Below are 55,344 nucleotides of genomic sequence, written 5' to 3'. Positions count from 1 at the left end.
GGTCGCGCAGGTTGGCGCCCACCAGGGTGTTATGCACGAGCACCAGCGCTTCCTGCAGGGGCGTACCCACATGGTCGGTAAATTCCAGGGGCGCCGCGCCCGTGCCGCCTTCGCTGCCATCGACGACGATGAAGTCGGGCGTGATGCCGGTGGCCAGCATGGCCTTGACGATGGCGAAAAACTCCCACGGATGGCCGATGGCCAGCTTGAAGCCCGTCGGCTTGCCACCCGAGAGATTGCGCAGGCGGTCGATAAAGTGCAGCATTTCCAGCGGCGTGGAAAAGGCGCTGTGCGCGGCCGGCGAGACGCAATCTTCGCCCACCATCACGCCGCGCGTGGTGGCGATTTCGATCGTCACTTTCGGGCCGGGCAGCACGCCGCCGTGGCCCGGCTTGGCGCCCTGCGACATTTTCAGTTCGATCATTTTCACCTGCTCGGAGCTGGCGTTGGCGATGAAGCGTTCTTCGGAAAACGTGCCGTCCTGGTTGCGGCAGCCGAAATAGCCTGAGCCGATTTCCCATACCAGGTCGCCGCCGTTTTCGCGGTGGTAGGGGCTGATGCTGCCTTCGCCCGTGTCGTGCATGAAGCCGCCGCTGCGCGCGCCGCCGTTCAGGGCCAGGATGGCGTTGGCCGACAGGGCGCCAAAGCTCATCGCCGAGATATTGAAGACGCTGGCCGAATACGGTTTGGTGCGCGGGCAGTCCGGGTGGTTGCCGATCTCGATGCGGAAATCGTGGCCCGTGACCTTGGCGGGGGCGATGGAATGGTTGATCCATTCATAGCCCGCTGCATACACGTCGATCTGGGTGCCAAACGGGCGCTTGTCCGTCTGCTCCTTGGCGCGCTGGTAGACGATGCTGCGCTGGCTGCGCGAAAACGGCGTCGCCTCGCTGTCGCTTTCCAGGAAATACTGGCGGATTTCCGGGCGGATGCTCTCGAAGAAAAAGCGGAAATGCGCGAGGATGGGGTAGTTGCGGCGCAGCGCGCGCTTGGTTTGCAGCAGGTCGCTGATGCCGACCAGGGTCAGCGCACCGGCCAGCAGGGGCAGCCAGTAATGGTCATAGTAAAACAGGGACAGGACAAAGATGGCGGCCGTCGCAATGAAGGTCAGGTAGCGAAATGGTACTAGGTGCATGGGCACTCCGGTGAAGTCAGACTGATACTGCCGAGTCTACCTTCGATTCACGGAACGTGCTGGTGGGAAAGAACGCGGCGCCCAGAGGCGCCGCGTGAGGTGCTTAGCGCTGTGCTGCTCTAATGCGTGCGATGCGTTCAGTGCTGGCCGGATGGCTCGACAAATACGGCGTGCCCTGGTCCAGCTTGCCCAGGGCGACAAACACTTGCGCCAGGTGTTCCAGCGCAATGCCGTTCTGGCGCAGCATGGCGATCGCGTAGTCGTCCGCGTCGCGTTCGACATCGCGCGAATACTTCAAGTCCAGCAGCAGCGGCGGCACGGTTGCCACCACCGTCGACACGTCGCCGAACAGCAGTGCCGCGCCGGCGCCCACGGCCGAGGTCTGGATGATGCGCCGCGTCAGGTGGCGCTGCTGTAAATGGCCCAGCTCATGCGCCAGCACACCCATGATGGCCTGGTCGTCCGGCAGCAGTTCCACCATTTCATCGGTCAGCACAATGTCGCCCGACGGCAGGGCAAACGCGTTGGGACCGATCTTGCTCTTGCGGAAAACGATGCGGTGCGCGGGCGTGCTGTCGCCGGGCGTGGACAGGCGCGCGAACTGGCTGCGCAAGGCTTGCTGGCGCGCCGCATCGAGTTGACTTGGCGCAAACACGTGGCCGTCGAGGAAATCGAGCACGCCCTGGCCCAACTGGCGCTCGACGGACTGAGGAATCGCATAGGCGATGCCTCTCGCCACGACCGGCAGCAGGTACTGATAGCTGAGCCACAGGGCCAGCACGGTGGCCACCGTGGCCAGCAGGGCACCGCGCCAGCTTTGCTGCAGCCGCACCACCCAGCCGTCGCGGTGGCCCGTGTCATGCAGCAATGTGTTGAAGGCCGCCTGGTCGGCGATCTCCAGGTAGGCGCCGTCGGGAAAGCTGACCTTGCGCACGGCGTGGCTGCTGCGTTCTGACACGTGCAGCTCGCCCAGCGGACAGCTGCGCTCGATGTCGCCCGCCAGCATGGCCACGCCATCGCGCACGGACAGTGTCACGTGGTACAGGCGCGAACTCTGGCCGTCGAAATAGCGGGCGGCCAGAGCGGCGTGGTCTTCTTGCGTGTTGGCGTTCATTGCTTACATCGACAGGTCGAAGTCCAGCAGGTCGGCCATGCCTTCGCCCGTGGCTGACACTTGCTGGCCCGTGGCGGCGACAAACTCGTCCAGGCTGCCGTGCACCAGCATCGACGTCGATTCCAGGCGGTACTTCAGCCAGCGCACGTGGGCGAATGGCGCGAACAGGCCCAGCGTGACGACCACGCCCAGCAGGTTGGTCAGCATGATGAAGGTGGTGCGGCCCCAGGTCAGTTGCGACTGGAACTGGTGCTGCTGCAAGCGCGTGTGGTTCCAGATCAGATTCTGGATCATGGTCAGGAACAGGGGCAGCACGGTAAACGCCCACAGATACAGGGCGCCGATGGCAAACATCAGGCTGCCGACCTTGGTGGCGTCGTTGGCATGGGCCGCAAACGAGGCAAACACGCTGCCGAAGACGACGAAAATGAGCACCAGCAGGCCGCCCAGCAGCAGCGCGAAGAACAGCAGGTAGGTCTTGTAAAAGCTGCCGACCGTGGCGTCAAAGCTGAACTGGCTGGTGCCGAAGCGGCTTTGCGTGTGCTGGAAGCGCTTCAGGCGCTGGTGCAGGAACGGCGTCATCAAGCCTGCCGTGAAGGTATTCAGGATGGGCAGCCACAGGAAGTATTTGTAGGCTTCCTTGGCGCTGCCGCCGAAACCGAAGCGTATGCCCCGGTAGCTGGTGTTGTACAGCTTGAACTGCAGGCTTTTCCATACCAGCCAGGGCAGGATGGCGGCCAGCAGCACGAACATCAGCAGGCCCACGATGGGCGAGACACGCAGGGCGATGTTGTAGCCGCCGATCAGCACCACCGCCGCGATGCGGCCTTTCAGGATGGCGACCGCATTGCCGTGATATTCGAAGCTGCTGCCGGCCAGGTGGGTGCTGGAATAGAAATAGCGGTTGCGGCGCACCTTGGCCCAGGCCGAGTAAATGCCCAGGGTGACGATGCTCAGCAACAGGTTGACGATCCAGATACGGAAGTATTCGCTGCCGGTGGCGCTGAAGGTAATGGCTTCGCGCTGGGGCGTGGTGTTGTTTGTGTCGAAATCCACAGAGGGTTTCCTTACTTATTGGAAACAAAACAAGATAAGGGAAGATTGAAAAGTTATCAATTGAAAATACTGTTTTTCGCAATTTCTTTTTGCATATCTTCATGCGCTGCCCGATCCGGCTGTCCCGGCTATACTGGAACTCAACCATCGCCTAACGGGAAACACCATGATCGTCGTCCACCATCTGAACAATTCGCGCTCGCAGCGCGTGCTTTGGCTGCTCGAGGAACTGGGCCTCGACTACGAGGTCAAGCGCTACCAGCGCGACCCGAAAACCATGCTGGCGCCCGCTTCCTTGAAAGCCGTCCATCCTCTGGGCAAGTCGCCCGTGATCACGGATGGCGCCCACACCATCGCGGAATCGGGCGCCATCATCGATTACCTGGTCGAGCGCTATGGCAATGGCCGATTGATCCCGGCGGCGGGCACGCCGGAGAAGCTGCGCTGGACTTACTGGCTGCATTTCGCGGAAGGCTCGGCCATGCCGCCGCTGCTGATGAAGCTGGTTTTCGACAAGGTCGAATCGTCGCCCATGCCGTTTTTCGTCAAGCCGATCGCGCGCGGCATCGCCAGCAAGGTCAAGAGCAGCTTCATCCTGCCCAATATCAACAGCCAACTGGCCTACATGGAAGCGGAGCTGGAGAATGCCAAATGGTTTGCCGGCAATGAATTCACGGCAGCCGACATCCAGATGAGCTTTCCGCTGGAGGCGGCCGCCATGCGCGGCGGACTCGACGAGCGCCTGCCGAAGCTGACGGCGTTCCTGCAGCGCATCCACGCGCGGCCCGCCTACCGGCGGGCGCTCGAACGTGGCGGGCCCTACGATTTCGCCAAATAAGGGGCATTCAAGGCCGATGTGCGGGGAACCATACGGTAAAATGCCCGATTCAACCAGTATCTACTTACCGCATGGCCAGACTCCTCGCTATCGACGGCTTGAATATCGTACGCCGCGTCTACGAAGCCAGTCCTGAACCCGATTCCGACCTGAAGGCGGAGATCGCGCTGCGCCACGCGCTGTCGTCGTTCCGCACGCTCATCAACGACCACGAGCCGACGCACATCCTGCCGGCCTTCGACTTTGGTGGCCCGACCTGGCGCCACGCCCTGTATGCCGGTTACCGCGAAGGGCGCCAACCCATGCCCCAAGTGCTGCGCGACGCCTTGCCCGGCTTTTACGCCACCCTGGCCAGCTTCGGCATGCATGTGGTCAGCATTCCCGAGGTCGAGGCCGACGACGTGATCGGCACGGCCGTCATGCGCTGGCTGCACGAGGGGCGCGGCGCCGCCGTCATCGCTACCACCGACAAGGATCTGCATGGCTTGATCGCCCACGGCGCGCTGGTGTGGGACCATTTCAAGGGTATCTGGCACGACCGCGCCTGGGTCGAGAAAAAGTTCGGCGTGCCGCCGGAACTGTTGCCCGACTTGCTGGCGCTGATGGGCGACGTCACCGACAGCATCCCCGGCGTGTCGAAGATCGGCTTGAAAACGGGCGCGAAACTGTTGCGCGGCTACGGCAATATCGACGCCGTGATGGCCGGCGCAGGGATTTTGCCCGGTGCGCTGGGCGAAAGCCTGCGAAAAGAGCGGGAAATACTGTATCTTTCAAGAAAGTTAGTCGCGCTCAAGACGGACGTGACTTTAGGCGTGACCTGGAACAAGCTCGTGTGGGAAAAGTAAGGCGCAGCGCAAGACAAGAACAATCAAGCAAGGGAAGTAATCATGATGTTAAAGACAGTCCTGATCGATAGCAGCGCCGTGGCGCGCGGCCTGCTGAACACGGTCCTGACCGATGGCGGCTACGATGTCTGCGGGCAGACGCATACCAGCGCGCTGGGACTGGCGCTGCTGGTCAAGCACCACCCGCATTTCGTGTGTATCGCGCGCGAGCAGGTGGAAGACGGGACCAATGTGGTGCAAGCCATCCGCGCCCAGTATCCGAAGACGCTCATTTTCATGGTCTCTGGCGGCATCGACGCCGCCTCGCTGCAAGCGGCCCATGCGATGGGCGTGTCGGGCTTCATCGTCAAGCCCTTCATGGCCGACACGGTGCTGAAAACCGTGCGCAACACGGTGATTGCCATGGTGCGCAAGCAGCAACAGGCGCTTGCCGCCGCTGCGCAGGGCAATACCTAGGGAATCAGGCCAGGCCGGTTGAGCTGGCGATGATGCCGCCACCGAGGCAGACATCGCCGTCATACAGCACGGCCGACTGGCCCGGCGTGACGGCCCATTGCGCTTGATCAAACGCCAGGCTGAAGTGTTCATTTCCATCCGGCAGCAGTTGGCAAGCCACGTCGGCCTGGCGGTAGCGCGTCTTGGCAGACAGTGCGCCCGCTTGTGGCGCAGTGCCGGCGACCCAGCTGGCCTGGTCGGCCGTCAAGGCGGGCGACAGCAGCCACGGGTGGTCATGGCCCTGCACCACCCACAGGGTATTGTTGGCGATATCCTTGCGCGCCACATACCAGGCGTCGCTGCTGCCATCGGCGTTCTGGTACGACTTCACGCCGCCGATGCCGATGCCCTTGCGCTGGCCCAGCGTATAAAAACTCAGTCCCACGTGTTCGCCCACCGTCTTGCCGTCGGCCGTTTTCATCGGGCCCGGCTTGTAGGACAGGTAGCGGTTCAAAAATTCGCGGAACGGGCGCTCGCCGATAAAACAGATGCCCGTCGAATCCTTCTTTTGCGCATTCGGCAGGGCCAGCTGCTCGGCGATCTTGCGCACTTGCGTCTTCGGGATTTCGCCGAGCGGAAACAGGGTTTTCGACAACTGCGCCTGGTTCAGCCGGTGCAGGAAGTAGCTTTGGTCCTTGCTGGCGTCGACGGCTTTCAGCAGCTCGTAGCGGCCAAGGTCGGTGGGCGCCTGGCGCACGCGCGCGTAATGGCCAGTGGCGATCAGGTCGGCGCCCAGGGTCATGGCGTGGTCAAGAAACGCCTTGAACTTGATTTCGGCGTTGCACAGCACGTCCGGGTTCGGCGTGCGGCCGGCCTGGTATTCGCGCAAAAAATCGGCGAACACGCGGTCCTTGTATTCGGCGGCAAAATTGACGGCTTCGATATCGACGCCGATGACGTCGGCCACGCTGGCCGCGTCGATCCAGTCCTGGCGCGTGGAGCAGTATTCCGAATCGTCGTCATCTTCCCAGTTTTTCATGAACAGGCCGATGACTTCATAGCCTTGTTCCTTCAGCATCCATGCCGCGACCGAGGAATCGACCCCGCCGGACATGCCGATAACGACTTTCTTCTTGCTCATCTTGCTTTCCAGTTACTTTTAGATAATGTTGCTATGCGCTATTAAAAACGGATGCATGTGTGTGCAGCAGGGCCAGCGGCGCGCGCCGGCCAGCCAGGTATTCGTCCACGCACTGCAGCACCAGGGGGCTGCGGTGGCGTTCCTGGCATGCCGCCAGCTCGTCGCGCGTCATCCACAGGGTGCGGATGATGCCTTCGTCCAGCGGGCGGTCATGCTCGGCGCCGGCCGTGCCGCAAAAGGTGAAGCGCAAATAGGTCACGTCCTCGCCCGTGCGCAGTGACTGATAGCGCGACATGTACATGCCGACCAGTGCGGTGGGGACGAAATCGTAGGCCGCTTCTTCCAGGGTTTCGCGGATCACCGCCTGTTCCAGCGACTCGAACGGGTCGAGATGACCGGCCGGCTGATTGAGTTTGATGCCTTCGCTGGTCTCTTCTTCAATCAGTAAAAACAGGCCGTCTCGCTCGACGATGGCGGCAACGGTGACAGAGGGTTTCCAGATTCTCGGCATGATTCCATCCTTGAAAGAGCCGACATTTTATCTTGTTCTGCGCGCGCGGTTTGAACCCGGCCTTCTGTTGCGCGGACATATTGATAAATGACAACGTTTTAGCAAATAGCGGTGGGAGGTACTTACGTCTTTCCCGGGGCGCGCACTAGCATGGGGGCTTAGTCGGCAAGATGGCAGGAAACGCCCGCTAATATAGGCTTTCCCTGTGCTCAAAACAAGCGCGCACGCAGACTCGACTGTGGTGAGATTGACACACCTTTCCACAATATGGTCGCCGCGCCGCATGGTGAAACGAAACGGGGGATGCGGGTGAAATTAGTGTCGTACAACTAAAAGTTGCTGGTTCACAAACGTTTAACGCGCTGCTTTCCGTGTTAGATTCTAGTCAGTTTATCAATTAGCGGAGGCATCATGAGGATAGGCATACCGGCCGAAACACGGCCTGGTGAAACGCGGGTGGCAGCCACGCCCGAGACAGTCAAGAAGCTGGCAGCCAAGCATCAGATCGTCGTGCAGGCGGGAGCGGGCTTGCAAGCGTCGATTCCCGACGAGGCGTATGCCGCCGCCGGCGCGCAGATCGGCACCGCCCAGGAAGCCTATGGCTGCGCCATCGTGCTCAAGGTGCGCGCCCCCGATGCCGGTGAACGGGCCTTGATGGCCAGCGGCACGGTGCTGATCGGCATGCTCAACCCGTTTGACGCGGACAATATCGCTGCCATGGCCACGGCCGGCCTGTCTGCCTTTGCGCTCGAAGCCGTGCCGCGTATCACGCGCGCGCAGTCGATGGACGTGCTGTCCTCGCAGGCGAATATCGCCGGCTACAAGGCCGTGCTGGTAGCGGCCAATACGTATCAGCGCTTCATGCCCATGCTGATGACGGCGGCCGGCACCGTGAAGGCAGCCCGCGTGCTGATCATGGGCGTGGGCGTGGCCGGCCTGCAGGCGATCGCCACGGCCAAGCGCCTGGGCGCCGTCATCGAAGCGTCCGACGTACGTCCGCCCGTCAAGGAGCAGGTGGAATCCTTGGGCGCCAAGTTCCTCGACGTGCCTTTCCTGACCGATGAAGAAAAGGAAATCGCCAAGGGTTCCGGCGGCTATGCGCGCGCCATGCCGGCCGACTGGATGCGCCGCCAGGCCGAACTGGTGCATGAACGGGCGAAACTGGCCGATATCATCATCACCACGGCACTGATTCCCGGCCGCGCCGCGCCCGTGCTGATCTCCGAAGAAACGGTGAAAGCCATGAAACCGGGCTCCGTCATCGTCGACCTGGCCGTCGAGCAGGGCGGCAACTGCCCCCTGTCCGAGCTGGGCAAGACGGTCATCAAGCACGGCGTCTACATCGTGGGCGAGCCGAACCTGGCGACCCTGGTGGCGGCCGATGCCTCGGCCCTGTATGCACGCAACGTGCTGGACTTTTTAAAGCTTATCATCGACAAGGACGACCAGTTGCTGATCGACCGCGAGGATGAAATCATCAAGGCCAGCCTGGTGTGTGCAGGCAGTGAAATCTTACGTAAATAATGCGGTGCCGGAGAGAACAACATCATGGAAATAAGTCACACCATCATTAACCTGATCATCTTCGTGCTGGCCATTTATGTCGGCTACCACGTCGTCTGGACCGTCACGCCGGCGCTGCACACGCCGCTGATGGCTGTTACCAATGCCATTTCCGCCATCATCATCGTCGGCGCCATGCTGGCGGCCGGCCTGACGCAAGGCCCGCTGGCGCAGGCGGCAGGCACCCTGGCCGTGGCGCTGGCCGCCGTCAACGTGTTTGGCGGCTTCCTCGTCACGCAGCGCATGCTCGAGATGTTCCGCAAAAAAGAACCGAAGGCCAAGCAAGGAGCAAAAGAATGAGTCACGCCATGAGCTTCGTCACCATGAACCTGGTGACGATGATGTACCTGATCGCCTCGGTGTGCTTCATCCAGGCCTTGAAAGGGCTGTCGTCGCCCTCGACGGCGCGCCGCGGCAATGCCTTCGGCATGAGTGGCATGGCGATTGCCGCCGTCACCACCGTGGCGCTGATCCTGAAACTGAAGGAGCAGCAAACGGGCGGCATGGGCCTGACCCTGGTCATCATCGGCATCGTCACGGGCGGCGCCATCGGCGCCTACCTGGCAAAAACCGTGGAAATGACGAAGATGCCGGAACTGGTGGCTGCCATGCACTCGCTGATCGGCCTGGCAGCCGTCTGCATCGCCGTGGCGGCCGTGTCGGAACCGTGGGCCTTCAATATCGCCCAGCACGGGCAGGCGCTGCCCATCGGCAACCGCTTCGAGCTGTTCATCGGCACTTTTGTGGGCGCCATCACGTTCTCCGGTTCGGTGATCGCCTTCGGCAAGCTGTCGGGCAAATACAAGTTCCGCCTGTTCCAGGGCGCGCCCGTCAGCTTCAAGGGCCAGCACATGCTCAACCTGGTGCTGGCGCTGGTGATGGTCGCGCTGGGCCTGGTGTTCTGCTTCGCCGATGGGGTGGAGCCGGCCTGGACGCCGTTCATCGTCATGGCCGTCATCGCCTTTGCGCTGGGCGTGCTGATCATCATTCCCATCGGCGGCGCCGATATGCCGGTGGTGGTGTCGATGCTCAACAGTTACTCCGGATGGGCCGCGGCCGGCATCGGGTTTTCGCTGAATAACTCGATGCTGATCATCGCGGGGTCATTGGTCGGTTCTTCCGGCGCGATCCTGTCGTACATCATGTGCAAGGCCATGAACCGTTCGTTCTTCAACGTCATCCTCGGCGGTTTCGGCGGCGCTGCGCCGGCGGCAGGCGTGGCTGGCGCGCAGGAACAGCGCCCCGTGAAATCGGGTTCGGCCGATGATGCCGCCTTCATCATGGGCAATGCGGAAACCGTCATCATCGTGCCCGGCTACGGCCTGGCGGTGGCGCGCGCGCAGCACTCGCTGAAAGAACTGGTGGAAAAGCTCACGCACAAGGGCGTCACCGTCAAGTATGCGATCCACCCCGTGGCGGGGCGCATGCCGGGCCACATGAACGTGCTGCTGGCCGAGGCGGAAGTGCCGTACGACCAGGTCTTCGAGATGGAAGACATCAACGGCGAATTCGGCCAGACGGACGTGGTGCTGGTGCTGGGCGCGAACGACGTGGTCAACCCGGCGGCAAAAGACCCGACATCGCCGATCGCCGGCATGCCGATTCTGGAAGCCTACAAGGCCAAGAGCATCATCGTCAACAAGCGTTCGATGGCTTCCGGCTATGCGGGCCTGGACAATGAACTGTTCTACCAGCCGAACACGATGATGGTGTTTGGTGACGCCAAGAAGGTGATCGAGGATATGCTCAAGGCAGTTGAGTAAGGCAATGCCTTAGGCAATTGAAGATGGCCCGTCTTGCGCGGGCCGTTTTTATTGGTCGGCCGTTGCCGCCACGACCTGGTTGCGCCCCTGATGCTTGGCGACATACAGGGCCTTGTCGGCATCCGACATGGCCGCGTCCAGGCTGGCGCCGGCCATCAAGGAGGCCACGCCGATGCTGATGGTCACCTGCAACTGGCGGCCATCGGGCAAGGGGGTGATGGCAGCGGCCACCGCCGCGCGGATGCGCTCGGCCACCTGGTGTGCCTGCTGCAGGCTGGCGTCGGGGAACAGCAGGCCGAACTCTTCGCCACCGAGACGCGCTGCCACGTCGGTGATGCGTCCCGTGTCGCGCAGCGCCTGCGCCACCGTGCGCAGCACGGCATCGCCCACCGCATGGCCATAGCGGTCGTTGACCTTCTTGAAGTGGTCGAGGTCGGCCACGCCCACGGTCAGAGCGGCGCCGCTGCGCGCCGCGCGCGCCATCGCCTGCTCGGCCTGGGCTTCATAGGCGCGCCGGTTGGGCAGCGACGTCAGCGCATCGTGCAACGCCTGCTGTTCCAGCTGCGCCAGCAGGCTGGCGTTTTTTGCCGCCAGTTCGCGCCGTTCGCGCACGTCGAGCAAGAAGGCGCCGAAATAGCGCATGCCGTCGACCACGCCCAGGTCCAGCGCCTTCATTTCGATGGGAATCATCTGCGCGTCGCGGTGGCGGATGGCGAATTCGCGTATCTTGCCCAGCACGCTGGAAGTGCGCGAGCTGCGGATGTAGTTGATCACGTGGTTGTCGTGCTGCGCGCCGACGGCGTCGGGCAACAGGCCGTTCAGGGTCTGGCCCAGCAATTCCCCGCTGGCATAGCCCGACAGCGCCTGCATGGCGCTATTGATATAGCGGATGCGACACTGCTCGTCGATGATGATGACGGCGTCGAGGGCATCTTCCAGCAGGCGGGAAAAAAGTACTTCGGGAAGAGCGGCAGGCGGTGCTGCGGGCAATGCATCTGTCATGGAACGGTCGCCGAAAGCCAGGTGACAGCCATTGTCGCATCCGCGGGCCGTTTACTCCATGCCGTATCGCCCGCCTGTTTCTTTTTCGCCCGTGCCAGGATGGCAGAGACTCAGCGGCGGCCGTACATCATCAGTTCCGCCAGTCCCTTGCGCGCGGGCGGGAAGGCATCCAACAAGCCCAGCGACAGGCCCAGCAAGCCTTGCGTGGAAGCGCTGCCCGTGAAAATACGCGCCATGGTGTCGGTGACGCGCACGGTCAGCCCCCGGTCTGCCTGGCGCAGGCTGGCGTAGCGTTCCAGCGCTGCGGGGTTGCTGTCTTGCGCCAGCACGCGGGCCAGAACGGCGGCGTCGCGCAAGCCCAGGTTCAGGCCTTGCCCTGCCACCGGGTGCAGGGTTTGCGCCGCATTGCCGATGGCGACCGTGCGCGCCGTGCCGCCCGCCTGCGCGTTCAGGCCCAGCGGATAGGCCAGGCGCGCCGTCGTGTGGGTAAAACGTCCCAGGCGGCTGCCGAAAGCGGCGCCCAGGCGCGCCAGGAAGGCTGCGTCGTCCAGGGCCAGCAACTGTTCGGCGCGCGTCGGCGGCACGCACCACACCAGCGCGTAGCCGTCGTCCTGCGGCAGCAGGGCCAGCGGGCCTTCGTCGGTGAAGCGCTCGTAGGCGCGATGGGTGATGGGGATGCTTGCGCGCACATGGGCAATGATGGCGCTTTGGCCATAATCGCGGCTGACGGCGCGCTCCGGCTGCTGGCCGAACAGGCCGCCCTCGGCCTGCACCAGCAGGCTGGCGCGCAAGCTTGACGCAGTGCCCGCCTGTTCGATCTGCACGCTAACGCCGTCGGCATCTTCCGCGCTGCCCGTCACCAGCGCCGGGCGCAAGCTGGTCACGCCCAGGCGCTCGCACACATCGGCCAGCGCGCTGACGACGTCGCCGTAACGGGCCACATAGCCGAGCGCCTCGACGCCATGCTCGCTGCGGTCCATCAGGCTGCGCCCGAAGTGGCCGCGGCGCGAGACGTGAATCTGATGAATCGGGGTTGCTGCCACGGGCCAGGCGCCCGCTTCCTCGAGAATCTGGCGGCTGCCGTGCGACAGGGCGATGGTGCGCGGGTCGCGCCTGGCTTGTTCGATGGATTTGGCGTCGAGCAGGGCGATGCCGGCGGCGCGTGTGCCCCGCTGCACCAGCAGGGCGGCCAGCGCCATGCCGACGGGGCCGGCGCCACAGATGGCGAGATCGAAAGTGGACGGTGTATGCATGCGGCGGCGTTAATCCTGTGACATCAGTTGTTCGATTTCAGCGACGCTCTTGGGCGCCGTGCTGAAGACTTCATGGCCTTGCGGCGTGACCAGCACATCGTCTTCGATGCGGATGCCGGTATGCCAGAACTGCTCCGGCACGCCCGCGCCGGGGCGCACATAGATGCCCGGTTCCACCGTCAGCACCATGCCCGGTGCCAAAGCGCGCCACGGCTTGCCGGGCGCGCCCGTGTCGCGGTAGGCGCCCACATCGTGCACGTCCATGCCCAGCCAGTGGCTGGTGCCGTGCATGTAGAAGGGCATATACGCCTTGTCGGCGATGACGTCTTGCACGCTGCCGCTTTTTTGCCGGTCCAGCAAGTTCAAATCCAGCATGCCCTGTGCCAGCACCTGCACGGCCGCCTCGTGGATGGCGCTGTGCGGCAAGCCGGGGCGCACCATGTCCAGCGCCGCCTGCTGCGCCGCCAGCACCAGTTCATACAGCGCCCGCTGCGGGCCGCTGAAGCGGCCGTTGACGGGCCAGGTGCGCGTGATGTCGGAGGCGTAGCCATCGAGTTCGCAGCCGGCATCGATCAGTACCAGTTCGCCATCGCGCAAGGGCGCGTTGTTGGCGCTGTAATGCAGGATGCAGGCGTTGTCGCCGCCGGCCACGATGGACGAGTAGGCGGGGAATTGCGCACCGCTGCGCCGGAATTCATACAGCAGTTCCGCTTCCAGCGCGTATTCGTGCATGCCGGGCCGCGTGGCGCGCATGGCGCGCACGTGGGCCGCGCTGGAAATGGCGGCTGCGCGGCGCATCAGGTCTTGTTCTTGCGGGTCTTTCAGCAGGCGCATGGCGTCGAGCATGCCGTTGATGTCGTGCGCGCTGGCGGGTGCCGTGACGCCGCTGCGGGCCTTTTGCCGCACATTGTGCAGCCAGAGCTTCACTTGCGCATCGAGGCTGCCGCCCAGCGCATAGTAAATGGCGGGAACATCGGCCAGCAGGCGCGTCATTTCCACGTCAAGTTCCTCGATGGGGAAGGCGCTGTCAAAACCGAACGTGGCGCGCGCCGCCTCGGGGCCATGGCGGAAACCGTCCCAGATTTCGCGCTCCGTGTTCTTGGCGCGGCAAAACAGGATGGCGCGCGCGGGCGCCGTGGCGCTGGCGGCCACCAGGGCCACGGCGCTGTCGGGTTCCGTGAAACCGCTGAGGTAGTAAAAATAGCTGTCGTGGCGATACGGATAATCGCAATCGCTGTTGCGCGGCACTTCGGGCGCCGTGGCGAGGATGGCCACGCTGCCCGGCAGCATCTGCGCCAGCAGCGCCGCGCGCCGTGCCGCGTAATTGGCCATCATGTTGTGCTGGCCTTGGCTGTCACGCCATTGAGCGCGTCGAGCTGCTTTGGGGTCCCCACATTGGTCCACTCGCCCGGATAGACTTCGCCGCCCACGCGGCCCTGATCTGCATACTGGCGCAGCAAATCGCCCAGTCTGGCGTGGCTGCCCGGCGCGATGCCGTCAAACATCTCGGGACGGTACACGCCGATATTGGCGAAGGTCCACTTGGTTTCGTCCGTATTGTTGATTGCGAACAAGGTCAGGCCGAAGTCGCCTTGCGGGTGGAAGTCGGGATTGGGCACCAGATAGGTCCAGGCGATGTCGCGCTGGTCGGCCGGATACGGCGTGCCCAGCACATCCTTGTCGGCCAGCACGTCGAGTACTTGCTTGAAATCAAAGTAGGGGCAATAGATGTCGCCGGAAATGGCCAGGAACGGTTCCTCGCCCAGCAAGTGGCGTGCCTGGGCGATGCCGCCCGCCGTTTCCAGCGGCGTGCTTTCTGGCGAATACGCGATGCGCGCGCCATACGCGCTGCCATCGCCCAGGGTTTCCTCGATCAGATGGCCTAGGTGGGAATGGTTGATGACGATGTCCGTGATGCCTGCGCGCACCAGGTTCAGCACATGCCAGACGATCAGCGGACGGCCGCGCACTTTCAGCAGCGGTTTGGGACAGGTGTCGGTAAGCGGACGCATCCGTTCACCGCGGCCTGCGGCAAAGATCATGGCTTTCATGGGTAGTCGTTTTCAGTATAGGTAAGTCGGCTGCGCGGGCAGACCGCGCAGCGGGAAAGTGCCTAGAAGGTATAACCGACCTGGGGCGTTTTATTTTCCAGTGCATCGAGCAAACGCACCAGCGGCTTGAGTTCCGTATAGCGGTTGGCCGTCTTGCGCACGTAGTCGAGCACGTTTGGCAGGTCGCCCATGTAGAGATCCTTGCCATCGCGGTAATTCAGGCGCGCGAACAGGCCGAGGATTTTCAGGTGGCGCTGCAGGGCCGTGAATTCGAAATCGCGGTAGAAGGCGTCGATGTCGGGATTCACTGGCAAGCCCAGCTGCTTGGCGCGTTGCCAGTAGCGGATCACCCAGTCGAGCACCAGTTCTTCATCCCACTGGATGTAGGCGTCGCGCAGCAGCGAGGCGATGTCATAGGTGACGGGACCGAAGACGGCATCCTGGAAGTCGAGGATGCCGGGATTCGGAATCGAACCATCGTTGATGTGCATCAAATTGCGCGAATGGTAGTCGCGGTGCATGAATACTTGTTGTTGAGATAAGATATTTGCCGTGATGGCTTCGAAGACCTTGTCCAGCTGGGTTTGTTGCACATCCGTCAAGGTAGCGCCCAGGTGCTTGCCAATAAACCATTCCGGGAACAGATTCATTTCGCGCAGGATGAAGGCGCGGTCGAACTCGGGCAAGACGTCCGCTTGACTGGCCAGCTGAATTTTCATCAGCGACTCGAGCGCTTCGGCGTACAGCACGCTGGCGTTGTCGTGGTTCAGTGCATCGAGATAGGTGGTCGTGCCCAGGTCGGAGAGCAGCAGGAAGCCGTTGTCGAGGTCTTGCGCGATGATCTCGGGCACAGACACGCCGGCGCCTTTCAGCAAGCCGGCCACCTTGACAAAGGCGGGCACGTTTTCGCGCTCGGGCGGCGCATCCATGGCAATCAGTGTACTTCCTGGCAATGTTGTATTGCCTGGCAGCATATCGAGACGGTAGTAGCGGCGGAAGCTGGCATCGCTGGAAGCGGGGCGGGCGGAATCGGGCACGACGAGGTTAAGCGAGGTCAACCAGGCTTTCAACAGGGTCAGGCGAGCGTCGGCCTGGGCCGGCGCGGTGGAGGAATTGGAAGAGAATGACATTAAGCGGCCTGTGGAATCGGGTTGATGATGCAGATTCCCATATAATAAGGGATTCAAATTAAAAAATCGCCTCTCAATGGTGCTTGCCCCTTCCAATTCATGAGCTGGTTTTCGGCCTCCCCCCCTTCGCAGCGCTGGGCTTTCGCCATCAGCGCGCTCGTCGCCGCCACGACGGTGCCTGTCCACGCCCAGAAAGCACCGCGTCCGGTTCATGTGGAAGATCCCGACGCGCCCACCGTCATGACGGCAAACAGCATGAACGGACGGCCGGAAAGGGAGATCAATCTCGATCAGAATGTCGTGATTGAGCGCGGAAAAACCACAAAAATGACGGCCGATACAGCTTGTTACAAACAAGTTGAAGATGAGTTCGACGCCGAGGGCCATATCAAGATGTGGCGTTTCGGCGATTACTACACAGGTGACGTCTTGAAGCTGAACATGGAAACCGGCAAGGGTTTCCTGCTCAACCCGACGTATCGCTTCGAAGTGGGCGGCGGCCGGGGCAAGGCCGAGCGCGTCGACTTCATCAACCCCGACGAAGCCAATGTCATCGACGGCACGTACAGTACCTGCGAAGGGCCGAATCCGGACTGGTACCTGAAATCGAGTACCTTGAACCTCGATACGGGCCGCGATGTGGGCACGGGCAGCAAGACCATCATCTATTTCAAGGATGTGCCGATCCTGGGTGCGCCGGGCATCTCGTTTTCGCTGTCGGGTGCGCGCCGTTCGGGCTGGCTGGCGCCCACGCCGGGCTTTGCCTCGAAGAACGGTTTCGAGCTGCTGATGCCGTATTACGTGAACATCGCGCCGAACCGCGACCTGACGCTGTTCCCGCGCTACATACAGCGGCGCGGCATCCAGCTCGGTGCGACGGGCCGCTACATGGGCGAGACGGATGCCGGCCTGTACCAGGGCGAAACGTCGTTTGAGTTCTTGCCTAACGACAAGCAAACCAAGACCAACCGCTACATGATCAAGTCCAAGCACGAGCAGGCGCTGGCCAAGGGCTGGACTTACAGCTGGGATCTGCGCGATGCATCGGACAATAATTATCCGAACGATTTTTCGAAAACCGTCGCCACCGCCACCGAGCGTCAGTTGCTGCGCGAATTGCGCACCGATTACCGCACCGAGGACTGGAGCCTGACGGCGCGCGTGCAGAATTACCAGGTGCTGCAAGACCCCGATGCCGTCAATAACACCAGTCTGACCGTGCCGCGCCCGTATGACCGCTTGCCGGCGGTGAATTTCCATGCTGGCAAATACGACGTCTGGGGCGGCTTCGACTGGACTTTCGACGCGGAAGCGACGCGCTTTGCGCACCCGACGCTGGTACAGGGCTCGCGCCTCGTGGCCGTGCCACAGGTGAGTTTCCCCATCATGCGTCCTGGTTACTTCATCACGCCCAAGCTGATGCTCAATGCCAGCGCGTATCAGCTTGATAATGACGCCAGGACCAAGGCGCTGCTGTTCAACACGACCTCGTTTACGCGCGCCGTGCCCACTTTTTCGGTCGACAGCGGCCTGGTGTTTGAGCGCGACACGAATTTGTTTGGCGCCAAGGGCGGCACGCAAACCCTGGAACCGCGCCTGTTCTACGTCTACACGCCGTACCGCGACCAGTCGCAGTTCCCGAAATTCGATACGGCCGCCGGCACCTTCAACCTGACGCAGATCTTCACGGAAAACCGTTTTGTTGGCAGCGACCGCATCGGCGATGCCAACCAAGTCACGGCCGCCTTGGTATCGCGCTTCCTGCAGGCGGACGGGACGGAGCGCATGCGCCTGACCTTCGGCCAGCGTTTCTATTTTGCCGACCAGCGCGTGCAGCTCGATTCGAGCACGCCGGTCAACCAGTCGCGTTCGGATATCCTGCTGGCAGCAACGGGCCGCGTGTCCGAGACTTGGACCGTCGATAGCCTGGTGCAGTACAATCCCAGCGATCGCCAGTTGATGAACTACAACTACACCTTGCAATATCAGCCTGGTGCCAAGAAAGTATTGAATTTCAGCAACCGTTTCCAGCGTGGAGATGCTGGTTGGCGCAATGCGGAAGTATCGACCCAATGGCCGTTGACGGACCGCCTGTATGGCGTGGGCCGCATCAGTTACTCCTTGAAGAATCGCAGCATGCTGGAAAGCCTGGTCGGCCTGGAATACAAGGGCGACTGCTGGGTCTTCCGCATGGGAGCACAGCGTTTCGTGACGACGAACAAGACTGTCTCGACGCCGATCTTCTTCCAGCTGGAATTGACAGGCTTGTCGAATGGTCTGGGCCTGGGCACGAATGGGCTGGAAACTTTTACCAAAACCATCCCTGGTTATCAGGCACTGAGCCAGCCACTCCGTTAAGATAGGCACCGTTGCCGCCGCCGGTGTTCCCGGCGCTGGCACAAACCGGTTTTTTTATTCACCTGAACTCATGAGCGCTCTACACATTATGCGTAATGCCAGTATGCACCAACTCAAAATTGCAACGGTTTTGTTGTGCGCCATTTCCGGCGCCACGACCAGTAGTGTCTGGGCGCAACAGGCCGCGCCAGCGCCTGCGGCCAAGCCCGCTGCCGCTGTCGCAGCGCCTGCCAAGGGCTTCACGCCGCCGGCATCGAGCAGTGGCCAGACCATCGACTCCATCGCCGTCGTCGTCAATGACGATGTGATTACGCGCAATGAAGTGGCGGCCCGTATCAAGAGCGTGGAGCAGCGCATGAAGGCGCAGAACGTGCCTTTGCCCGATCCCGCCGACCTGCGTCGTCAATTGCTGGAGCGCATGATTGTTGAACGCGCGCAGATGCAACTGGCCAAGGAAATGGGCGTGCGGGTGGATGACCTGACCCTCGACCGCGCGATTGGCCGTATTGCTGAACAGCAAAAGATGACGGTGCAAGAGCTGCGCAACCAGATGGAAAAAGAAGGCACGCCGTTTGCAACCTTCCGCGAAGAAATCCGCGATGAAATCATCATGCAGCGCTTGCGCGAGCATGAAGTCGACGCCAAGATCCAGATTTCCGATTCCGAAGTGGATAACTTCCTGGAAGCGGAAAAAGCGGCGGCCAGCGAACAGGTCGAGCTGAACCTGGCGCAGATTCTCGTGCGCATTCCGGAAAACTCCAGCCCTGAACAGATCGCTGCACGCCGCGCGCGCGCCGAAGAAGTTAGCCGCCAGTTGCGCACGGGGGCCGATTTTGCCAAGATGGCCGCCACCTATTCCGACGCCAGCGATGCACTGAGCGGCGGCGATATCGGCTGGCGCCATAGCGACCGTTTGCCGCCCCTGTTCACGGAACAGTTGCTCAAGTTGAAGCCAGGCCAGATCACGCCCATCATCAAGAGCAACACCGGTTTCCACATCCTGAAGCTGGTGGACCGCCGCAGTGCGGCCGAGGCGCAAGCCGTCGCTGCCGTGCAGCAAACGCATGCCCGCCATATCTTGCTGAAAATTACGCCGACCTTGTCGGCGGCCGAAGCCAAGCGCAAATTGTCGGAATTGAAAGAGCGTCTCGATAACAAGGCCGCCAAGTTCGAAGACCTGGCCCGTTTGTTCTCGAACGACGGTTCGGCGGCCAAGGGCGGCGACCTGGGCTGGCTGTATCCGGGCGACACCGTACCGGAATTTGAAACGGCGATGAATGCACTGAAACCGGGTGAAGTGAGCGAGCCGATCGAATCGAGCTTTGGCTTCCACCTGATCGAAGTGCTGGAACGTAAGAGCGACGACGTCTCGAAAGAGAAGCAGCGCAGCGCCGCGCGCAACGCCTTGCGCGAACGCAAGCTGGAAGAAGCGACGGAAAACTGGGCGCGCGAAGTACGCGACCGTGCCTACGTCGAATTCCGCGCGGACGACCAGTAATGCTGCCGACTATTTGTGCATGAGTAACTTGCCTGTTTCACGCCGCCCGGCCATCGCCATTACCTGTGGCGAACCGGCCGGCGTCGGCCCGGAAATTTCGATCCGCGCCGCCTGGGCCATGCGGCATGAAGTCAACTGCATCCTGCTGGGCGACGCCGCCTTCCTGGCGTTGACGGCCAGCCTGATCGACCCGGAAATTCGCCTGGCGGCGCTGTCGCTGCAAGCCGTGCGCAACAACGGCCTGCCCCAGTTCGGCCCCGGCCGCCTGGCCGTGATCGATATTCCGACTGTCAATAATGTCATTCCAGGCGTACTCGACAAGGAAAACGGGCGCTCCGTGCTCGCTACCCTGGACGCGGCCGTGGAAGGTGTCGCTGCCGGCTGGTTTGGCGCCATGGTCACGGCGCCCTTGCAAAAGAGCACGATCAACGACGCCGGCGTGGCCTTTTCCGGCCATACGGAATACCTGGCAGAAAAAACCGGCACGCCGCAGGTGGTGATGATGCTGGCCGGCGAACCCGGCCATGGCGAACCGACCCTGCGCGTGGCGCTGGCCACCACGCACCTGCCCTTGAAGGACGTGTCCGCTGCCATCACCATGGACAGCCTGGCCGTCACCCTGGATATTCTCCAGCTTGATTTGCAACAGAAATTTGGCATCGCCGCACCGCGCATCCTGGTGACCGGCCTGAACCCGCACGCGGGCGAGGGCGGCTACCTGGGGCGCGAGGAGATCGATGTCATCACCCCGGCGATCGCCGCGGCGCAAGCGCGCGGCATCGATGCGCGCGGGCCGTACCCGGCCGATACCTTGTTCCAGCACAAGTATCTGGCCGACGCCGATTGCGTGCTGGCCATGTACCATGACCAGGGCTTGCCCGTGCTGAAGTATGCCACCTTCGGGCGCGGCATCAATATCACGCTGGGCTTGCCGCTGATCCGCACTTCGGTCGACCACGGCACGGCGCTGGACCTGGCCGCGCAAGGGCTGGGACTGGCCGATTGCCACAGCATGGGGCAGGCGCTGCAAACGGCGCTCGACATGCTGCGCGCCAGCAGCCGCGCCTGATACCCACCGGTTTTACCCCGCTACACCGCCTCTAGAATAGAAAAACAGAATATGAAACACGTTGCCCGCAAACGCTTTGGCCAGAACTTCCTGCATGACCGCTTCGTCCTCAACGACATCACGGCCGCCATCGCGCCGCAAGCGGACGATGCCATGGTCGAGATCGGCCCCGGCCTGGGCGCCATGACGGAGCAATTGCTGCGCCACCTGAAGCAGATGCATGTGGTTGAACTGGACCGCGACCTGATCGTGCGCCTGGAAAAGACCTTCAATCCGGCCAAGCTGACTATCCACTCGGGCGACGCGCTGAAATTCGATTTTGCGCAAATTCCCGTGCCGGCCGGCCAGAAGTTGCGCATCGTGGGCAACTTGCCATACAACATTTCCAGTCCCCTGCTGTTCCACCTGGCGGATTTCGCGCCGCTGGTAAAAGACCAGCATTTCATGCTGCAAAAGGAAGTCGTCGAGCGCATGGTGGCCGAACCGGGCAGCAAGGCGTATGGCCGCCTGTCCGTGATGCTGCAATGGCGCTATGACATGTCCTTGCTGTTCATCGTGCCGCCGACGGCGTTTGATCCGCCGCCGAAAGTGGAATCGGCCATCGTGCGCATGATCCCCGTGGCCGAGCGCCTGGCCTGCGACCAGGCGACGCTGGAAGCGGTGGTCATGAAGGCCTTCTCGCAGCGCCGCAAGGTGATCCGCAACTGCCTGGCCGGCATGTTTACGGAAGAACAGATCAAGGCGGCAGGCATCGACCCGACCAAGCGGCCGGAAACCGTAGGTCTGGAGCAGTATGTTGCTTTGGCGAATTTGCTGAAGGCGCCTGCTTAAGTTTTAACTTAAAACCACTGGTCGACCTGCTGCAGGTCCTTGCGTAACGCGAGGAAGCAGTCGTCTACATGGTGGTTGCGGCTGATTTCATTGCGCCGCATCAAGGCGATCTTGCGCTTGCACGTGGGTTGACGCAGCGGCGCCACGTGCAGTTCCTCGTCATTGAGGAAAGTCGTGTACAGGCTGGGCATGATGCCCACGGCGATGCCGGCGCGCACCACGCCATACAGTGACTCGCTGTGTATCATCTGGTACAGGCTCGACGGGCTCAAACCGTGCTGGCGCAGCGCGCTCGAGGCGAACTCCCAGATGCTGCCTTTCGTAAACACGACGATTTCCTGCCCCGCCAGCTGCTCCCAGCGCACTTCCTTCAGCGGCGCCAGGGCATGGCGTCCCGCCGTCACCAGCACCAGCTCGTCTTCGAACAGGCCCACGCTTTCCAGCGAGACGGAACCGGGCACCTCGATGCCCACGCAAAAGTCCAGCTGGCCCGAATGCAGCGCGTGCAGCAAGCCGTCATTGGGCATGTCGGACAGGACGATTTCCACTTCATCGCCATGCTGCTCGCTGTAGCGCGCCACCACCACGGCCGTCATCGCCATGGCGGACGGGATCGCGCCGATGCGGATGCGGTGCCGGCCGCTGCCGATGGCGCGCTGGATATCGGCAAAGGTGTTGCTCGCCGTATTCAATAAATGCGTGGCGTAATCGAGCGCCAGCTTGCCTTCGCGCGTCAATTCCAGCTGGTGGGTTGTGCGGTTAAACAACTTCTTTCCCAGCTGATTTTCCAGCAGCTTGATCGACGCACTGAGCGCCGGCTGGGTCACGCACAATTCCTGTGCGGCCTTGCTGAAGCTGTTTACCCGGGCTAAGGTGGAAAACGCTTGTAAATGTCGTAAGGAAATCTTCTTGCTCAGTTCATGCATGGGCGTTGCTTATTAGAAAAAGTAATGGATTTATAAAAATAAACAAATTTTCTTATCCCGCAATTTACCATATTCTGGACTGGTCTTAACTTGCCTTGAAAGCAACAATCTTCAGGAGAAGAGCCTGGAATGCGGCGCCGCCAGTCGCGGCGGCGCGCCGGGCAAGGGACGCATCAATAAAATAATTCCAAAAAACTCAGGGTTTACTCTTTTTAGGGCGGCGGCGATGAACAAATGGATGACGGGAACGATGGTGGTGGGTGGCTTGCTGGCGGCGCAGGGCGCGGCGCAGGCGCAAAGCAGCGTGCAAGTGTATGGCTTGCTGTCGGCCGGTATCGGCTATGTGTCGGATGAAGGCAACGGCAGCCGCACGCATGCGCTGAGCGGCACGAATCAGAATCCCCGCATCGGTTTCCGTGGACAGGAAGACCTGGGCGACGGCACCAAGGCCGTCTTCGTGCTGGAAAACGGTTTTAACGTCATGACGGGTACGGCTGCGCAAAGCGGCCGTTTGTTCGGCCGCCAGTCGTATGTGGGCCTGTCGAGCAATGACAAGGGCACCCTGACCCTGGGCCGCCAGTACGAAGCCGTCAAGGACCTGCTGGGCCCGGTGGTCATCGCCAGTAACGGCGTGCACATCGGCGACAACGACAATGGCTACAACAACTTGCGCGTGCAAAATGCCGTCAAGTATGTCAGCCCGAACATCAGCAAGCTGTCGTTCACGGGCTTGTACGGTTTCAGCGAGAACCCGGAAGATTCCAACCGCAACCGCGTCTACAGCATGGGCGCCGGCTACAAAGTCGATGCCTTCAGCTGGGCCGTCGCCTACACCAAGATGGACCACCCGAACAGCCCGGATGCGCCGAATGGCGCCATCGGCAACGACTACGGCAGTTCCCTGTTGATCTTCAACAAAAGCGCTGTCAAGGGCGCCGGCGTGGACAGCCAGGCCATCGCCGGTACGGGAGGCTTTTATAATGTGGGCAGGACCAAGTTTGGCGCGCTGTACACCAACGTGCGCTACCACTACCTGGATCAAAGCAATCTGACCCTGCAAAACGTGGATCTGAACGTGAACCACAAGCTGACGGAAGCGCTGAACCTGGGCGCGTCGTATTTCTATACCACCGGAAAATATGACGTAATCAACAAGACGCCGAAATGGCATCAGGTCAACTTCCAGGCCGATTACTTCCTGTCCAAGCGCACCGACGTCGCCGTCACCTGGAGCTACCAGAAAGCGGCCGGCGATGCGACGTTCGCCCGCGTGTTCGGTTTCGGTGCCTCTGGCGGCAAGACGCAAAGTGTCCTGATCGTCGGCATGCGACATTATTTCTGAGTCTGATTCATCTTTACAGGCGCTGTCCCGCAGCGCCGCCCCCTGAAAGGAAGCATCTTGAAAAAGCACCTCATGTTGGCGTTGAGCCTAGGCTTGCTGGCTAACGCCGCCCACGCGGAAAAACGCGAGCTGGTCATTTCGGCCTATCCGATTGCCCAGCCCTTGTTCATGAAGTATGTGTACGAGCCGTTCAAGGCCAAATGCGCTTGCGATATCAAGGTGGAAACGGGGAATAACGCGGACCGCATCGCCAAGCTGGTGGTGCACAGCAAGAACCCGGTGATCGACCTGGTGCTGCTGTCCGATTCCGGCATGCTGGAAGCGGCGCAAAAGGGCGTGATCCAGCCCATGGATTACTCCAAGCTGAGCAATTACAAAGCCTTGTACGACGTGGCGAAAAACCCCATCGGCGGCAACTATGCCGTCGGCTACACCCTGTATTCGGTCGGCCTGGTGTACCGCAGCGACAAGATTGCCCCGCTGACGTCCTGGAAGGACCTGTGGCGCCCTGAACTGAAGGGCCGTGTGGCCTTCCCCGACGTGAGCACCACGCAGGGCCCGTTGATGCTGCGCATGGCCGATGCGGCCTGGGGCGGCAAGACGGACGACTACGCCACCGGCTTTGCCAAGATCGTCGGCATGAAGGGCAACGTCGTCACGTTCTCTAAAAACAGCGCGCAGCTCGCTGCCCTGTTCGCCCAGGATGAAATCTGGGCCGCGCCCGTGGCGCGCTTTACCTGGTCGCAAATGCTCAAGACGGGCCTGCCCCTGAAGTGGAGCATCCCGGCCGAAGGCCAGGCGGCCGGCATGAACGTGATGGGCATCGTCGCCGGCTCGAAGAATGCGGACCTGGCGTACCAGCTGATGGATTTCTGGCTGTCCAAGGAAGTGCAGACGCAGCTGGCGACCAACCTGGTCGACTCGCCCGTCAACAAGGACGTGCGCCTGTCGGTGGCCGCCGCGCAATTCAATACTTATGGCGCCGATCAAATCAGCTCGCTGAAGTTCGTCAAGCCGGAAACCATCCTCAAGCAGCGCAGTAACTGGATGACGCAGTGGAACAAGGCCATGAGCAAATAGTGGTGACGAGGAGAAAACACCATGTTTGCTGATCCAAAAAAGCGCCTGGGACTGCTGCTGGTCCTGCCGGCGCTGATCTTTATCGTCGTCTGCTTCCTGCTGCCCGTGCTGGCCTTGCTGGTCGACGCCTTCCGCGTCGGCGACGGCATGCAGTGGGGCGTTGACCGCTTCATTGAATTCTTCTCGCAGGAATTCAACCGCACCATCTTCTGGCGCACCCTGCGCATCGCCGCGCTGGTGACGCTGGCGTCCATCATCCTCGGCTATCCGGCCGCGCAAGCCGTGGCGCGCGTGTCGCCGAAGTGGCGCGGGCTGGTGGTGGGCATGATGATCTTGCCGCTGATGGTCTCGCCGATTGCGCGTACCTATGCCTGGATCGTGCTGCTGGGGCGCAACGGCGCCCTTAACGCGGCGCTGGTCAACATGGGTTTCACGGACGAGCCGCTGCGTTTGCTGTTCAGCGAGTTCGCCGTGTTTGTGGGCCTGCTGCAATTGCTGCTGCCGCTGATGCTGATGTCGCTGGCAGGCGCGCTGGAAAACCTGCCGCGCGACGTGGAACCGGCCGCCGCCACCCTGGGCGCCAATCCCTGGCAAGTGTTTTGCAAGGTCACCCTGCCGCTGACGCAGGAAGGCCTGGTCGTCGGCGGCACCCTGGTGTTTACGGGCTGCGTGACGGCCTATGTGACGCCGGCCTTGCTGGGCGGCACCAAGGTGCTGATGCTGGAAACCTTGCTGTACCAGAAGGTCAGCGTGGAGAGCGATTTCGGCGCCGCGAATGTGATCGCCGTCATCCTCGTCTGCATGACCCTGCTGGTCAACGCCGGCCTTAAACGTATTTCCTCGAGCCGGAGCTCCGTATGAAAGAAAGCTTGTTCTCACGCGCCGTCCTGTGGCTGGTGTTTTTGTTCCTGCTGGGGCCTTTCGCCATCGTCGTGCTGGCGGGCTTTTCCGGCGGCGAAACCCTGGCGTTCCCGCCCGAATCGTACTCGCTGCGCTGGATACTCGAAGTGTGGGCGGCGCCCGAGTTCCGCCGCGCCTTTCAGACCAGCCTGGAAATCGGCCTGATCGCCACCGTCATCGCGCTGTTGCTGGGCATCCCCGTCGCGTATGCGTTTTCGCGCATGCCGCCGCCTGGCATCGGCGCCATCCGCCAGATCCTGACGTCGCCGCTGATCATTCCCGCCATCCTGGTGGGCCTGGGCTTGCTGCACCACCTGGTGCTGACCATCAATGCGCCCGTGTATGTGGGCCTGCTGATCGGTCACATCGCGCTGTTGATTCCGTATTCGGTGCGCGTGGTGTACGCCAGCCTGGTGAATTTGCGCGTGGATATCGAGGATGCCGCGATCACCCTGGGCGCGTCGCGTCTGCGCGCGTTTTTCATGATCGTGCTGCCGAATATACGCAACGCCGTGATCGCCGCCTTCTTCCTCGCCTTCGTCACCTCGTTCAACCAGGTGCCCGTCTCGCTGTTCCTGACGGGGCCGGGCATCAGCACCTTGCCCATCGAGATGCTGGGGCATATGGAAAACAGCTTCGATCCATCGATCGCTGCCCTGTCGACCTTGCTGGTCTTGTTCACCATGGCTTTCGTGATGGTGACCGAGAAGGTGCTGGGCATTTCTAAATACATGTAAGAGGCAACACACGATGAGTTATCTGGAACTGCACAAGCTGAACCTTGGCTACGCCAAGAACACGACGTCCGTGAAAGACCTGGACTTGCACGTCGAGCAGGGCGAACTGATTTCCCTGCTGGGCCCCAGCGGCTGCGGCAAGACCACCACCATGCGCGCCATCGCCGGCCTGATGCCGCTGCAGTCGGGCCGCATCGTGCTCGATGGCCGCGAAATCGGCAAGCTGGCGCCGAACAAACGCAATATCGGCATGGTGTTCCAGTCGTACGCGCTGTTCCCGCACCTGAACGTGTACGACAACATCGCCTTCGGCCTGCGCTTGCGCAAGGTGGCGCCAGCCCTGCTGAAAACGAAAGTGGAAGCCGTGATCGCGGCCGTTGGCCTGACGGGGTTCGAGACGCGTTTGCCGGCGCAGATGTCCGGTGGCCAGCAGCAGCGCGTGGCGCTGGCGCGCGCCATCGTCGTCGAGCCGGCCCTGCTGCTGCTGGACGAACCGCTGTCGAACCTGGACGCCAAGCTGCGCGTGCAGATGCGCGCCGAACTGCGCCGCATCCAGCGCGAACTGGGCATCACCATGCTGTACGTGACGCATGACCAGGAAGAAGCGCTGGCTTTGTCCGACCGCATCGTCGTCATGAACGGCGGTCGCATCGAGCAGCTGGCCGCGCCGGAAGCCGTCTTCAATACGCCGTCGACGCGCTTCGTTGCCAACTTCATGGGCTTTGAAAACCTGTTCGATTACCGCGACGGCGCGCTGCACCACGCGGGCGCCAGCCTGCCGTACACCTCTCCCGTCGCTGCCGGCACCACGGTGCTGGGCTGGCGTCCGGACAAGGTGCGCGTCTGCGCGCCTGACGACGCAGCTGGCCAGTACCCGGGCACCGTGCTGGCACGGGGCTTCCTCGGCGACACCGTCGAATACCTGCTGCAAACGCCGCTGGGGCAGGTCAAGGGTATTTGTGCGGCCGGTGGCGCCGCCTGGCGCGAAGGCACGGCCGTGTCCTTCGTGCTGCCGTCCGACAGCGCCCTGTGGCTGGGCGCGTGATTTCTGAATGGAAAGCATCATGACCCACCCCTTGAAAAAAATCTGGCTCGACACGGATCCCGGTTTCGACGACTGGCTGACAATGCTGCTCTTGGGCAGCAATCCCGATATCGAGTGGTTGGGCGTGAGCGTGGTGGCGGGCAATGCGCCCGTCGACATCACCTACGACAACGCCTTGCGCATCAAGGCGCATGACGGTTTGACAGTGCCGATCTACCGCGGCTGCGAAGAGCCGCTGGCCGGCGTCATCGAAACGGCGCAGCGCATCCTTGGCGACAGCGGCATGCCGACGACCGGCGAGATCCTGCCGCCCGGCGCCGCCGTTGACGCTGCCGGCCACGCCGTCGATGCGCTGATCGCGGCCGTGCGCAAGCATCCTGGCCAGATCACGGTCATTGCTATCGCACCGATGACGAATCTGGCCACGGCCTTGGCGAAGGCGCCCGACATCGCGGAAAAAATCGTCGAAATCATTTTGATGGGCGGCTCGACTGACCAGGGCAACCACACGGCGGCGGCCGAATTCAATATCTATGCGGATCCGGAAGCGGCCGCCCAAGTCTTCAAGTCCGGCATCCCACTGCGCATGTTCGGCTTGAATCTGTGCCGCCAGTTGCTGGTGACGAACGCGGAAGTGGAACGCCTGCGCGCCATCGGCACGCCGCGCGCGCAGCGTCTGGCTGGCTACCTGGAAGCGTATGTGCGCATCCGCAGTGCCGACGGTTCCGTGCCCATGCCCATGTATGACCCGGTGGTGGCCCTGTACCTGGAAGCCCCGCAGCTGTTCCAGTTCCAGAGCGCCCACGTGGCCATCGAATTGTCGGGCGAACTGACGCGCGGCATGACGGTGTGCGAGTTTCGCGTGCCGCGCCGCGCCGCCATCAACACGCAGGTAGCGATGCTGGCCGATGGCCCGGCCGCCATCGAGCGCCTGATGCGCCGCCTGGCTGCCATTCTCGTCTGACCTTTTTTCCACTAACGAAGCGAGCTTCATGAGTAACCCTGCCGACACCCTGCCTGCCCTGAGCATCGAACAGTTTTTACGCGCCATGCCGAAGGTGGAGCTGCATTGCCACCTGTTTGGCACGGTGCGCCAATCGACTTTCCGTGCGCTGGCCGCCAAGTCGGGCAATGTCGTCACCCCCGAGGAAATCGACGCGTTCTATACGCGCGGCGACAAGCCGGTCGGCGTGCTGCGCGTGCTGCGCGCGCTTGACGCGCACCTGATCGTCTCGCCGACGGACCTGTATTGCCTCGCCTACGAGTACCTGGAAGACGTGCATGGCCACGGCGTGCGCTACGCGGAGTTCTTCTGGAATCCGACCGGTACCGTGCGCGTCTCGGGCATCCGCTATGACGCGGCGCAAGACGCCATCGTGGCCGCCATCCGCGACGCGCAGCGCGATTTTGGCGTGATCGGCCGTTTGATCCCCAGCATCGACCGCGAAGCCGCTCCCGCGGAAGCCGTGCAGATGGTGGAATGGATGAAGGCGCACCGCGTGCCGGAAGTCATCGGCATCGGCATCGACTACCGCGAAAACGACCGCCCGCCGGAACTCTTCATCGAAGCCTACCGCGCCGCGCGCGAGGCAGGTTTCAAGTGCACGGCGCATGCGGGCGAATTCGGCATGCCGTGGATGAACGTGGAGACGGCCGTCGAGCAGCTGCAGGTGGACCGCGTCGACCATGGCTACACGATTGTCGATAATCCTCAACTGGCGCAGCGCTGCGTCGAGCGGGGCCTGGTCTTCACGGTGGTGCCGACCAATTCGTATTATCTGCGCACCCTGGCGCCCGAGCGCTGGGCCCTGGACCACCCGATCCGCGCCATGGCCAAGCTGGGCTTGAAACTGCATCCGAACACGGACGACCCGACCCTGCACCACGTGACGCCGACGGGCGCCTGGATGATGATGCGCGAATTCGGTTTCGGCCTCGATGACATGCGCGGCTTCATGTTGAATGGCCTCGATGCGGCCTGGATAGCCGAGTCCACGCGGCGCGACTGGCGCGCGGAATTTGCGCGTGAATTCGACGCGCTGCGCGCGCGCGTCGCCGAAGAGTCTTAAGCCGATACGGGGGGCGGCAGCAGCAGCGAGGGAAACGCCCGCTGCGGACACGCCTGCCGCTCGCACACCTTGCAGCCCGTGCCGATGGGAGTGGCGCTGCTGGGGTCGTGCAAATCGAGTCCCTTCGAGTAAATCAGCCGGTGCGCCTGCGAGATGTCGCAGCCCAGCGCCACGGCAAAGGTTTTGCCGGGTGCGCGGAAGCCGGGCGAGGCCGTGCTGACCTGGCGCGCGATCCACAGATAGGTGCAGCCGTCGGGCATGCTGGCCACTTGCGTGAGCACCTGGCCCGGATGGCTGAAGGCGTCATACACGATCCACAGGGGGCAAGTGCCGCCCACCCGCGAAAAGTGAAAGTCCGTGGCCGACTGGCGCTTCGAGACATTGCCCGCGCGGTCGACGCGCACGAAAAAGAAAGGCAGTCCCGCCGCATCGGGGCGCTGCATGGTACTCAGGCGGTGGCACACGGCTTCGAAACCCACGCCGAACTGGTGCGCCAGACGCTCGATATCGTAGGCGCGCGTTTCCGCCGCCTGCAAGAAGCGTTGATACGGCATCAGCAGGGCGCCGGCAAAGTAATTGGAGAATGCCAGGCGCGCGCTCGTTTGCGCGGCCGCGCCGGACAATCCCGCCGCCAGCACCAGTGCGTCGATCAGCTCGCTGTGTTCGAGCAGGCTGATTTGCGCCGCCATCTGGAAGGCGCGCTGGCCGCCCGTCAGCGTGTCGGGCAGCCACAGGATGTGTTGCTGGGCGTCAAAGCGGTGTTTGCGCACCATGCCCGCATCGCCATCGGACAGTTGCACCTGGATGCCGTGGCGCTCCAGCAGCCGGCTTTGCAGGGCGTCGAGCGCGCGCAGCTGCGGATCGAGTTCTCCCGCCACCCGCTCCGCCGCCCGGTCCAGTTCATCGATATAGTTTTGCCGCCGGTTCAGGTATTCGCGCACTTCCTCGTCCGTGGACGGGGCCGCCGAGCTGGCGCCGCGGCTGCCATCATCGAGGCGCGCGGCCAGCGTATCGGCCCGCTCCGCCATCACCCGGTAGCGCCGCTGCAGCAGCAAAATCGAGCGCGCCAGCTCCGGCATATTTTCCACCAGCATTTTGAGCTCGGCCATCGAGGTGGGCGGCGCGTCGGGCAATTCGCCGAAGACATCGCGCACGTCGGCCACCAGGCTGGCGCTGTCGTGTTCGGAGAAAATCTGCGGATCGACCCCCAGTACTGTGCCGATGCGCAACAGAATCGGCACCGTCAGCGGGCGCTGGTTGCGTTCCATCTGGTTCAGATAGCTGGGCGAGATGCCCAGGGACTTGGCCAGCGCCACCTGCGTCATGCGCCGTTCCTCGCGCAAGCGCTGCAGGCGCACGCCCATGAAAACCTTTGCCATCGCGTTTACTCTTTCCCGGTTTGTGGAATCTGCAAATTTACAAAATTTGCAGATTAACAGATTTAGCTTTGCATTATCTCGCATTTTCACGCCTTGTTTACGGCCCGTATTGTGCGAATAATGCAAACAGACCTATACCTCAATCCAGGAGACACCGAGTGACCACGCAAAACGCTGCTGCTATGAATGTTCCGACCGTTCCACTGCTGATCAACGGCGAGTGGGTCGAATCCCAGACCACCGTGTGGCGCGATGTCGTCAATCCCGCCACGCAGGAAGTATTGGCGCGTGTGCCGTTCGCCACGCCGGATGAAGTCAACGCCGCCATCGCCTCGGCCCAGCGCGCCTTCAAAACCTGGCGCAAGACACCGATTGGCGCCCGCGCGCGCATTTTCCTCAAACTCCAGCAGTTGATCCGCGAAAACATGGCCGACCTGGCCGCCACCTTGACGATGGAACAGGGCAAGACCCTGCTCGATGCGGAAGGCGACGTGTTCCGTGGCCTGGAAGTGGTGGAACATGCCGCCAATATCGGTACCCTGCAGATGGGCGAATACGCGCAAAACGTGGCCGGTGGCGTCGATACCTACAGCGTGATGCAGCCGCTGGGCGTGTGCGCCGGCATTACCCCGTTCAACTTCCCCGCTATGATCCCCCTGTGGATGTTCCCGATGGCAATTGCCTGCGGCAATACCTTCGTGCTGAAACCCTCGGAACAGGATCCGCTGGTGACGGAAAAACTCGTGCGTCTGGCCTTGCAGGCAGGCATCCCGGCCGGCGTGCTGAACGTCATTCACGGCGGCGAAGACGTGGTCAATGCCCTGTGCGACCATCCGGACATCAAGGCCATTTCGTTTGTGGGATCGAGCAAGGTGGGCACGCATGTGTACCAGCGCGCCAGCTTGAACGGCAAGCGCGCGCAATGCATGATGGGTGCCAAGAACCACGCCGTCGTCTTGCCTGACGCCAATAAAGAACAGACCCTGAACCAGTTGCTGGGCGCCGGTTTCGGCGCGGCCGGCCAGCGCTGCATGGCCGCGTCCGTCGCCGTGCTGGTGGGCGCAGCGCGCGAGTGGCTGCCGGAACTGTCAGCCAAGGCGCAAACCCTGACGGTCGGCGCGGGCAAGGACAATCCGGACCTGGGCCCCGTCATTTCCTGCGCTGCGAAAGAGCGCGTCTTCAGCCTGGTCGCCAAGGGCATCGAGCAGGGCGCCGTGCTGACCCTTGATGGCCGCGACGTGAAGGTCGATGGCTATCCGAACGGCAACTTCGTAGGCCCGACGATCTTGTCCGGCGTGAAACCCGGCATGGTCGTGTATGACCAGGAAATCTTTGGACCGGTATTGATCGTCGTCGAAGTCGATACCCTGGATGAAGCCATCGCCCTGGTGAACGCGAATCCGAACGGCAACGGCACGGCGCTGTTCACGCAAAGCGGTGCGGCCGCACGCTATTTCCAGGAAGAAATCGACGTGGGCCAGGTCGGCATCAACGTGCCCATTCCCGTGCCCGTCCCGCTGTTCAGCTTTACGGGTTCGCGTGGCTCGAAACTGGGCGATCTGGGCCCGTTCGGCAAGCAAGTCGTGCTGTTCTACACGCAGACGCAAACCATCACCCAGCGCTGGTTCACGGATGCGGCGTCGGTGGGCAAGGTCAACACCACCATCAGCCTGAAATAAGGAGCTGCCATGGACTTTGAACTGAGCGACGAGCAGCGCGAGTTCCAGCAGGCGGCGCGCGCGTTTGCCGAGGGCGAGCTGGCGCCGCACGCGGCGCATTGGGATGCGGAATCGATCTTCCCCGTGGAAACGATCGCCAAGGCGGGCGAAATGGGCTTTTGCGGCCTGTACACGCCGCAGCGCTGGGGCGGCCTGGGCCTGTCGCGCCAGGATGCGGCCATCGTCTTCGAGGAGCTGGCCAGTGGTTGCACTTCGACCACGGCCTACATCACCATCCACAACATGGCCACGTGGATGCTGTCGCGCTGGGGATCGGAAGCCCTGTGCGACGAGTGGGTGCCGGCCCTGGCAGCTGGCCAGAAGCTGGCCAGCTATTGCCTGACGGAACCGCAGTCCGGTTCCGACGCGGCGTCGCTGCGCACCAAGGCTGTCAGGGATGGCGACTTTTACGTGCTTGACGGCACGAAAGCGTTTATCTCAGGCGCAGGCCAGACGGACATGCTGATCGTCATGGCGCGCACGGGCGGCGAGGGCGCGGCCGGCATTTCCGCGTTTGCCGTGCCGGCGAATTTGCCTGGCATCGTGTATGGCAAGAAAGAAGAAAAGATGGGCTGGAACAGCCAGCCCACGCGCATCATCAGTTTCGACCAGGTGAAAGTGCCTGTTGGCAACTTGCTGGGCGCGGAAGGCGAAGGCTTTGCGATTGCCATGAAGGGCATCGATGGCGGGCGCATCAACATTGCCGTGTGCTCGGTGGGCACGGCGCAGGCGGCCCTTACGCGGGCGCAGGCGTACATGAAGGAGCGCACGCAGTTCGGCCGCGAGCTGGCGCAATTCCAGGCCTTGCAATTCAAGCTGGCCGACATGCTGACGGAACTGGTGGCGGCGCGCCAGATGGTGCGCCTGGCGGCCTGGAAACTGGACCAGGAAAGCCCGGACGCCACGGCGTATTGCGCCATGGCAAAACGTTTCGCCACGGATGCGGGCTTCAATGTGGCCAACGATGCGCTGCAGCTGCACGGCGGCTATGGCTACATCCGCGAGTACCCGCTTGAGCGCCACGTGCGCGACACTCGGGTGCACCAGATCCTGGAAGGGACAAATGAAATCATGCGCCTGATCGTCGCGCGAGCGATTTTGAAAGATGGCGCCACGGAGACCTTGCGATGACAAAAGTGTATACCAATTTGCTGCTGGAACGCCGTGGCCATACGGCCCTGGTGACCCTCGACAACCCGCCGGCCCATACGTGGACCCTGGCCAGCCTGAACGCGCTGACGCAGCTGGTGGCCGACCTGAATGCCGACCCGGACGTGTATGCGTTGGTGATCACGGGCGGCGGCGCCAAGTTCTTTTCGGCGGGCGCCGACCTGAAAGTATTTGCCGATGGCAACAAGGACACGGCCTTCGCCATGGCCGCCGCCTTTGGCGAGGCCTTCGAGGCGCTGTCTGCGTTTCGCGGCGTCAGCATCGCCGCCATCAATGGCTATGCCATGGGCGGCGGGCTCGAATGCGCGCTCGCTTGTGACATCCGCATTGCCGAGGAGCATGCGCAGATGGCCTTGCCGGAAGCGTCCGTCGGCTTGCTGCCGTGCGCGGGCGGCACGCAGCACTTGCCGTGGCTGGTGGGCGAAGGCTGGGCCAAGCGCATGATTTTGTGCGGTGAACGCGTCGATGCGGCCAAGGCCCTGGCCATCGGCCTGGTCGAGGAAGTCGTGCCAACCGGCAAGGCCACCGCCACGGCGCTGGCCCTGGCCGCCAAGGTGGCGCGCCAGAGCCCCAGCAGCGTGACGGCGTGCAAGACCCTGATCCAGGGCGCGCGTAGCCATCCGCTGGTCAATTCCTTGCCCGATGAACGCACCCTGTTCCTGGGCCTGTTCGATACGCAAGACCAGAAAGAGGGCGTGCAAGCATTCCTGGAAAAACGTCCGGCGGAGTGGAAGAATGGTTGAAATCGTTCATATCGATACCGTGAAGATCGAGGAGCGCGACTGTCCCGGCGGCATGAAGCTGGGCGTCATCACTCTCGACGCGCCAAAGTCCTTGCACGCGCTGACCCTGGACATGATCCGCGCCATCGATGGCGCCCTGGTGCGCTGGGCCGCTGACGACGCCATCGCCTGCGTGGTGCTGCAATCGTCGACCGACAAGGCCTTTTGCGCGGGCGGCGACGTGCGTAGCCTGCGTTCGGCCGTGTTTGACCAGCCTGGCGTCGTGCCGAACCCGCAGGCGCTGGCCTTCTTTGCCGAGGAATACCGGCTCGACCATCGTATCCATACGTATGTGAAACCGCTGCTGGTGTGGGGCGGCGGCATCGTCATGGGTGGCGGCCTGGGCTTGATGGCGGGCGCCAGCCACCGCGTGGTGACGGAAAGCACACGCATCGCCATGCCGGAAATTACGATAGGCCTGTTCCCCGACGTGGGCGGCAGCTGGTTCCTGGGCCGCATGCCGGGGCGCAGCGGCCTGTTCCTGGGCTTGACGGGCGCGCCGATGAGCGCGGCCGATGCCCTGTTCACGGGCCTGGGCGACTATGTCCTGCGCCAGGAAGAGCGCGCCATGGTGCTCGACGCGCTGGCGCTGGGGCAATGGCAAGCCAGCCCGCAGGCGAACCACCAGCAGTTGAGCCGCTTACTGCGCGGCTTCTCGGCGCCCACGTCCATGTTGCCTGTCTCCGAAGTGCGCGCCAACTTCGACGCCATCGCCGCGCTGACGCAAGCGCCCACCTTGCCCGAAGTGGTGACCGCCATAGCCGCCTACGACGGCGATTCGGCCTGGCTGCAAAAGGCGGCCCACTCGCTGGACAAGGGCGCACCCACCTCGGCCGCCCTGGTATGGGCCATGCGCGAGCGCACGCGACATCTGAGTCTGGCGCAAGTGTTCCAGCTGGAATTGATTGTCGCCGTGCAATGTTGCGCCCATGGGGACTTCAGCGAAGGCGTACGTGCCTTGCTGATCGACAAGGACAACGCGCCGCAATGGCAGCCGGCCAGCCTGGCCGAGGTCAGCGACACGTATCTGGACGAGTATTTTGCGGCGCCGTGGAGTACGCATCCGCTGGCCGACCTACCCATTTAAACATTTAAGTAGTGCATAAAAATGCTCAGGGCTAGGCGCCTTGCCGAAGGCAGTACGACCAGTACGACTAGGCAAGGCAACAACGCCATGGGCTTTTTTAGGCGCTACAGGAGACATTATATGCAACATATCGCTTTCATCGGCCTAGGCAACATGGGCGCACCGATGGCCCGCAACCTGGTGGCCGCCGGCTTCCACGTATCCGTGTTCGACCTGGCGCCGGCCGCCGTGGCCTCGCTGGTCGAGGCGGGCGCCACGGCGGCCGCATCCGCCAGCGCGGCCGTACAGACGGCCGACGCCGTCATCACCATGCTGCCAGCCAACAAGCACGTGCAGGAGCTGTACCTGGCTGCCGGCGGCGTGCTCGATTCGGCCAAGCCTGGCGCCCTGTTCATCGATTGCAGCACCATCGCTGCCGATGTGGCGCGCCAGGTGGCGCAGGCGGCCAGCGAGCGGGGTTTTGCCATGATCGATGCGCCCGTCTCGGGCGGCACGGCGGGCGCGGCGGCTGGCACCCTGACCTTCATCGTCGGCGGCAGCGTAGCGGCCTTGCAGCAGGCGCGGCCCTTGCTGGAAAAGATGGGCAAGAACATCTTCCATGCGGGCGAGGCGGGCGCGGGCCAGGTGGCGAAAATTTGCAACAACATGCTGCTGGGCATCTTGATGGCCGGTACGGCCGAGGCGCTGAACCTGGGCGTGGCGCATGGCCTGGACCCGAAAGTGTTGTCCGACATCATGGCCAAGAGTTCGGGCCGCAACTGGACCCTGGAAGTGTACAACCCGTGGCCCGGCGTCATGGACGGCACGCCCGCGTCGCGCAATTACACTGGCGGCTTCGGTACGGCGCTGATGCTGAAAGACCTGGGCCTGGCGCAGCAGTCGGCATTGTCGGCGAATGCGCCCACACCCTTGGGCGGCCTGGTGCGCCAGCTGTACCAGATGCACGCACAAGCCGGTTATGCGCAGCAGGATTTCTCCAGCATCGTGCAGATGCTGCAGCCCGGGTTGAACAAACCCGTTTGAGAAATTTTGGGCAAAAAAAAGCCCGCTGGTAAAAGCGGGCTAAATCCAATTCTTGGAAGAGTTGGAGGAGACAGATGCATTATGCTGCATCGCCACATATAACTCCAATTTATCTTTTGAATATCAACTATAGATTCTGGTGATATCTTGACCTGGCAGTCGCTGTCCGACTGCCAGGTACACTTGCTTAGCTTGCTGGGGCTGGATTGCAGGCGATCTGCACGGTGGTGATGTTGGCGCTGCCCATGGTGCCAGCGCCTGTGCCAGGCTGTACGACGCACAGCAGGCCCTTCGGCTGGCTGGAGACGCTGACGTTATAGGTGGCGCCATCGGCGACATTGGGAGACATGGTAAAGGTCGTCGCATCCTTGGCCACCGTTGTTGTTGCATTGCCGTTAATGAGCACCAAGCTGTCTACTGTCAGGCCGGAAATCGTGCCGCCCACGCTATACGTGTTTTGCGCGCAAGTAACAGCGGCGCTGATGTTGATGTAATGGCCAGCCGAACCGGAACCACCACTGATGCCGCAAGTCATGTGGGCAGGCTGGGTTTGCACGGTGATGTTGTAGTCGGTGCCATAGTCGACGCGCTTGCTAAATGTAAACGCGGTTTTTCCGGCTGGAACCGGGAGGGTGTCGCCGCCGTTGGCCAGGACCAGGCCGTCGTTGTTCAAGTTGCTGATGGTGCCGCTGACATCATACGAGGCCTTGCCGCCGCAAGCGGCCAGTCCCAGGGTCAACAGCAGCGCGGCGAGTGGGCGCAAGCAAGATAACTTCATGTATTTCTCCAAAAAATAGGTGACGGATCGCAAAGATTACTGCGGCGTGCAGTCAAGTGTGGCCGCGGTCGTGGCGGCGGAGCCCATCGTGCCGACCGTGTCGCTGCCGTCGGCACTGGTGGAACCCTGGAAGCGGCACTTCAGGCCCGTTGGCTGAGTCAATATGGAAATACTGTATGGGGCGCCGTCAGCAACGGTTGCGAATTCGTAGGAGGTGATGCCAGCCAGTGGGCTGGTGCCGTAAGGGCCCATCACCAGGCGCAAGCCGCCAGCGGTCAGGCCCGTGATCGTGCCCTTCAGCGGGTAAGTATTGGTCGTGCAGCTGACAACGGCCGTGTTCACGGAATAGCTCGTTGCCTTGCCGCTGCCGTTGGCAATACTGCAAACGGCGCCCTTGGGCTGTTGCGCAATGGTGATATCGTAGCGGTCATCGGTCTTGATCAGCTTGGTGAAAACAAACTGGGTCTGGCCCGCAGGAACCGGCAAGCTTTCGCCATTATTCAGCAGAATCAGGCCATCTTTTGCCAGAGCGTAGACTTGGCCACTCAGATACAGGTTGCCGCCGCTGCCGCCGCAGGCTGCCAGTGTGACGGCGCAAGCCGCCGCCAGCATCGAGCGCAGGTACAAATTTTTCATACATTCTCCAAAACGAATTAGGTTGGGTAGCGCAACGCGGACGCTGGCGCCGCATTGGAATGGCGCCTATTTTAGTCTATCTGGCAAGCTGAATGATCTTGCCTTGTATCACCCTGTAACAATTTTTTGCCGGGAAGCGCTGGCCCGGCCCCATTTCACGGGGGCGCAGCCATGCTGGCGGCGGCGATCGGTGCGACAATAGATGCAGCCTGCGCATCGTGGCGCGGCATCCACCGTGAGTCCCATGTCCCTTGCTCCTGTCAAACCCGCCGTGCCGCCCAAGGCCATCCTGTTCGATCTCGATGATACCTTGTGGCCCATCGCGCCCGTGATTGCCGCCGCCGAAACCCTGCTGCACGACTGGCTGGCCACGCATGCGCCCAAGGTGGCGCAGCAGTTTTCCATCGAGGCGCTGCGCCAGTACCGTCTGGCCATGCTCGAGGCACAACCGCATTTCCATGGCAACCTGATCGAGTTGCGCCGCGCGGGCCTGCTGGCCGCCTTCGAGGCTGCCGGCGAGGATGCCGCCCTGGTCGATGGGGCCATCCTGCAATTCCTGGCCGCGCGCAACCGTGTCCAGCCGTATGACGACGTCTTGCCTGGCCTGGCCTGGATGGGGCAGCGCATGCTGGTCGGCTCCATCTCGAATGGCAATGCGGACCTTGACATTATCGGCCTGGCGCAGCATTTCAAGGTGTCCATCGCCGCCAGTGAGTTTGGCGTGGCCAAGCCCGATGCCAGCATCTTCCTGGCCGCTTGCGCCGCGCTGGAGGTGGCCCCGCATGAAGCCGTGTATGTGGGGGACGACCTGCATTTCGACGTGACGGGAGCGCAAGGGGCGGGCATGCGTGCCGTCTGGATGAACCGCAAGGGCAGCGACGCCCACCTGGCCGCCGGCGTGCAGCCCGACGCCATCTGCGCCAACTTTGACGAGTTGCTGCTGTGGCTGCAGCGGCAACTGGAAGATTGATCACCGCCGGACGGGCGAACGTGCATAATAGGTACTGTTGATGCACGTCCGGCCGCTTTCGTTGCCGCTTGCTTAATAATATGCTTGTTTAAAGAATATTTGCTTACCTAAGACACCATGCAACTCGATACACGTGCCCAAACACTGCTGAAAGCCCTAGTCGAGCGATATATCGCCGACGGCCTGCCGGTCGGTTCGCGCGCCTTGTCGAAAATTTCCGGCCTGGACCTGTCGCCGGCCACGATCCGCAACATCATGGCCGATCTGGAAGAACTCGGCTATGTGTCCAGCCCGCACACCTCGGCCGGTCGCATTCCCACGCCGCGCGGCTACCGCATTTTTGTCGACACCTTGCTGACCGTCCGGCATCTGGATGAGCACCTGGTGGAGTCGCGCATGCGCCTGCAGACGCCGCAGCCGCAGAAAACCATCGCCAACGCGGCGCAGATGCTGTCGTCGCTGTCGCAGTTTGCCGGCGTCGTGCTCAGTCCGCGCCGCGAATCCGTGTTCCAGCAAATTGAATTCTTGCGCCTGTCCGAAAAGCGCATCCTGCTCGTCATCGTTGCCCCCGGCGGCGACGTGCAGAACCGCCTGCTGCTGACGGAGGCCGACTACACGCCGGCGCAACTGGTGCAATCGGCCAATTACATCAACCAGAATTATGGCGGCCTGTCGTTCGATGCCGTGCGCGTGCGCCTGCAGGGCGAATTGCGCCAGCTGCGCGACGATATGGGCAGCCTGATGCAGGCGGCTGTGGAAGCGGGCAGCGAAGCGATGGCCGACCATAGCGATGACATGGTGATTTCCGGCGAGCGCAACTTGCTCAGCGTGAGCGATCTGTCATCGAATATGCATTCGCTGCGCCAGATGTTCGACATGTTCGAGCAAAAAACGGGCTTGATGCAGTTGCTCGACGTGTCGAGCAAGGCGACGGGCGTGCAGATTTTCATCGGCGGCGAGTCGAACCTGGTGCCGATGGACGAGATGAGCGTGGTGACGGCGCCGTATGAGGTCAACGGCAAGATCGTGGGAACGTTGGGGGTGATCGGACCGACGCGCATGGCGTACGAGCGCGTCATCCCGATCGTCGATATCACGGCTAAATTATTGTCCAGCGCACTCAGCCATCATTGAGCGTGATGCCTGCAGCGCCAGCCGTCCCATGGGAACGGCCGGCGGAATGTGTCAGACGTCAGGCGGTTTTGTGCGGGCAAGCTGTCTTGATGCAGTTGCCGTAGATGGCCAAGGCGTGTTCGGCAATCTTGAAGCCACGCTCTTCAGCCACTTTTTGCTGGCGGATTTCGATTTCTTCGTCGAAGAATTCTTCGACCCGGCCACAGTCGAGGCACACCAGGTGATCATGGTGGGAACCTTCGTTGAGCTCGAAAATCGCCTTACCGGTTTCAAAATGGTTGCGGTTGAGCAAGCCTGCCTGTTCAAATTGCGTCAGGACACGATAGACAGTTGCCAAACCGACATCCATATTGTCGGCCAGCAGAATTTTATAGACGTCTTCTGCTGTCAGGTGGCGTACCGGGCTACTCTGGAAGATATCGAGTATCTTCAGGCGTGGCAGGGTCGCTTTCAGGCCGCTTGCCTTGAGATCACTAGGATTGTTACTCATGTTTGTTGCTCGTATGTGGGTCAGGTGCTTTATCATATAGCGTTTTGTCGGGGAGTGCCAAAATATGCATTTTTTGGCAGGCCGGTCACTCCTGGCGTTTTGTTCATCCAATTGAGGTCATTTATGCGCGTAACACCGGCTGTATTGCCATCTCTCTGGCACCGTATTTCATTTCGAGCACCAGTCGTGGCAGGCATGGTTTGTGTCGCGCTGGCCATGTCCGGCTGCGCCAGCCGCGGCATCCTTGGCGAAAAGCCAGCCATTACCCAGAAAGAAGGCAAGGAAGTGGTCCCTGAACAGGGCGCACAAACGACCACCGTTACGCCGCTGCAAAAATTCATGTGGTTTTTCTCGCCGTATCGTCCTGACATTCAACAAGGCAACTTTGTCTCCGAAGAGATGCTGGCTCAGTTGAAGGTCGGCATGACGCGCGACCAGGTGCGTTTCGTCCTCGGCACTTCCCTGCTGACCGATATCTTCCATGCCGACCGCTGGGATTATCCATTCCGCCTGGCACGGGGCAGTGGCGAAACCACCAGCAGCCGCGTGGTCGTGTTCTTTGATAAAGAAGGCAAGGTCGCGCGTTTCGAAGGCGGCAACTTGCCGACGGAGAAAGAATACATCAACCGTATCGCCGGTCCGTCGCCGTTCGCCAAGGTCGCCAAGGCCGATGTGCCTGCCGCTGCCGTCCCATCGCCTGTGGCACCGAGCGCCGTGCCCGTGCCGGCCGATGCCGCCCCCGCTATTCCTGTGAGCAAGCCTGACGTTGCACCGGCACCCGCAACGGCGCCTGCCGCCGAGCCTGCACCCGCTGCCGAACCCACCAAATAAGTTGTTGTAAGAGAATAAAATGACTGAACTGAAAATTGCCATCGCTGGCGCCAGCGGCCGCATGGGCCATATCCTGATCGAAGCGGTCAGCAATGCGCCCGACGCCGTGCTCGCTGGTGCGCTCGACCGTGTTGGTTCGCCTTCCGTCGGCCAGGATGCCGCCGCCTTTCTCGGTAAACCTGCCGGCGTGCTGATCGAGTCAAGCCTGGCCACCGGCCTGGCCGGCGCCGATTACCTGATCGACTTCACGCGTCCCGAAGGCACTTTGCAGCACCTGGCGTATTGCGCCGAGCACGGCATCAAGATGATCATCGGTACCACCGGTTTCGATGATGCCGGCAAGGCTGCCATTGCCGCCGCCGCCGAAACGACGGCCATCATGTTCGCGCCGAACATGAGCGTGGGCGTGAATGTCACCATGAAGTTGCTGGAACTGGCCGCGAAAAGCCTGTCCGAAGGCTACGACATTGAAATCATCGAAGCGCATCACCGCCACAAGGTCGACGCGCCATCGGGCACGGCCCTGCAAATGGGTGAAGTGGTGGCCGGCGCCCTGGGCCGCGACCTGAAGGAATGCGCCGTGTACGGCCGCGAAGGCGTGACGGGCGAACGCGATCCGTCGACCATCGGCTTTGCCACCATCCGCGGCGGCGACATCGTGGGCGACCATACGGTGCTGTTTGCCGGCATCGGCGAGCGCATCGAGATCAGCCACAAGTCGAGCAGCCGCGTCACTTATGCCCACGGCGCCCTGCGCGCCGCGCGTTTCCTGGCCGACAAGCCGACCGGCCTGTTCGACATGCAGGACGTGCTGTCGCTGAAGAACTGAGGAAGACCATGGCCACTGCCATCCTGAATGGAAAAGACATCACCGACGAAGCGAGCTTTCACGCGCAATGCGTGCCAGCCTTCGGTTTCCCTGAATTCTACGGCAACAGCATGGATGCCTGGGTCGATTGCCTCAGCTATCTGCGCGATGACGAAAACATGACGCAGTTCCGTTTGAAACCGAACGAAGTGCTGGAGGTCGTCGTGCTAGACGCAGAGGCAATGAAGGCGCAGGCGCCGGACTTGCTGGAAGAAATCACGTTTTGCATCGCCGGCATCAATGAACGCTACGAAGACTATGGCGAAAAGCCGGCGCTGAAGCTGGTGCTGAAATAAGGCAGAATCAATAAAAAACGCCGGACAGTGTTGCAACTGCCCGGCGTTTTTCTTTAGACGACCTTGCGTTCGCGCAAACCGTCGATCTGGCCGCTATCGAGCCCCAGCCACTGTTGCAGCACTTCCTGCGTATGCTGGCCCAGCAGCGGTGGCGGCAAGCGGTACTGCACCGGCGAGCCGGACAGGCGCACGGGATTGGCCACCAGCGCCACCGTGCCCGCCGTCGGATGCGGCATCTCCACTTTCAAGCCACGCGCGACCACTTGCGGGTCGGCAAAGACCTGGTCGATGCGGTTGACGGGACCGCAGGGCACGGCTTGCGCCTCGAAGGCGCTGATCCACTCGGCCGTCGTGCGCATGACGGTGGCCTGGCGCAGCAGGGGAATCAGGATGGCCCGGTGCGCCACGCGCTGCGGATTGGTGGCGAAGCGTTCGTCCTGTGCCCATTCCGGGTGGCCGACGATGGCGCAAAAGCGGGAAAATTGCCCGTCGTTGCCGATCGCCAAAATCATGTCGCCATCGGCCGTGGGAAAGTCTTGATATGGAACAATGTTCGGATGCGCATTGCCCATGCGCTGCGGCACCTTGCCGCCGCACAGGTAATTGGCTGCCTGGTTGCCCAGGGCCGCCACTTGCACGTCCAGCAAGGCCAGGTCGATATGCTGACCCAGGCCCGAGCGCTCGCGTTCGGCCAGCGCCGCCTGCACGGCGATGGTGGCGTACAGGCCCGTCATGATGTCCGTCTGCGCCACGCCTACTTTTTGCGGCCCGGCGCCCGGCTGGCCATCGGGCACGCCTGTGATGCTCATCAAGCCGCCCATGCCCTGGATCAAAAAGTCATAGCCGGCGCGCGCAGCATAGGGCCCATCCTGGCCGAAGCCCGTGATGGAGCAGTAGACGAGGCGCGGGTTGAGTGCCAGCAAGCTGGCCGCGTCTAAACCATATTGCTTCAAGCCACCTAATTTGAAGTTTTCCAGCAGCACGTCCGCCTCTTGCGCCAGCCGGCGCACGAGGGCTTGCCCTTCAGGCGCGGCCAGGTCGATGCACAGCGAGCGCTTGTTGCGGTTGGCGCACTGGAAGTAGGCGGCCTCGGCCGTATCGCGGCCGTCTTCGTCCTTCAGATACGGTGGGCCCCAGGAGCGCGTATCGTCGCCGCGGCCCGGCTGTTCAACCTTGACCACGTCGGCGCCCAGGTCGGCCAGCAATTGCCCGGCCCACGGGCCGGCCAGCACGCGCGACAGGTCCAGCACGCGCAAGCCGACCAATGGCGCGGGCCGCAGGGTGGAGGCGAAAGTGGAAGCCAAGGCGTCCATTAATTGAAGGCGGCGATGCCGGTGATGGCGCGGCCGATGATCAGCGCGTGCACATCGTGCGTGCCTTCATAGGTGTTGACCACTTCCAGGTTGACCAAGTGGCGGATGACGCCGAATTCGTCGGAAATACCGTTGCCACCCATCATGTCGCGCGCCATGCGGGCAATATCGAGGGCCTTGCCGCAGCTGTTGCGTTTCATGATAGACGTGATTTCCACGGCAGGCGAACCATCATCTTTCATGCGACCCAGGCGCAAACAGCCCTGCAAGCCCATGGTGATTTCCGTCAACATGTCGGCCAGTTTCTTTTGCACCAATTGATTCGCAGCAAGAGGGCGGCCGAATTGCTGGCGGTCCATCGTGTACTGGCGCGCTTTCAGGTAGCAGTCTTCGGCCGCGCCCAGCGCGCCCCAGGCGATGCCGTAGCGGGCGCTGTTCAGGCAAGTGAACGGGCCTTTCAAGCCGCGCACGTCGGGGAAGGCGTTTTCTTCCGGGCAAAACACTTCATCCATGACGATTTCGCCGGTGATGCTGGTGCGCAAGCCGACCTTGCCGTGGATTTCCGGCGCCGACAGGCCTTTCCAGCCTTTTTCCAGCACGAAGCCGCGGATCGCGCCTTCATCGTCCTTGGCCCACACGACGAACACGTCGGCGATGGGGCTGTTGGTGATCCACATCTTGGCGCCGGACAGGCTGTAGCCGCCCGGTACCTTGCGCGCACGGGTGACCATGCTGCCCGGATCGGAGCCGTGGTTCGGTTCCGTCAGGCCGAAGCAGCCGATGAATTCGCCCGTTGCCAGTTTCGGCAGGTACTTTTGTTTGGTTTCTTCGTTGCCGAAGGCGTTGATCGGCACCATTACCAGCGACGATTGCACGCTCATCATCGAGCGGTAGCCCGAATCGACGCGCTCGACTTCGCGCGCGGCCAGGCCATAGCAAACGTAGTTCAGGCCGGCGCCGCCGTATTCTTCGGGAATGGTGGTGCCCAGCAAGCCCAGTTCGCCCATTTCGCGGAAAATGGCGGCATCCGTGCGGCCATGGCGGAACGATTCGAGCACACGCGGCACCAAGCTGCCCTGGCAATAGTCGCGGGCCGCTTCCAGCACGGCGCGTTCGTCGCCCGTCAGTTGTTCTTCCAGCAGCAGGGGGGAATTCCAGTCGAATACGGTTTTGCTCATCACAGGCCTCGCAGGTGAGCGCCGGTGATCGGCGCAAGTTTGAATATGGCTCATGGTAGGTTCTTGCCTAGCCTTACGCAAACGATTTTTTCGCACCCAGACATGCATGTTACGCATATCTTGCGGCATACTAGGGGTCTTTCACCGGCCGGATACCCCCATGTCACGCAAAATTCCCATGCTGCAGGCGCTCAATTGTTTCGAGGCGGCCGCGCGGCACCAGAGCTACACACATGCGGCGCGTGAACTGTCGCTGACGCAAAGCGCCGTGTCGCGCCAGATTTCGTCCTTGGAAACTTTTCTTGGCGTGCAATTGTTTCAGCGCACGCGCCACGGCGTGCTGCTGACCAGCGCCGGCGCCGCGTATGCGCGCCAGATCGCGGCCCGCCTCGATGGCCTGGAGCGCGACACGCTCGATACCATGGCGCGCCAGGGAGGTGGCGGCGCCCTGCAGCTCGCGTCCGTGCCCACCTTTGCCACGCGCTGGCTGATGCCACGGCTGGCCAGTTTTGCCAGCGAACAGCCGGACATCGTCGTGCATATCGATGCGTATACAAAGCCGTTCATGTTTGCCGATACGGAATATGACGGCGCCCTGTACGCGGGCACGCCCGAGCAATTGGCACGCTGGCCCGGCACGCGCGCTACCTTGCTGATGCATGAAGAAATCGTGCCCGTCGCCAGCCCCCGCCTGCTGGCGGCGCGCAGCCAGTGGCAGCCGCAGGACTTATTGGAACTGACCTTGTTGCAACAAAGTACGCGCCCAGGTGCCTGGCGCCAATGGTTTGATGCCATGCAGGTCGAGGGAGAGGGGCGCGATGGAGCGCACTACGGCGCCCGCTACGAATTGTTTTCCATGCTGGCCATGGCGGCCGTGCAAGGGCAAGGCGCGGTCTTGCTGCCGCGCATGCTGGTCGAAGCGGAATTGGCGCGTGGCGAACTGCGCATCGTATGTGAACGCCCACTGCGCGGCCAGCGGGCGTATTACATGATTACGCCCGAAACGGCACATGAAAAGACGGCCTTGCAGCAATTCCGGCTGTGGCTGCAAGGCGAGGCCGCCGCTTAAGGCAACTTAACGTACCTTGGCCGTATCGAAATGGGGATTGTCGATGAAGCCGATCTGGTTGCCAAACGGGTCGAGCAATTCCACCGTGCGGATGCCGTCGCCCACGTCCGTGATCGGGTGGTGCAGGCTGCCGCCCAGTGCAACGATGCGTTCGACTTCCTGTTCGATGCCGTCCGCGCCCCAGTACGTCACGCTGCCCTGCGTGCCCGGTTCACCGCCCGGCATCAGCCCAAGCTCGAAGCCGCCGATGGCAAACCCCACATAAAACGGCTGGTCGAAATACGGCGCCGTGTTGAATACCTGGCTGTACCAGGCCTTGGCCTTGTCCAGGTCGGGGACGGGATAGGTGACGGTGCGCAAGCCCTTGATCATGTTCTGCTCCTGATGAATGAAGAATGACGCCATCATGCCACCGGCGCGCGGCGCGTGATTGTAAAAATGGAAGCTTACGTTAGCTTTGGCGTGCCGCCAGCCAGGCATCGGGCGAACTGCGGGCGAAATCCTGGAAGTCGTGGATCAGGTGAGACTGGTCGAAATAACCGTATTGCAAGGCCACTTGCGCCCAGTCCGGCTGTCCCGCCTGGCTTTGCATGCCGGCGCTGGCGGCGCGAAAACGGCAGATACGGGCAAACAATTTCGGGCTGATGCCGACTTGCTGGCGAAATTGCAGCGTCAGGTGCTGGCGCGAGACGCCCAGCTGCTGCGCCAGGCCATCCACGCGCACCTGGCCGCATGCTGCCTCGATGGCCGCGATGGCGTATTCGGCCGCACCGGCCTGGCGCCGTGGCGCTGCGGTGCGCAGGCGCAACAGCAGATAATCTTGCAAAATAGAAATTCTTTGCGCATTGGACAGGGGCGCGCTCCACAGGGCGTCACCCAGGCGCGTCGCCAGCTCGCGGCCCCACAGTTGCTGCAGCCCCGTGCGGCTATCGCTGAGTTCGCATAAGGGCAGCTGGAAGAAGCGCGCCGCCGCGCCCGGCTTGAAGCGGGCCGCCACCGTTTGCACGAGGCCCTGGCTGACGACGGCAATCGGCGCCGTCATCATGCCGACGGCAAAGCTGGCATCCTGCTGGTCCTGGCACAGGATGTCGATGCAATTGTCGGGCAAGACCTGGTGCGTGAGGGGCGTGGCGCCCGTCTGCACGCGGCACGTCCAGACGCAATCCAGCCAGGGGCGCAGGGCGGGGATGGGCAGATATTCCTGGTAGACGATCATGGCCGGCTTTGATGCAAAGAACAAGATTGCATATATATTACACAGCATAATTGCGCGCCGGCCAAAAAATGCCAGCCCGGGCCGCCAGCGCGCCGCGCTATCGGGCGGCGACAACCAGTATAATGCTCGGTTCATATCCACTATTGGCCGCACATCATGCAAGATAAATATAGTCCCGCCGACGTCGAACAAGCCGCCCAATCGCACTGGAAGGCGATCGACGCCTATAAAGCCGTCGAACACGACCCGCGTTTCCCAAAAGGCAAGTATTTTGCCTGCTCAATGCTGCCTTACCCTTCGGGCAAGCTGCACATGGGTCACGTGCGCAACTATACGATCAATGACGTGATGTACCGCTACCTGCGCATGAACGGCTACAACGTGCTCATGCCGATGGGCTGGGATGCGTTCGGCATGCCGGCGGAAAACGCGGCCATGGCCAACAATGTGCCACCCGCGCAATGGACGTATTCGAACATCGCCCACATGAAGCAGCAGATGGAATCGATGGGCCTGGCCATCGACTGGTCGCGCGAAATGACCGCCTGCAAGCCCGAATACTACAAATGGAACCAGTGGATGTTCCTGAAGATGCTGGAAAAAGGCATCATCTACAAGAAGACCGGTACCGTGAACTGGGACCCGATCGACCAGACCGTGCTGGCCAACGAGCAAGTCGTCGACGGCCGCGGCTGGCGTTCGGGCGCGCTGATCGAAAAGCGCGAAATCCCCATGTACTACGCGCGCATCACCGATTACGCGGAAGAATTGCTGGCGTATGTGGACGACAAGTTGCCGGGCTGGCCCGAGCGCGTGCGCACCATGCAGACCAACTGGATCGGCAAGTCGACGGGCGTGCGCTTCGCCTTCCCGCACCAGATCAAGGACGCGAATGGCGCCCTGATCGGTGACGGCAAGCTGTATGTGTTTACCACGCGTCCGGACACCGTCATGGGCGTGACCTTCTGCGCCGTGGCCGCCGAGCACCCGCTGGCCATCCACGCCGCGCAAACCAATGCCGACTTGGCCGCCTTCAACGCCGAATGCAAGCTCGGTTCCGTGATCGAAGCGGACATGGCGACGATGGAGAAGAAGGGCATGCCGACCGGCCTGTTCGTCACGCATCCGTTGACGGGCGCGCAAGTGGAAGTGTGGGTCGGCAACTACGTGCTGATCACCTACGGCGATGGCGCCGTGATGGGCGTGCCGGCGCACGACGAGCGCGATTTCGGCTTTGCCAAGAAATACAATCTGCCGATCAAGCAAGTCATCGATGTCAAGGGCCAGGAATTCTCGACGGACGCGTGGCAGGAATCGTATGGCAGCAAGGATGGCGTCTGTGTCTCCTCGGGCAAATACGACGGTCTGCATTTCGCGTCCGCCGTCGATGCGGTGGCCGCCGACCTGGCCGAACTGGGCCTGGGCGAAAAGAAAACCACGTTCCGTCTGCGCGACTGGGGCATTTCGCGCCAGCGCTACTGGGGCACGCCGATCCCGATGATCCATTGCGCCGACTGCGGCGTGGTGCCGGTGCCGGAAAAAGACTTGCCGGTGGTGCTGCCGGAAGACTGCGTGCCGGACGGCACGGGCAACCCGCTGAACAAGTACGAAGCCTTTTTGCAGTGCGACTGCCCGCAGTGCGGCAAGCCGGCGCGCCGCGAGACGGACACCATGGATACCTTCGTCGATTCGTCGTGGTACTACATGCGCTATACCTCGCCAGGCTCGAACGACGCCATGGTCGACGCACGCAACGATTACTGGATGCCGATGGACCAGTACATCGGCGGCATCGAACACGCGGTCATGCACTTGTTGTACGCGCGCTTCTGGACCAAGATCATGCGCGACTTCGGCCTGGTCAAGTTCGACGAGCCATTCGTCAATCTGCTGACGCAAGGCATGGTGCTCAACGAAACCTACTTCCGCAAGGATGCCGTGGGCAAGACCACCTGGTTCAACCCGGACGACGTGCGCCTGTCGCTCGATGACAAGGGCCGTCCGCAAAGCGCCGTCCTGGTGGCCGATGGCCAGCCGGTGGAAATCGGCGGCACGGAAAAAATGTCGAAGTCGAAGAACAACGGCATCGACCCGCAAGCGCAGATCGAGCAGTACGGTGCCGACACGGCCCGTCTGTTCACCATGTTCGCCTCGCCGCCGGAACAGACGCTGGAATGGTCGGGCAGCGGCGTCGAAGGCGCAAATCGCTTCCTGCGCCGCGTGTGGAACTTCGGTTACGCCCAGTCGGCCACGATTCAAGCCGCACTGGCTGGTGGCGCCGCACCGGCCACGGGCGATGCGCAGAAAAACCTGCGCCGCGAATTGCACAAGCTGCTGCAGCAAGCCGATTACGACTTGAAGCGCATCCAGTACAACACCGTGGTGTCGGCCTGCATGAAGATGCTCAACACGCTGGAATCGGCCAAGCTCGATGACAGCGCGCAGTCGAAGGCCCTGATCGCCGAAGGCTTCTCCATCTTCCTGCGCCTGCTCAATCCTGTCGCGCCGCATATCACCCACGTGCTGTGGCAGGAATTGGGCTACGCCGGCGCACACGGCGACCTGCTCAACGCGCCGTGGCCGCAAGTCGACCCGCAAGCACTGGAACAGTCCGAGATCGAGATGATGATCCAGGTGAACGGCAAGCTGCGCGGCTCGATCACGGTGTCCAAGGATGCGGACAAGGCCAGCATCGAAGCGGCCGCGCTGGCATGCGAAAGTGTGCAAAAGTACGTCGAGACCACGCCGAAGAAGATCATCGTCGTGCCAGGCAAGTTAATCAGCATCGTGGTGTAATCATGACGACTTCCTCTTCCGTATCGCTGCTGGGCCGCCGTGCTGTGCTGGCTTTGGGTCTGACTGTCCTGCTGTCAGCCTGCGGCTTTCACTTGCGCGGTTCGAACGGCAGTTTCATGCTGCCGTTCGCGACGATGTACATCGGCTTGCCCGAGACATCGCCGCTGGCGATCGGCCTGAAGCGCTATATCCGCGCCATAGGCAGCACGGAGGTGGTCAACACCAAGGATGGCGCCGACGCTGTCCTTGAGGTGCTCACCGACCCGGAAAGGAATCGTACCAAGACCATTTTGTCGCTGAACAAAAATGGCCGCGTACAAGAGTACCAGCTCGGCTATTCGATCAATTTCCGTGTCGTGGACAAGGCCGGCAACCAGCTGCTGGCACCGACGACCATCAGCCTGGTGCGTCCGATTACCTTCGACGAATCGCAGGTGCTGGCCAAGGAAACCGAGGAAGCGGCACTGTACCGCGACATGCGCAACGATCTGGTGCAACAGATCATGCGCCGCCTGGCCGCCATCAAGCCGGTCCTGCCGGCCATGTCGGTGGCGCCAGTGGAGCCCGTGACACCGGTCGTGCCGGCAACCCCGCAGCAGTAACGGGGACGCCATGCAATTGCGGATAGACGCGCTCGATGGGCATGTGGCCAAGCCGCTGGCGCAGCTGTATGTGATCACCAGCGACGAACATTTGCTGGCGCTGGAAGCGGCCGACAAGATCCGCCGCGCGGCGCGTGCGCAGGGTTATTCCGAGCGGGATGTGCTGACGGTGGAGCGCAGCTTCAAGTGGGGCGAACTGTTGGCGGCGAACCAGGAGCTGTCGCTGTTCGGCGATAAAAAACTGATCGAGCTGCGCATCCCCACCGGCAAGCCGGGCAAGGATGGCGGCGCGGCGCTGCAAAGCTATGCCAAGAACCTCAGCCCCGACAACCTGACGCTGATCACCTTGCCCAAGCTGGACTGGGCCACGCAAAAGGCGGCCTGGGTCGCCAGCCTGCAGCAGGCGGCCGTGTATATCGAGATTCCGAATGTGGAACGGGCGCAGTTGCCGGCCTGGATATCCCAGCGCCTGGCCGCGCAGGGGCAGAGTGCCGAACGGGCCAGCATCGACTTCATCGCCGAGCGGGTGGAGGGCAATTTGCTGGCGGCACACCAGGAAATCCAGAAACTGGGCTTGCTGCATGCGGCGGGCAAGCTGACGTATGAGCAAGTGCAGGACGCGGTGCTGAACGTGGCCCGCTACGATGTCTTCAAGCTGTCCGAGGCCATGCTGGCCGGCGATCCGGCGCGCCTGGTGCGCATGCTCGAAGGCTTGAAAGGCGAGGGCGAGGCGCTGCCGCTGGTCTTGTGGGCCGTCTCCGAGGAAATCCGCACGCTGTTAAAATTGAAGGCCGGTATGGCGCAAGGGCGTCCATTGGGCGCGCTGCTGAAGGAATACCGCATCTGGGGGCCGCGCGAGCGGATGATGGAACCGGCCTTGCGGCGCATTTCGCTGCCCGTGCTGGAAGCGGCGCTGCAGCAGGCGGCACAGGTGGACAAGATGATCAAGGGTTTGCGCGCCAAGGGCTACGCGGGCGATGCCTGGGATGCCATGCTGCAGTTGGGCCTGAAGATTGCCCGAGGCTAGTTTTTTACTATATGGATACGAGCATGGACATCACAGAATATATGCAGGACGTGGGGACGCGCGCGCGCGCCGCATCGCGCGCCATGGCGCGTGCCGACAGCGCAACGCGCAACCGCGCCTTGACCCTGATCGCCGCCGCCATCGTGCGCGATGCCGATCTGCTGCGCGCGGCCAACCAGCGCGACCTCGATGCGGCCGCTGCCGCCGGCCTGGCGCCGGCCATGCTGGACCGTCTGACCCTGTCCGACGCCGCCATCGCCACCATGGTCGAAGGCTTGACGCAGATCGTCGCGCTGGCCGACCCGATCGGCGAGATCTCGAACATGAAATTCCGCCCGACGGGCATTCAGGTGGGCCAGATGCGCGTGCCGCTGGGTGTCATCGGCATCATCTATGAAGCGCGCCCGAACGTGACGGTGGACGCGGCCGGCCTGTGCATCAAGAGCGGCAACGCAACGATTTTGCGCGGCGGCTCGGAAGCCATCCATTGCAACCGCGCGCTGGCCAGGCTGGTGCAGGAAGGACTGGCCGGCGCAGGCCTGCCGCAGGACGCCGTGCAAGTCATCGATACCACCGACCGCGCCGCCGTCGGTGCCCTGATCACCATGCCGCAGTACGTGGACGTCATCGTGCCGCGCGGCGGCAAGGGCTTGATCGCGCGCCTGATGGAAGAAGCTACTGTGCCGATGATCAAGCACCTCGATGGCATCTGCCACGTCTACATCGACGCCAAGGCCGATATCAAGAAGGCGATCGATATTGGCTTCAACGCGAAGTGCCACCGCTATGGCACCTGCAACACCATGGAAACCCTGCTGGTATCGCGCGCCATCGCCGCTGCCGTGCTGCCCCAGCTGGCCGAACTGTACCTGACCAAGCAGGTGGAACTGCGCGCCGATCCTGAAAGCCATGCGATCCTGGCCGCCGCTGCTTATCCGTACCTGGTGCCCGCCACCGAGGAAGACTGGTCCACCGAATACCTGGCGGCGATCCTGTCGGTGAAGGTGGTCGATGGCATCGACGAAGCGATGGACCACATCAACCAGTATTCATCGAAGCACACGGAAGCTATCATCACGGAAGATTACAGCGATGCGCTGCGCTTCCTGCGCGAAGTCGATTCCGCCTCGGTGATGGTGAACGCATCGACGCGTTTTGCCGATGGTTTTGAATATGGCCTGGGCGCCGAGATCGGCATCTCGAACGACAAGCTGCACGCGCGTGGCCCGGTGGGACTGGAAGGCCTGACATCGCTCAAGTACGTGGTCTTTGGCCACGGTGAAGTACGCAAGTAGTCTTTCTTCGCGGGTGGCTCACGAGGCTGCCCGCGCGCTCATTTCTGTATCTTTCTGACACTGGGAACCCCATGCTCTTTCTCTGGACCAAAGCCTTCCACATCATCTTCGTCATGTCCTGGTTTGCCGGCCTGTTTTATTTGCCGCGCATCTTCGTGAACCTAGCGATGGAGACGGAAACGGTAGCCACCGAGCGCCTGCTGCTGATGGCGCGCAAGCTGTACCGCTTCATGTCCCTGCTGGCGTTGCCGGCGATGGTGCTGGGGCTGGCGTTGATGTGGATGCTGTACGGTGGGGGCGAAGGCCGCGTGAAGATGCCGGGCTGGATGCACGCCAAGCTGACGTTCGTGGTGCTGCTGCTCGGCTACCACCACGCCTGCGGTTCCATCCTGCGCAAGTTTGAAAAAGGCGTCAACAAGCGTAGCCATACCTGGTTCCGCTGGTTTAATGAAGTGCCGGTGGTGATGCTGCTGGCCGTCGTCGTGCTGGTCGTGGTCAAGCCTTTCTAAGGGAATCGAGATGAGTGCAAGCCAGAGCAAAGTCGTGCAGTATTTCTTCGCGCCCCACTCGCCATGGACCTACCTGGGCCACGCGCGCCTGATGGCCATCGCCGCGAAGACGGGCGCACAGATCGACATTCGCCCCTTTGACCTGGGCAAGGTCTTCAGTGTCTCGGGTGGCCTGCCGCTGGCCAAGCGCGCACCGCAGCGCCAGGCGTATCGCCTGGCCGAACTGGCGCGTTGGTCGGCTTATTTGCAAGTGCCGCTGACCTTGCAGCCGAAGTTCTTCCCCGTGTCGCCGGAAGCCTCGGCCAAGCTGATCATCGCCACACGCCTGGCGCACGGCGTGGAGGCGTCGCTGAACCTGGCGCACGCCATCATGCGCGGCCTGTGGGCTGAAGAGCGCAACATTGGCGACGAGGAAACCCTGGTGCAGATCGCGCTTGATGCCGGTTTCGATGGCCGCCAGTTGCTGAAGACGTCGGAAACGGTCAGCGTGCAGGCCGAATATGATGCCAACACGGAGGCGGCGACTGCCGCCAGCGTCTTCGGCTCGCCGTGGTACATCGTCGATGGCGAAGGATACTGGGGCCAGGACCGCCTCGATTTTGTCGAGCGGGCGCTGTCAGTATAGTAGTTAGTACCGGGGTCAAACCCGTCGGGTCTGACCCCAGATTTCATTTGCTTTTAAGTAAAATTGTTTTTAACGGATAAAAGGTATCCTAATTATGGCTTCATATTTTTGCCCATGCCCGCGCGGCATGGAAGCGGCGCTGGCCGAGGAACTGGGCGAGATCGCCCAGGATAGTTCGACCATGAAGGTCCACAACCAGGTACCGGGCGGCGTACACTGCTCGGGCGACCTGCTCGATGCCTACCGTATCAACCTGCATTCGCGTATCGCTTCGCGCGTGCTGATGCGTATGGCCCATTCCGGCTACAAGACGGAAAACGACATTTATGACCTGACCCTGGCGCAAGCCTGGGAAGACTGGTTCGGCGTGCACCACACGATCCGTGTCGACGTTACGGCCGTGAAGTCGCCGCTGCGCAGCCTGGAATTTACCACCCTGAAGATCAAGGATGCGATCTGCGACCGCTTCCGCGACCAGTTCAACGAGCGTCCATCGGTCAACACCAAGACGCCGGACATGCGCATCGTCGGCTTCCTCGACGCGAACACGTTTACCGTGTATCTCGACACCTCGGGCGAAGCGCTGTTCAAACGTGGCTGGCGCGAAGAGACGGGCGACGCGCCGCTGCGCGAAAACCTGGCCGCCGGCCTGCTGCGCGTGTCGGGCTGGAAGCCGGGCATGGTGCTGTTCGATCCGATGTGCGGTTCCGGCACCATCCTGGCCGAAGCGGCGCAGATGTTGCAAGGCATTCCGCCCGGTGCTACGCGCCAGTTCGCCTTTGAAAACTTCCACGATTTCGATCCGGCGCCGTGGAATGCCATGAAAAACGCCATCAAGGTCAATCCGCTGCCTGCCGAAC

The 55,344-nt window shown here is 62.2% G+C and carries 54 protein-coding genes (2 of these 54 cut by a window edge); 35 read left to right on the top strand and 19 right to left on the bottom strand.

The features are described from left to right. The 3 genes from ACQ4W0_RS02390 to ACQ4W0_RS02380 all read right to left on the bottom strand — a co-directional run. Positions 1–1,135, bottom strand: partial view of an FMN-binding glutamate synthase family protein gene (locus ACQ4W0_RS02390; protein WP_436575315.1) — the 5' portion only. It extends 476 nt beyond the left edge of the window; 1,135 of the gene's 1,611 nt are visible here — the first part of the coding sequence; its start codon is at positions 1,133–1,135; the stop codon falls past the left edge of the window. A gap of 103 nt (positions 1,136–1,238) precedes the next feature. Continuing rightward, positions 1,239–2,249: a M48 family metallopeptidase gene (locus ACQ4W0_RS02385; protein ID WP_436575314.1), complete on the bottom strand. Its 1,011-nt coding sequence runs from the start codon at positions 2,247–2,249 to the stop codon at positions 1,239–1,241. A 3-nt stretch (positions 2,250–2,252) separates the two neighbouring features. After that, entirely contained in the window at positions 2,253–3,305 is a 1,053-nt protein-coding gene (locus tag ACQ4W0_RS02380; protein ID WP_436575313.1) for a YjgN family protein, read from the bottom strand. Between the two features lie 166 nt (positions 3,306–3,471). Between ACQ4W0_RS02380 and ACQ4W0_RS02375 the strand changes: the two genes are divergently transcribed. From ACQ4W0_RS02375 to ACQ4W0_RS02365, 3 genes are all read left to right on the top strand, one after another. After that, positions 3,472–4,143 (top strand): glutathione S-transferase, encoded by a 672-nt coding sequence (locus ACQ4W0_RS02375; protein WP_436575312.1) that lies wholly within the window; start codon positions 3,472–3,474, stop codon positions 4,141–4,143. A gap of 71 nt (positions 4,144–4,214) precedes the next feature. Further along, positions 4,215–4,988: a 5'-3' exonuclease gene (locus ACQ4W0_RS02370; protein WP_071075219.1), complete on the top strand. Its 774-nt coding sequence runs from the start codon at positions 4,215–4,217 to the stop codon at positions 4,986–4,988. A 45-nt stretch (positions 4,989–5,033) separates the two neighbouring features. Next, positions 5,034–5,444 (top strand): response regulator, encoded by a 411-nt coding sequence (locus ACQ4W0_RS02365; protein WP_436575394.1) that lies wholly within the window; start codon positions 5,034–5,036, stop codon positions 5,442–5,444. 4 nt (positions 5,445–5,448) lie between these two features. Here ACQ4W0_RS02365 and mnmA read toward each other — a convergent pair whose 3' ends face one another. Continuing rightward, complete coding sequence (mnmA, locus tag ACQ4W0_RS02360) at positions 5,449–6,564, bottom strand: tRNA 2-thiouridine(34) synthase MnmA (RefSeq protein WP_436575311.1); 1,116 nt, start codon at positions 6,562–6,564, stop codon at positions 5,449–5,451. A gap of 31 nt (positions 6,565–6,595) precedes the next feature. Further along, positions 6,596–7,075, bottom strand: a complete 480-nt coding sequence (locus ACQ4W0_RS02355; protein ID WP_436520803.1) for an NUDIX hydrolase — start codon at positions 7,073–7,075, stop codon at positions 6,596–6,598. A 411-nt stretch (positions 7,076–7,486) separates the two neighbouring features. Between ACQ4W0_RS02355 and ACQ4W0_RS02350 the strand changes: the two genes are divergently transcribed. Genes ACQ4W0_RS02350 through ACQ4W0_RS02340 form a run of 3 tightly spaced genes read left to right on the top strand, consistent with a single transcriptional unit; the run spans position 7,487 to position 10,401 of the window. Next, positions 7,487–8,599 carry a Re/Si-specific NAD(P)(+) transhydrogenase subunit alpha gene (locus ACQ4W0_RS02350; protein ID WP_436575310.1) on the top strand — a complete coding sequence of 371 codons (1,113 nt, stop codon included), beginning with the start codon at positions 7,487–7,489 and terminating at the stop codon, positions 8,597–8,599. Positions 8,600–8,623: 24 nt separating this feature from the next. Then, complete coding sequence (locus tag ACQ4W0_RS02345) at positions 8,624–8,938, top strand: NAD(P) transhydrogenase subunit alpha part 2 (protein WP_034778841.1); 315 nt, start codon at positions 8,624–8,626, stop codon at positions 8,936–8,938. 8 nt (positions 8,939–8,946) lie between these two features. After that, entirely contained in the window at positions 8,947–10,401 is a 1,455-nt protein-coding gene (locus ACQ4W0_RS02340; protein WP_436575393.1) for an NAD(P)(+) transhydrogenase (Re/Si-specific) subunit beta, read from the top strand. Positions 10,402–10,449: 48 nt separating this feature from the next. Here the strand turns inward: ACQ4W0_RS02340 and ACQ4W0_RS02335 are convergent, their stop codons facing one another. The 5 genes from ACQ4W0_RS02335 to ACQ4W0_RS02315 form a co-directional block, all read right to left on the bottom strand. Then, a complete protein-coding gene (locus ACQ4W0_RS02335; RefSeq protein ID WP_436575309.1) occupies positions 10,450–11,403 on the bottom strand; it encodes a GGDEF domain-containing protein in 954 nt (317 codons plus the stop codon). Between the two features lie 110 nt (positions 11,404–11,513). Next, positions 11,514–12,656: a UbiH/UbiF/VisC/COQ6 family ubiquinone biosynthesis hydroxylase gene (locus ACQ4W0_RS02330; protein WP_436575308.1), complete on the bottom strand. Its 1,143-nt coding sequence runs from the start codon at positions 12,654–12,656 to the stop codon at positions 11,514–11,516. A gap of 9 nt (positions 12,657–12,665) precedes the next feature. Then, positions 12,666–13,988, bottom strand: coding sequence for a Xaa-Pro aminopeptidase (gene pepP / locus ACQ4W0_RS02325; RefSeq protein WP_436575392.1), 1,323 nt, complete (start codon positions 13,986–13,988; stop codon positions 12,666–12,668). Then, positions 13,988–14,707, bottom strand: coding sequence for an N-acetylmuramate alpha-1-phosphate uridylyltransferase MurU (gene murU, locus ACQ4W0_RS02320; RefSeq protein WP_436575307.1), 720 nt, complete (start codon positions 14,705–14,707; stop codon positions 13,988–13,990). The genes pepP and murU overlap by 1 nt, the downstream gene beginning before the upstream one ends. Before the next feature lie 62 nt (positions 14,708–14,769). Then, a complete protein-coding gene (locus tag ACQ4W0_RS02315) occupies positions 14,770–15,837 on the bottom strand; it encodes an aminoglycoside phosphotransferase family protein (protein WP_436575306.1) in 1,068 nt (355 codons plus the stop codon). A 99-nt stretch (positions 15,838–15,936) separates the two neighbouring features. Here ACQ4W0_RS02315 and ACQ4W0_RS02310 point away from each other — a divergent pair, with 99 nt between their 5' ends. The 4 genes from ACQ4W0_RS02310 to rsmA all read left to right on the top strand — a co-directional run bounded on the left by ACQ4W0_RS02310 (position 15,937) and on the right by rsmA (position 21,593). Then, complete coding sequence (locus ACQ4W0_RS02310; RefSeq protein ID WP_436575305.1) at positions 15,937–18,195, top strand: LPS-assembly protein LptD; 2,259 nt, start codon at positions 15,937–15,939, stop codon at positions 18,193–18,195. 103 nt (positions 18,196–18,298) lie between these two features. Next, entirely contained in the window at positions 18,299–19,693 is a 1,395-nt protein-coding gene (locus tag ACQ4W0_RS02305) for a peptidylprolyl isomerase (protein WP_436575304.1), read from the top strand. Between the two features lie 19 nt (positions 19,694–19,712). Further along, positions 19,713–20,762 carry a 4-hydroxythreonine-4-phosphate dehydrogenase PdxA gene (pdxA, locus tag ACQ4W0_RS02300; RefSeq protein WP_436575303.1) on the top strand — a complete coding sequence of 350 codons (1,050 nt, stop codon included), beginning with the start codon at positions 19,713–19,715 and terminating at the stop codon, positions 20,760–20,762. A gap of 51 nt (positions 20,763–20,813) precedes the next feature. Continuing rightward, a complete protein-coding gene (gene rsmA / locus ACQ4W0_RS02295) occupies positions 20,814–21,593 on the top strand; it encodes a 16S rRNA (adenine(1518)-N(6)/adenine(1519)-N(6))-dimethyltransferase RsmA (RefSeq protein WP_436575302.1) in 780 nt (259 codons plus the stop codon). An 8-nt stretch (positions 21,594–21,601) separates the two neighbouring features. On the opposite strand, the gene ACQ4W0_RS02290 is transcribed toward rsmA, so the two are convergent. Beyond that, positions 21,602–22,519, bottom strand: a complete 918-nt coding sequence (locus ACQ4W0_RS02290) for a LysR family transcriptional regulator (protein ID WP_436575301.1) — start codon at positions 22,517–22,519, stop codon at positions 21,602–21,604. 226 nt (positions 22,520–22,745) lie between these two features. Between ACQ4W0_RS02290 and ACQ4W0_RS02285 the strand changes: the two genes are divergently transcribed. Genes ACQ4W0_RS02285 through ACQ4W0_RS02255 form a run of 7 tightly spaced genes read left to right on the top strand, consistent with a single transcriptional unit; the run spans position 22,746 to position 29,692 of the window. Continuing rightward, a complete protein-coding gene (locus tag ACQ4W0_RS02285; protein ID WP_436575300.1) occupies positions 22,746–23,861 on the top strand; it encodes a porin in 1,116 nt (371 codons plus the stop codon). A gap of 57 nt (positions 23,862–23,918) precedes the next feature. Further along, on the top strand, positions 23,919–24,941 hold the full coding sequence (locus ACQ4W0_RS02280; RefSeq protein ID WP_436575299.1) for an ABC transporter substrate-binding protein: 1,023 nt from the start codon (positions 23,919–23,921) through the stop codon (positions 24,939–24,941). Positions 24,942–24,962: 21 nt separating this feature from the next. Further along, positions 24,963–25,802 (top strand): ABC transporter permease, encoded by an 840-nt coding sequence (locus ACQ4W0_RS02275; RefSeq protein ID WP_426053837.1) that lies wholly within the window; start codon positions 24,963–24,965, stop codon positions 25,800–25,802. Beyond that, positions 25,799–26,578: an ABC transporter permease gene (locus ACQ4W0_RS02270; protein ID WP_070290842.1), complete on the top strand. Its 780-nt coding sequence runs from the start codon at positions 25,799–25,801 to the stop codon at positions 26,576–26,578. Before ACQ4W0_RS02275 ends, ACQ4W0_RS02270 begins: the two co-directional genes overlap by 4 nt. Positions 26,579–26,591: 13 nt before the next feature. Further along, on the top strand, positions 26,592–27,623 hold the full coding sequence (locus ACQ4W0_RS02265) for an ABC transporter ATP-binding protein (protein WP_099666258.1): 1,032 nt from the start codon (positions 26,592–26,594) through the stop codon (positions 27,621–27,623). A gap of 19 nt (positions 27,624–27,642) precedes the next feature. After that, entirely contained in the window at positions 27,643–28,587 is a 945-nt protein-coding gene (locus tag ACQ4W0_RS02260) for a nucleoside hydrolase (protein ID WP_436575298.1), read from the top strand. Between the two features lie 28 nt (positions 28,588–28,615). Continuing rightward, complete coding sequence (locus tag ACQ4W0_RS02255; RefSeq protein ID WP_436575297.1) at positions 28,616–29,692, top strand: adenosine deaminase family protein; 1,077 nt, start codon at positions 28,616–28,618, stop codon at positions 29,690–29,692. Here ACQ4W0_RS02255 and ACQ4W0_RS02250 read toward each other — a convergent pair. Further along, positions 29,689–31,071 (bottom strand): short-chain fatty acyl-CoA regulator family protein, encoded by a 1,383-nt coding sequence (locus ACQ4W0_RS02250; protein WP_436575296.1) that lies wholly within the window; start codon positions 31,069–31,071, stop codon positions 29,689–29,691. The two genes, ACQ4W0_RS02255 and ACQ4W0_RS02250, sit on opposite strands and share 4 nt — an antisense overlap. Positions 31,072–31,253: 182 nt before the next feature. Here ACQ4W0_RS02250 and ACQ4W0_RS02245 point away from each other — a divergent pair, with 182 nt between their 5' ends. From ACQ4W0_RS02245 to mmsB, 5 genes are read left to right on the top strand one after another with little or no spacing between them, the layout of a single operon-like run. Then, on the top strand, positions 31,254–32,750 hold the full coding sequence (locus ACQ4W0_RS02245; protein WP_436575295.1) for a CoA-acylating methylmalonate-semialdehyde dehydrogenase: 1,497 nt from the start codon (positions 31,254–31,256) through the stop codon (positions 32,748–32,750). Positions 32,751–32,759: 9 nt separating this feature from the next. Then, positions 32,760–33,920, top strand: coding sequence for an acyl-CoA dehydrogenase family protein (locus tag ACQ4W0_RS02240; RefSeq protein ID WP_436575294.1), 1,161 nt, complete (start codon positions 32,760–32,762; stop codon positions 33,918–33,920). Then, the gene (locus ACQ4W0_RS02235) at positions 33,917–34,702 is read left to right on the top strand and encodes an enoyl-CoA hydratase (RefSeq protein ID WP_436575293.1); all 786 of its coding nucleotides are present in this window, start codon (positions 33,917–33,919) and stop codon (positions 34,700–34,702) included. The genes ACQ4W0_RS02240 and ACQ4W0_RS02235 overlap by 4 nt, the downstream gene beginning before the upstream one ends. Further along, complete coding sequence (locus tag ACQ4W0_RS02230; RefSeq protein WP_436575292.1) at positions 34,695–35,828, top strand: enoyl-CoA hydratase/isomerase family protein; 1,134 nt, start codon at positions 34,695–34,697, stop codon at positions 35,826–35,828. The genes ACQ4W0_RS02235 and ACQ4W0_RS02230 overlap by 8 nt, the downstream gene beginning before the upstream one ends. A gap of 21 nt (positions 35,829–35,849) precedes the next feature. Continuing rightward, positions 35,850–36,851 (top strand): 3-hydroxyisobutyrate dehydrogenase, encoded by a 1,002-nt coding sequence (gene mmsB / locus ACQ4W0_RS02225; RefSeq protein WP_436575291.1) that lies wholly within the window; start codon positions 35,850–35,852, stop codon positions 36,849–36,851. Between the two features lie 187 nt (positions 36,852–37,038). On the opposite strand, the gene ACQ4W0_RS02220 is transcribed toward mmsB, so the two are convergent. Together ACQ4W0_RS02220 and ACQ4W0_RS02215 are read right to left on the bottom strand one after the other, a co-directional pair. After that, positions 37,039–37,629 carry a hypothetical protein gene (locus ACQ4W0_RS02220; protein ID WP_436575290.1) on the bottom strand — a complete coding sequence of 197 codons (591 nt, stop codon included), beginning with the start codon at positions 37,627–37,629 and terminating at the stop codon, positions 37,039–37,041. A gap of 36 nt (positions 37,630–37,665) precedes the next feature. Further along, entirely contained in the window at positions 37,666–38,265 is a 600-nt protein-coding gene (locus tag ACQ4W0_RS02215; protein WP_436575289.1) for a hypothetical protein, read from the bottom strand. A 244-nt stretch (positions 38,266–38,509) separates the two neighbouring features. Here ACQ4W0_RS02215 and ACQ4W0_RS02210 point away from each other — a divergent pair, with 244 nt between their 5' ends. Then, entirely contained in the window at positions 38,510–39,235 is a 726-nt protein-coding gene (locus ACQ4W0_RS02210; RefSeq protein ID WP_436575288.1) for an HAD family hydrolase, read from the top strand. 117 nt (positions 39,236–39,352) lie between these two features. Next, positions 39,353–40,369, top strand: coding sequence for a heat-inducible transcriptional repressor HrcA (gene hrcA / locus ACQ4W0_RS02205; protein ID WP_034745713.1), 1,017 nt, complete (start codon positions 39,353–39,355; stop codon positions 40,367–40,369). Positions 40,370–40,427: 58 nt separating this feature from the next. On the opposite strand, the gene fur is transcribed toward hrcA, so the two are convergent. After that, positions 40,428–40,859 (bottom strand): ferric iron uptake transcriptional regulator, encoded by a 432-nt coding sequence (fur, locus tag ACQ4W0_RS02200; RefSeq protein ID WP_099761922.1) that lies wholly within the window; start codon positions 40,857–40,859, stop codon positions 40,428–40,430. Between the two features lie 195 nt (positions 40,860–41,054). On the opposite strand from fur, the gene ACQ4W0_RS02195 reads away from it, so the two are divergent. The 3 genes from ACQ4W0_RS02195 to ACQ4W0_RS02185 are packed head-to-tail and all read left to right on the top strand — an operon-like array spanning position 41,055 to position 42,854. Next, the gene (locus tag ACQ4W0_RS02195) at positions 41,055–41,690 is read left to right on the top strand and encodes an outer membrane protein assembly factor BamE (protein WP_436575391.1); all 636 of its coding nucleotides are present in this window, start codon (positions 41,055–41,057) and stop codon (positions 41,688–41,690) included. A gap of 19 nt (positions 41,691–41,709) precedes the next feature. After that, on the top strand, positions 41,710–42,519 hold the full coding sequence (gene dapB, locus ACQ4W0_RS02190; RefSeq protein WP_436575287.1) for a 4-hydroxy-tetrahydrodipicolinate reductase: 810 nt from the start codon (positions 41,710–41,712) through the stop codon (positions 42,517–42,519). 8 nt (positions 42,520–42,527) lie between these two features. After that, positions 42,528–42,854 carry a barstar family protein gene (locus ACQ4W0_RS02185; RefSeq protein ID WP_436575286.1) on the top strand — a complete coding sequence of 109 codons (327 nt, stop codon included), beginning with the start codon at positions 42,528–42,530 and terminating at the stop codon, positions 42,852–42,854. Positions 42,855–42,907: 53 nt separating this feature from the next. Here the strand turns inward: ACQ4W0_RS02185 and ACQ4W0_RS02180 are convergent, their stop codons facing one another. Both ACQ4W0_RS02180 and ACQ4W0_RS02175 read right to left on the bottom strand, forming a co-directional pair. Further along, positions 42,908–44,167, bottom strand: coding sequence for a CaiB/BaiF CoA transferase family protein (locus ACQ4W0_RS02180; RefSeq protein ID WP_436575285.1), 1,260 nt, complete (start codon positions 44,165–44,167; stop codon positions 42,908–42,910). Then, complete coding sequence (locus ACQ4W0_RS02175; protein WP_436575284.1) at positions 44,167–45,345, bottom strand: acyl-CoA dehydrogenase; 1,179 nt, start codon at positions 45,343–45,345, stop codon at positions 44,167–44,169. Before ACQ4W0_RS02175 ends, ACQ4W0_RS02180 begins: the two co-directional genes overlap by 1 nt. Before the next feature lie 160 nt (positions 45,346–45,505). Between ACQ4W0_RS02175 and ACQ4W0_RS02170 the strand changes: the two genes are divergently transcribed. Continuing rightward, entirely contained in the window at positions 45,506–46,414 is a 909-nt protein-coding gene (locus tag ACQ4W0_RS02170; protein ID WP_436575283.1) for a LysR substrate-binding domain-containing protein, read from the top strand. A gap of 6 nt (positions 46,415–46,420) precedes the next feature. On the opposite strand, the gene ACQ4W0_RS02165 is transcribed toward ACQ4W0_RS02170, so the two are convergent. After that, positions 46,421–46,786, bottom strand: a complete 366-nt coding sequence (locus tag ACQ4W0_RS02165) for a VOC family protein (protein ID WP_436575282.1) — start codon at positions 46,784–46,786, stop codon at positions 46,421–46,423. 79 nt (positions 46,787–46,865) lie between these two features. Further along, positions 46,866–47,654, bottom strand: coding sequence for a DUF6597 domain-containing transcriptional factor (locus ACQ4W0_RS02160; protein ID WP_436575281.1), 789 nt, complete (start codon positions 47,652–47,654; stop codon positions 46,866–46,868). 132 nt (positions 47,655–47,786) lie between these two features. On the opposite strand from ACQ4W0_RS02160, the gene leuS reads away from it, so the two are divergent. The 7 genes from leuS to ACQ4W0_RS02125 form a co-directional block, all read left to right on the top strand. After that, entirely contained in the window at positions 47,787–50,426 is a 2,640-nt protein-coding gene (gene leuS / locus ACQ4W0_RS02155; RefSeq protein WP_436575280.1) for a leucine--tRNA ligase, read from the top strand. Between the two features lie 2 nt (positions 50,427–50,428). Beyond that, the gene (locus ACQ4W0_RS02150; RefSeq protein WP_436575279.1) at positions 50,429–51,028 is read left to right on the top strand and encodes an LPS-assembly lipoprotein LptE; all 600 of its coding nucleotides are present in this window, start codon (positions 50,429–50,431) and stop codon (positions 51,026–51,028) included. A gap of 10 nt (positions 51,029–51,038) precedes the next feature. Beyond that, on the top strand, positions 51,039–52,055 hold the full coding sequence (gene holA / locus ACQ4W0_RS02145) for a DNA polymerase III subunit delta (RefSeq protein ID WP_092802781.1): 1,017 nt from the start codon (positions 51,039–51,041) through the stop codon (positions 52,053–52,055). Positions 52,056–52,078: 23 nt separating this feature from the next. Next, a complete protein-coding gene (locus ACQ4W0_RS02140) occupies positions 52,079–53,350 on the top strand; it encodes a glutamate-5-semialdehyde dehydrogenase (protein WP_436575278.1) in 1,272 nt (423 codons plus the stop codon). Positions 53,351–53,421: 71 nt separating this feature from the next. Further along, complete coding sequence (locus tag ACQ4W0_RS02135) at positions 53,422–53,859, top strand: CopD family protein (RefSeq protein ID WP_426074123.1); 438 nt, start codon at positions 53,422–53,424, stop codon at positions 53,857–53,859. Between the two features lie 10 nt (positions 53,860–53,869). Then, a complete protein-coding gene (locus ACQ4W0_RS02130; protein WP_436575277.1) occupies positions 53,870–54,484 on the top strand; it encodes a 2-hydroxychromene-2-carboxylate isomerase in 615 nt (204 codons plus the stop codon). A 94-nt stretch (positions 54,485–54,578) separates the two neighbouring features. Next, on the top strand, positions 54,579–55,344 hold the 5' portion of the coding sequence (locus tag ACQ4W0_RS02125; RefSeq protein WP_436575276.1) for a THUMP domain-containing class I SAM-dependent RNA methyltransferase. The gene runs 440 nt beyond the window's last position; the window shows 766 of its 1,206 coding nt (coding positions 1–766); its start codon is at positions 54,579–54,581; its stop codon lies beyond the right edge, outside the window.

Origin of the sequence: Janthinobacterium breve (assembly GCF_051380895.1) — a bacterium.
GTDB lineage: Bacteria > Pseudomonadota > Gammaproteobacteria > Burkholderiales > Burkholderiaceae_D > Janthinobacterium.
The sequence above is the reverse complement of the archived record's forward strand: the minus strand, read 5'-3'. Positions and strand labels throughout refer to the sequence as shown.

Bases quoted from the DNA above. Each gene is read 5' to 3' on its own strand.
- ACQ4W0_RS02340 (WP_436575393.1), top strand. From the start codon at position 8,947: ATGAGCTTCGTCACCATGAACCTGGTGACGATGATGTACCTGATCGCC.
- ACQ4W0_RS02250 (WP_436575296.1), bottom strand. From the start codon at position 31,071: ATGGCAAAGGTTTTCATGGGCGTGCGCCTGCAGCGCTTGCGCGAGGAA.
- ACQ4W0_RS02175 (WP_436575284.1), bottom strand. From the start codon at position 45,345: ATGAGCAAAACCGTATTCGACTGGAATTCCCCCCTGCTGCTGGAAGAA.
- mmsB (WP_436575291.1), top strand. From the start codon at position 35,850: ATGCTCAGGGCTAGGCGCCTTGCCGAAGGCAGTACGACCAGTACGACT.
- ACQ4W0_RS02275 (WP_426053837.1), top strand. From the start codon at position 24,963: ATGTTTGCTGATCCAAAAAAGCGCCTGGGACTGCTGCTGGTCCTGCCG.
- ACQ4W0_RS02240 (WP_436575294.1), top strand. From the start codon at position 32,760: ATGGACTTTGAACTGAGCGACGAGCAGCGCGAGTTCCAGCAGGCGGCG.
- ACQ4W0_RS02235 (WP_436575293.1), top strand. From the start codon at position 33,917: ATGACAAAAGTGTATACCAATTTGCTGCTGGAACGCCGTGGCCATACG.
- pepP (WP_436575392.1), bottom strand. From the start codon at position 13,988: ATGGCCAATTACGCGGCACGGCGCGCGGCGCTGCTGGCGCAGATGCTG.
- ACQ4W0_RS02310 (WP_436575305.1), top strand. From the start codon at position 15,937: ATGAGCTGGTTTTCGGCCTCCCCCCCTTCGCAGCGCTGGGCTTTCGCC.
- ACQ4W0_RS02345 (WP_034778841.1), top strand. From the start codon at position 8,624: ATGGAAATAAGTCACACCATCATTAACCTGATCATCTTCGTGCTGGCC.
- ACQ4W0_RS02215 (WP_436575289.1), bottom strand. From the start codon at position 38,265: ATGAAAAATTTGTACCTGCGCTCGATGCTGGCGGCGGCTTGCGCCGTC.
- ACQ4W0_RS02330 (WP_436575308.1), bottom strand. From the start codon at position 12,656: ATGCATACACCGTCCACTTTCGATCTCGCCATCTGTGGCGCCGGCCCC.
- ACQ4W0_RS02130 (WP_436575277.1), top strand. From the start codon at position 53,870: ATGAGTGCAAGCCAGAGCAAAGTCGTGCAGTATTTCTTCGCGCCCCAC.
- ACQ4W0_RS02230 (WP_436575292.1), top strand. From the start codon at position 34,695: ATGGTTGAAATCGTTCATATCGATACCGTGAAGATCGAGGAGCGCGAC.
- pdxA (WP_436575303.1), top strand. From the start codon at position 19,713: ATGAGTAACTTGCCTGTTTCACGCCGCCCGGCCATCGCCATTACCTGT.
- ACQ4W0_RS02305 (WP_436575304.1), top strand. From the start codon at position 18,299: ATGCACCAACTCAAAATTGCAACGGTTTTGTTGTGCGCCATTTCCGGC.
- ACQ4W0_RS02140 (WP_436575278.1), top strand. From the start codon at position 52,079: ATGGACATCACAGAATATATGCAGGACGTGGGGACGCGCGCGCGCGCC.
- mnmA (WP_436575311.1), bottom strand. From the start codon at position 6,564: ATGAGCAAGAAGAAAGTCGTTATCGGCATGTCCGGCGGGGTCGATTCC.
- ACQ4W0_RS02285 (WP_436575300.1), top strand. From the start codon at position 22,746: ATGAACAAATGGATGACGGGAACGATGGTGGTGGGTGGCTTGCTGGCG.
- ACQ4W0_RS02150 (WP_436575279.1), top strand. From the start codon at position 50,429: ATGACGACTTCCTCTTCCGTATCGCTGCTGGGCCGCCGTGCTGTGCTG.
- ACQ4W0_RS02265 (WP_099666258.1), top strand. From the start codon at position 26,592: ATGAGTTATCTGGAACTGCACAAGCTGAACCTTGGCTACGCCAAGAAC.
- leuS (WP_436575280.1), top strand. From the start codon at position 47,787: ATGCAAGATAAATATAGTCCCGCCGACGTCGAACAAGCCGCCCAATCG.
- holA (WP_092802781.1), top strand. From the start codon at position 51,039: ATGCAATTGCGGATAGACGCGCTCGATGGGCATGTGGCCAAGCCGCTG.
- ACQ4W0_RS02170 (WP_436575283.1), top strand. From the start codon at position 45,506: ATGTCACGCAAAATTCCCATGCTGCAGGCGCTCAATTGTTTCGAGGCG.
- ACQ4W0_RS02315 (WP_436575306.1), bottom strand. From the start codon at position 15,837: ATGTCATTCTCTTCCAATTCCTCCACCGCGCCGGCCCAGGCCGACGCT.
- ACQ4W0_RS02180 (WP_436575285.1), bottom strand. From the start codon at position 44,167: ATGGACGCCTTGGCTTCCACTTTCGCCTCCACCCTGCGGCCCGCGCCA.
- fur (WP_099761922.1), bottom strand. From the start codon at position 40,859: ATGAGTAACAATCCTAGTGATCTCAAGGCAAGCGGCCTGAAAGCGACC.
- ACQ4W0_RS02335 (WP_436575309.1), bottom strand. From the start codon at position 11,403: ATGACAGATGCATTGCCCGCAGCACCGCCTGCCGCTCTTCCCGAAGTA.
- ACQ4W0_RS02260 (WP_436575298.1), top strand. From the start codon at position 27,643: ATGACCCACCCCTTGAAAAAAATCTGGCTCGACACGGATCCCGGTTTC.
- dapB (WP_436575287.1), top strand. From the start codon at position 41,710: ATGACTGAACTGAAAATTGCCATCGCTGGCGCCAGCGGCCGCATGGGC.
- ACQ4W0_RS02270 (WP_070290842.1), top strand. From the start codon at position 25,799: ATGAAAGAAAGCTTGTTCTCACGCGCCGTCCTGTGGCTGGTGTTTTTG.
- ACQ4W0_RS02255 (WP_436575297.1), top strand. From the start codon at position 28,616: ATGAGTAACCCTGCCGACACCCTGCCTGCCCTGAGCATCGAACAGTTT.
- ACQ4W0_RS02365 (WP_436575394.1), top strand. From the start codon at position 5,034: ATGTTAAAGACAGTCCTGATCGATAGCAGCGCCGTGGCGCGCGGCCTG.
- ACQ4W0_RS02220 (WP_436575290.1), bottom strand. From the start codon at position 37,629: ATGAAGTTATCTTGCTTGCGCCCACTCGCCGCGCTGCTGTTGACCCTG.
- ACQ4W0_RS02210 (WP_436575288.1), top strand. From the start codon at position 38,510: ATGTCCCTTGCTCCTGTCAAACCCGCCGTGCCGCCCAAGGCCATCCTG.
- hrcA (WP_034745713.1), top strand. From the start codon at position 39,353: ATGCAACTCGATACACGTGCCCAAACACTGCTGAAAGCCCTAGTCGAG.
- ACQ4W0_RS02370 (WP_071075219.1), top strand. From the start codon at position 4,215: ATGGCCAGACTCCTCGCTATCGACGGCTTGAATATCGTACGCCGCGTC.
- ACQ4W0_RS02165 (WP_436575282.1), bottom strand. From the start codon at position 46,786: ATGATCAAGGGCTTGCGCACCGTCACCTATCCCGTCCCCGACCTGGAC.
- ACQ4W0_RS02375 (WP_436575312.1), top strand. From the start codon at position 3,472: ATGATCGTCGTCCACCATCTGAACAATTCGCGCTCGCAGCGCGTGCTT.
- ACQ4W0_RS02135 (WP_426074123.1), top strand. From the start codon at position 53,422: ATGCTCTTTCTCTGGACCAAAGCCTTCCACATCATCTTCGTCATGTCC.
- ACQ4W0_RS02355 (WP_436520803.1), bottom strand. From the start codon at position 7,075: ATGCCGAGAATCTGGAAACCCTCTGTCACCGTTGCCGCCATCGTCGAG.
- murU (WP_436575307.1), bottom strand. From the start codon at position 14,707: ATGAAAGCCATGATCTTTGCCGCAGGCCGCGGTGAACGGATGCGTCCG.
- ACQ4W0_RS02245 (WP_436575295.1), top strand. From the start codon at position 31,254: ATGAATGTTCCGACCGTTCCACTGCTGATCAACGGCGAGTGGGTCGAA.
- ACQ4W0_RS02350 (WP_436575310.1), top strand. From the start codon at position 7,487: ATGAGGATAGGCATACCGGCCGAAACACGGCCTGGTGAAACGCGGGTG.
- ACQ4W0_RS02185 (WP_436575286.1), top strand. From the start codon at position 42,528: ATGGCCACTGCCATCCTGAATGGAAAAGACATCACCGACGAAGCGAGC.
- ACQ4W0_RS02195 (WP_436575391.1), top strand. From the start codon at position 41,055: ATGGTTTGTGTCGCGCTGGCCATGTCCGGCTGCGCCAGCCGCGGCATC.
- rsmA (WP_436575302.1), top strand. From the start codon at position 20,814: ATGAAACACGTTGCCCGCAAACGCTTTGGCCAGAACTTCCTGCATGAC.
- ACQ4W0_RS02290 (WP_436575301.1), bottom strand. From the start codon at position 22,519: ATGCATGAACTGAGCAAGAAGATTTCCTTACGACATTTACAAGCGTTT.
- ACQ4W0_RS02385 (WP_436575314.1), bottom strand. From the start codon at position 2,249: ATGAACGCCAACACGCAAGAAGACCACGCCGCTCTGGCCGCCCGCTAT.